The sequence below is a fragment of the Paenibacillus sp. EKM211P genome (assembly GCF_011066175.1).
GTDB lineage: Bacteria > Bacillota > Bacilli > Paenibacillales > Paenibacillaceae > Paenibacillus > Paenibacillus polymyxa.
In genome coordinates, this window is the sequence record NZ_JAAMNS010000003.1 from 57,672 (window position 1) to 115,342 (window position 57,671).

The following is a 57,671-nucleotide window of genomic DNA, read 5'->3' on the forward strand; positions in this document are numbered from 1 at the left end:
GGAGGTCATGGTCGGAGTAGATAATCTGGCGATGGAGGGAGCATTGTTCGGCGCGACAGGCTGGATTTCGGGGGTACCTAATGCGTTACCAAAAGAAGGAGTAGAGCTGTTCCGGCTTGCGCAGGCGGGAAATTTGGCGGAAGCGTCCGCGTTGTATCGCAGACTATTGCCGCTGTTCCACTACGATGCCAGTCCGCAATTGGTGCAGTCCATCAAATATATGATGGAGCTGGCTGGATTCCCGGTCGGTCCGACACGGCCGCCCAGACTTGCGTTGCCACAGGCGGATTATGACCGGATTCGTGAAGCTTTTGAGGTGGCAGTTCGTCCGAGCGGGGTTTCATCTTGAATGGGGGTGAAGACGATGGAGAGCCGAAATTGGATTGGCGGTGAGTGGCTGAGCCCTTCCGGCGAGGAGATGGTGGTTCGTAATCCTTCGGCGTTGCAGGAAGAAGTGGGGGTCGTCCATTTCTCCAATGAGCGTGATATTGCCCAGGCCGGGGAAGCAGCACGACTGGCACAGGCAGGATGGGCAGCATTAAGCCCGGCAGCACGGGGAGCTTACTTGTTCAAAGCAGCCGGGTTGTTGGAGACAGCCGCACTAGAATTGGCTGAGCTGGCCAGCAGAGAAATGGGCAAGCCGATTACCGAGATGCGAGGAGAGGTGATGCGAGGTGTCCACCTGCTTCGATATTATGCGGCAGAGGGTGTACGTTCCATCGGTACAGTCATTCCTTCGAATGAGTTGGGAGTACTCCAATACACGAAGCGTATCCCGCTGGGGGTAACGGCTGTCATAACGCCGTGGAATTTTCCGGTAGCGATTCCGCTGTGGAAAATCGCTCCTGCACTCTTGTGTGGCAATACGGTCATTTGGAAGCCTGCCGAACATGCTTCATTAACCGCAGTACGGATCGCTGAGCTATTCGAGGCGGTGCAGCTTCCACCCGGCGTACTGAATCTCGTCATTGGGCAGGGGAGTCGTATAGGCGATGCCCTACTGGAGCATCCAGCATTGGAGGCGGTCAGCTTCACGGGTTCTACCGCTACAGGTTTGGGCATTGCTGAACGGTGCGCACGTCGGAACATCAAATACCAGACTGAGATGGGCGGCAAAAATGCTGCCGTGGTGCTGAAGGACGCGGATGTGTCGCAGGCGGTGGCGATGATTGCCAGCGGTGCCTTTCGATCAGCCGGACAAAAATGCACGGCCACCAGCCGGGTGATTGTAGAACGGTCTGCCTATGAGATGTTCACAGAAGCTTTACGCCAAGTGGTGGAAAAAATCCAGATCGCTCCAGCGCTTGACCCCGGTGCGTATCTCGGACCTGTGGCATCCAAGAGTCAGTACGAGAAGGTCATGTCCTATGTATCGCTAGCTCGCCGGGACGCTGATATTTTGGCGGAAGGTGGAACCGCCGCCGGGACAGATAACGGTTATTATGTGCGTCCACTGCTGGCGGCTGGTCTGGATTCGTCCCACACCTTGATTCAGGAGGAGGTTTTTGGCCCAGTCATCAGTGTCATACAGGCCGACGACTTTGAGGATGCGATTCGGCTGTGCAATGATTCTATTTATGGGTTAAGCGCTTCCCTGTTCACCCGCGATTTGCGGCTTGCTCATCGGTTTCTGGATGAAGCGGACGCGGGAATGGTACGGGTTAATCAGGAGACGGCGGGAGTTGAGTATCAGTCTCCGTTCGGTGGTCTGAAGCAGTCAAGCTCACATACCCGGGAACAGGGTCAGGCGGCGCTGGATTTTTATTCAGCGATTAAAACCTGTGCGATCAGCTATGCGTAAACGCGCGACGGAACGAAGTGATACGGTTGGGACGGAAGTGCAGGGGGAAAAGACCCATTATGCAGAAAACCAGTATGCTGAATCTCCGGGTGTGCAATCAAAAACGTTTGGTGCGTCAGGCCATGTGCTTGTGTGTCGATGTGAAGAAGTGAGTATTGCACAGATGGAGCAGGCCTGCCTCATGGGTGTGGATACTGTTCGCCAGCTTAAAATGGCTACGCGGGTGACTATGGGGGCATGCCAGGGCAGGGTATGCCGACAATTAGTGGAATCATGGTTTTACAATCAGGTTCCTGCTGCCCGCCGGGAGGCGGAGTTGTTATCTCAAAGGCCCCCGGTGCGTCCCGTAACGTTCGGTCAGCTGGCAGAAGGAGGTTCCCTATGAGCCGTGCACGTATCGTAAATCATCCGATTTTGGGACCCAAGCCAGAGCGGCGGCAAGTATCTTTCATGTTTGATGGTCGTCCCATGCAGGGATTGGCTGGAGAACCACTAGCGGCAGCGCTCCTCGCCAGCGGTGTCCGTTTGCTGAGAAGGCATGAGGAATCCGGTACGGCCAGGGGCGTATACTGTGCTATTGGGCACTGCAACGAATGCCGTCTGACGGTTCATCCGTTTGGTACGGTTCGTTCCTGTCTGACCAAGCTGGAAGAAGGTATGGTGGTGGAAACCGGACGGCAGCTTTCGAATGAAATCACAGGGAGAATTGTGACATGAATAAAATGGCACATCTCATCGTCATTGGCGCAGGTCCGGCCGGACTGTCTGCAGCGGCATCGGCTGCTGAACAAGGATTGCCAGTCACGGTACTGGATGAGTTTACTCAGCCGGGTGGACGTATGCCCGGGCAATATCATGAGGAAGGCAGTCAAGGCTGGTGGATCGGAAAGCATGTTTCGGATGAGCTGATTACCCGCTGCGCGGAGCTTGGGGTGGACATTCGCTGTGGCGTTTCCGTACATGGCATGGAATATACGACAACGTGGGAAATTTCCACTTCCTGTGGATTGCTCACGGCTGAGTACGTATTGCTGGCGACTGGAGCGGCTGAGATTCCCGTTCCGCTGGATGGCTGGACGTTACCGGGTGTAATGTCCATCGGGGCTGCGCAGGTGCTGACCAATGTTCATTACGTCAAGCCGGGAGAGCGCGGCATCATCGTAGGCATGAACGTATTGTCGATGGCGATTGCCCGCGAGCTGTCCGTCGCCGGGGTGAAGGTGGCGGCGATTACACTGCCGTGCGCGGGTCCGCTGGCTGGTGCAGCGGCAGATCCGACAGCCTCCGCGAAGCTGCTGCTTCAGCTGTCGGGGTTGGCGCCTGCCGCCTGGATGCGCGCCGGCGGCAAGCTGGCAGCGACGATGCGGATGGAGAAGCTCATCGCGCGCTGCTATCCCCACAGAGGCTTCCGTCTGTGGGATATCCCGATCCGTTTGCGGACAGCAGTGCAGTCCGTCAACGGGCAGGACCGGGTCGAATCCGTGACCCTGGTCCACGTTAAACCGGACGGCTCGCCGATTGCTGGCAGCGAGCGCGTCGAACCCGCCGACTTCGTGGCGTTGAGCGGCGGCTTGTATCCGCTCGCTGAGCTGGCGGCGGTAGCCGGGTGCAAATTCGTGTACAGCCCTGAACTGGGTGGGCATGTTCCACTACATGGTGAGCGAATGGAAACCTCGCTCAAAGGACTGTACGTTGCCGGCAATATTACCGGCATCGAAAGCGGGCTGGTCGCCATGGCTCAAGGGCGATTAGCAGCCGCTTCCATGCTCCATGCTGCTGGACTTGGTGGAGCAGGCGGGGAACAACGGGTGCAGGAGGCAATCCGTGAGGTTCATTTTGCACGGAAACATGCGCTAATTCAATTTCACCCCGGCATTACAGAAGCGAGAACACAGCTGTACCAGCAGTGGGGGCAAATCTTTTCTGGGAGCGGCGCGTAACGGCTCGTTAGGTTGAATATACGTTTTTTACTCCAAATTTGCCTTAAAGGAGGAACGGAAGATGACTCTTAAAGCAAAGGCCCATATGAAAGCAGCACCGTTCGCACTGAACGAGGTGGTATTGGCTGAAGGTCCCTTCAAGCAGGCGATGGAGCTAAACCGATCTTACCTGTTGGAGCTTGAGCCTGATCGTCTGCTGGCGCGTTTTCGGGAATATGCCGGGCTTGCGCCCAAAGCGCCTCAATATGAAGGCTGGGAAGCGATGACTATTTCCGGTCATATGCTGGGACATTATTTGTCCGCTTGCTCCATGATGTTTGCTTCAACAGGCGATGAACGTTTTAAGGAGATCGCACATTACATTACGGATGAACTGGATGTTTGCCAGGCGGCGCATGGTGACGGATATGTATCTGGTATTCCTGGGGGAAAGGAACTTTTTGAAGAGGTATCTGCCGGAAATATTCGTTCGAAGGGCTTTGACCTGAACGGTGCCTGGGCTCCTTTGTATACACTACACAAGTTATTCGCTGGTTTGCGTGATGCGTATCATTTGACAGACTGTGACAAGGCATTAGGTGTAGAGCGCAAACTGGCGGACTGGCTCGAAGGAATTTTGAAGCCGATGAGCGATGAGCAGATGCAGCAGATGATGTTTTGCGAATATGGAGGCATGAATGAGGTATTGGCGGATTTGTATGCGGATACCGGGGAAGAGCGCTACTTGCGGCTGGCTGAGTGCTTCTGGCACAAGCTGGTGCTGGACCCGCTTAGCTCACAGGAGGATTGCTTACAGGGCATTCACGCCAATACACAGATACCGAAACTAATCGGGCTTGCCAAGGAATATGAGCTCACGAATGACACGAAGCGTCGGAAGACGGTAGAATTTTTTTGGGAGCGGGTGGTGGATCACCATTCGTATGTCATTGGCGGCAATAGCTTTGGAGAATATTTTGGAGCGCCGGATGGCTTGAATGATCGCATCGGACCGCATACGACGGAGACATGCAACACCTATAACATGCTCAAGCTGACTAATCACCTGTTTCAGTGGAATGTTTCTGCCAAGGAAGCGGACTTTTATGAGCGAGGTTTATTCAATCATATTTTGGCTTCTCAGGACCCGGTTCACGGGGGTGTTACGTATTTTCTGTCGCTGGCCATGGGCGGGCACAAGCATTTTGAAAGTAAATTTGATGATTTTACATGCTGTGTGGGCACAGGGATGGAAAACCATGCGAGCTACGGTAGCGGCATATATTTTCACGATCACGATAAGTTGTATGTCAATCAGTTCATTGCTTCTACGCTGGCATGGAAGGACACAGGTGTTACGCTAAAACAAACTACGTCCTATCCAGACACGGATCATACCACGCTGGAAATTCAATGTGATCAACCTGCACCATTTATGCTGCTCATCCGCTATCCTTATTGGGCTGAAAAAGGGATCACTATCTGTGTAAACGGCAAGGAACAGTCGGTTGAATCAGAACCGGGCAGCTTTGTCTCTATCGCTAGAACCTGGCTTGATGGTGATGTTGTTGAGGTGACAATTCCGATGTCGCTCAGACTGGAGCAGATGCCAGATAACCCGGATCGGGCGGCTGTCATGTATGGACCGCTGGTGCTGGCAGGTGATCTGGGACCCTTAGAAGATCCTAAAGCCAAAGAGTTCCTCTATACCCCGGTATTCATCCCTCCAACAGAAGAACTGGATCATTGGATACAGCCCGTGGAGGGCAAAACGAATACATTCCGTACCTTAAAAGCAGGGCATCCCCGAGATGTGGAACTGTCTCCGCTGTATAAAATGCATGACCGTACCTATTCAGTCTATTGGGACATTTTTACGAAGGAAGCATGGCAGGAGGCGGAAAAGGAATACACAGCAGCACGCGAAAAGCTGGCGATTCTGGAGCAGTGCACGATTGACTTTGCCCAACCCGGAGAAATGCAGCCGGAGCGGGATCACAACTTTCAGGGAGATGCTTCGACTCGCACCGGATATGTGAATAACCGACCTTACCGGAATGCGGGAATTGACGGCTGGTTCTCTTTCGATTTGAAGACAGATCCGATTGCTCCAATGCTGCTGGTTATCACCTATACGGCTACGCTGGAAATGCCAAACTGTGATTTTGATATTTGGATTAACGGTCATCTGCTTGAGCATTTTAGTGAAGGCTTTGATGAGGCTGACAAGTTTTACAACGTGAATGCCGCTATTCCGGCTGCATATCTGGAGGGTAAGGATATAGCCACAGTGACCTTCAAAGCCAAGCCTGGACAGCGTATCCGCAGATTGTTTGGGCTGAGGATGGTCAACAAGGATGTGTATGAGCGGCTATATCAAGCTGGGAGTCCAGGTGCACATGAATGATTTTTTGAGCTGTTTCGTGAGAAAATTAACGTTTGATTTTTAATCAGTAATGATTTAAAATGTAAGAAATATTGGATGATGCTGGAACAATCCATAGGATATGAACTGATATATTCATAGTTTTTGCGCGTGAAGCACACGGGCTGTTTCTTCCTTCAGAGGGAAGAGGCAGCCCTTTTTTGATGAGATTTTGCAGAAATATAAGTTATATAAGGAGGCAATTCTATGATTTAGAGCGGGAGATTTCTCATAGGAAATGATTTTTAGAGTAGTTATATTAGTTATTTTTCTTATAGATTTTGTAATTGGGAAACCCTATAATATATAAGTTGTATCCAGTATTTTCCGAAAGTGGGGATGCGATGAGTTTATGAGATTAGAGTTGATATACATAGTTTATAAGTTTAAGCAGACAAAGGGGATCGAGAGATGAGTATGAAAAAATGGTTGTTGAGTTTGACCGCAGTCACGTTGCTATGGGGCGGGGCAAGTGCGATTCCAATGACGGAGGCGGCAAGTAGCACCAAACCAATTGAAGTCTTATTAAATGCGAAAAAAATACAATTCCCGGATGCCAAACCTTTTCAGGATAGTAACGATTATGTGATGGTTCCAATCCGGTTTGTATCCGAGGCATTGGGTGCTAAGGTGGGCTGGGAGAAAACAGGCGGCCAATTAGCCGTGTCGATTAAAAATGATGCACATGCCGTTAACATGACAGTGGGACAAAACACCGCTACCGTGGATGGGCAAACGAAAACGTATGAAACGAAGATTATCTTGAAGCAAAACCGTACTTTTGTGCCGCTGCGGTTAGTGAGTGAGGGTTTGGGACAGACGGTAGAATGGGATAAGGTCAGCCGCTGGGTCTGGATTGGGAAGAAGGAAATCGCTGCGCTGGAGGATACGGGACATCAGGCAGTTAGTATTGAGCCGTATAAAAAGGCGATAAATACTACTCGAAGTCTCATCAATAACGTTGTAGGCAAGCCGTATGATAAAGTCGTGATTTTTAAACAATCCGATTTGCCTATCAAGTTACTGCATGACGTTTACACTGTTGAGCCGTACACGTCTTCGAAAGGTGTTCCTTACCTCAAGATGAGAGTGAAGACGAAGTCAACAGCGGGCAGTATTTTCTATCTGACTAAGAATAGAGATACACGTCTTCGTTACCCAATGGATGACTTGATGCAAGATAACGGTGATGGTACAAAGATAGTTTATTATCCAATTTATTCGTCTGGCGATGAACTCTTTCAAGGAATAAAGAATTACAAATCGTTTAAGCTATCAGATATTGAATACATTGGTTTTGACCTTGCTTCACAGGATTATATTCCGCTGATGGTCAACCCGTGGAAGGGTAATTAGGAGCATATGAAAAAGACACAACGCGTTCTGGCCGTATTACTGGTGGGGGTACTGCTACTGTTGCAGCTCCCACCGTTTTCTTTTCCCATAAACAGTGCGGCTGCCGAAACGGAAATTACGCCGTTATCTTACTTTGCAGATAGGAACAATCGCTACTTTGTTGGTATGATGTATTTCGACATGTGGAAGAACACAGCTGGGGTTTGGGTCACGGATGGCGGCAAGGAGCCTGATAAGGATATGCAGGGCGAAGCCAAATTCACATATAAGTTTCAGTTTCCAGGTAGAAAAATAAAAAGTGTTGAAGCATCACTTTATGACCCTAATACTGATAAGAATAAAAAGAATCTTGACTACTTTAAGTATTTCCAAGAGTCTCGAGCTGATAATTATATGGATTATGCACGTGCTATCAGTAAAGGTACACAAGATTCAGACATTCTGCCTTTTGAGAAACAGGGGATTGGAACGGAAACCACCATCATTCCAATTACATTAAATATGAGATTGAATGCGATAGGTCGAGCTAAAAATATAAAAGAAGAGAGCTGCCCTACCTGTGCCAAAGAAGTAGAAGCTTGGCGCATCTACCAGCCCATCCTATTCAAAATCGAACTAGAGAGCGCGCTCATCGTCAAGCATTTTACAACTGACGGAAAGTCACTTAACAACGTATTTACACCAATAGAAGATGAGCTAAAACCTAATCAACCGTATGATTTCACCCCGCCGACCAATCCGAAATATGAGTATGTGGGTTACAAGAAAAGCACGACAGGTAAACCGCCAAGCGGAGATATTTTGCCGGGAATTGTACCCGGGTTTACCTATGACGGTTCTTTTGAGCAGTTTACCGCTTACTTGTATTACAAAGAAGCTCAGGGCTGTCCTAAGCCTGGAGAAAGCCAAGAGGGAGCGCCCTCAGATTGCCAAGATCATGAACAGCCAACGAATGGTGTTGTCTGCTCCCGTCCCGTTCCAGGCCTGCGCTTGGAAACTGCCGAACTGGACCCAGTAGTATCTGCTGTGATCAAAGCGGACCAGCGTGGTCGGGAACGATTTGACGTATCTAAAGGTATTCCTACCTCTGAAAGCCTGTACGGTCATGTACAAGCCAAGAGATACCTTTTTCAACATAAGTTTGTGAACATGACGGGTCAGTGTACATATACAGTAAACGTAAAACGGGAGTACCGCTTGAGTTGGCGGCCTAAGAAAAAGTCTCGGCGGAATGAGACGGTGAAGCGAACGTATACTTACCAAATTGTCCGTCCGTACTCCTATTGGAAAATAGACAACTTGGAGGTATATGGCATCAAGGAGGCTACGTTGCGAAACTATGCGTTACCCAATGAAGCAATCACCCTGCGTCCGCAATCCTATACTCCCCCTTCTTATATTGCGGCGACCCAGGGTAACTTTTATCCGCCCCCTGCACCAGGCACAGTGGACGGAGGTAGTCGCAGCAAAAATGGCGGCAGCAGCAAGCCCAGTGTGCCTGATGATCGCAGTGTACTGAAATCTAAGGCAGAGGAGGCAGTTAAGGAAATCGAAGTGGAGAACGATACTTTGACCTTTGAAAACAAGATCATTATGAATCCAGAGCGCGTCAAGGTAAATGGCCCTAAACCAGGTGTGATTCCCTCTTCCGGAGCGATTGGGGCCGATGTGCTGTACAGTCCGAATCATGTGATTGATAAGCATAAGATCAATAAGCCCAACACGCCCAGCAGTGGTGACATCATTTACGCTATTCTCAAAGGAAATATCAATGGAGGTGCGGATAAAACGTTGCCGATACAGGGAATCAATACGGTGACTGTCCACACTCCCGTAGTGAATCTGTCTAAAGTATCGGATGATGCTGCTCATAATCAGAAAACCCAACCTACGAAGGGGCGATCGGCACTTATTTTGGAGCGTCCTTTTCGAGTGACGATTTCAACAGCAGGTCCGCATTTGAATATTCCCGGCTATGGTGATCGGGAGTATGCCAAATATGTACGAACCAAGCAGGTGCGCTTTCCGTTCGATGTGTACGACAAAGGGAAGACACATTTTTATCCGCGAGGTACCTGGATCGACATTCCGATGCTGCAGTTGGACACAGACTTTTATTTACCCGTATGGGTCGATGAGGGGAATTATACAGTTGAGTTCCGCACCATTGCCGAAAATGCACCGGATGGATTTACCGAACAGCGCCATGCTAACACGGATATCGCCCATCATGTTGCCAATGATGTGGTGAATATTGAAGTCATCGGACGGATGTATGATTTTCATATCACGGATATTGCTGATTACCATTGGGAGCGAGTATTTTGGCAGCAAAAAGGAAGCCCAATGCATAGCGGCCTGTCCTATTGGACAGGGCTTGGCAATATTGACGGGTTGCCCAGAGGGAACACGCAGCCCTTCACATTGCCCGTTCGCCCAGGTAGTCACCCACATGAAGGTTACGCAAATGTGGCGGTCAAGACAGGCTACCATTTCAAGTTTGACCTCAAAACCAAAGGCAATATGTTCAGCGCCCAGGATGGAATTCGCATTACCCCTTCATTTTATTGGGTGAGCAAAGATGGGCGACAGCGGGAAGAGGTGGATTTGTATACACATGCAGGCAGCCGAAAATTTATCCGTGTAGGATCGGCAGAGGACCGGGAAAAGCGATATGTTATTTTGAATGAACGGCTACGCAATGTCCCTATGGAGGAAATGCAGGATACAGCAGCCTACCAATATCAACATGGACTGAGTGAAGCAGAGCGAAGTCAGTTAATGCTGGAACGTTATGTGGCGCTGTATGTCCAGCGTATTACACGTAGCAAGACCTGGGTTGGACGCTACGACTGGCTAGTGCTGCCTGCTGCTGTGCGTACCTTGATCGGTCCAAAGACGGACCTGCCGGAGGGGGTTGATGCCGATCGTGCGAATGCGGCGATTCAGCGCTGGTATGGCGAGTATAGTCTGCCTGCTGATGTGTACGCCGTTACCAAAGGGACGGATTTGCACGAGGTCAGTCACCGTCAGGAGCTAAACGAGCATACAGATATATTCAAGAAGACAGGCTTTATAGTGGTTCACTTTAATTTGGAATCACTCCGTCAGGGGGACACCAAGCATCCACATTTGCAATATATTAATGGCCCGCTTTTGAACCAATGGCAACTGGAGGGATATCGTAGAGAGATAAAGGACCCGTACGGACACACCTTTCATTTACAGGATGGAGATGTCGTGTTTTATCATGCAGACCAGTCCAGTCGGGATGATTTTCGTTCATTTGTCCCTCACTAATTGGGAAATATACAAATTAAAGATAACCTAAACTTATCCTTTGCTTGTATAACCAGTAAAAAACAGTTGAATAAGCAGGAGAAGGGACGGGTTAATGTAAATCGAGCCAAATGAGCAAGCCTGGATTCTCATCCAGGCTTGCTCACTCTTGCATTGATGTTATTGGGCTGGCACAGGGATTTTCATTTCCAGTTCTTTGATATACGTTTTGTCGCCTTTCTTCACTTCGTTGCCAACCTTGTCATTCACTTGTCCCACAATGCTCCAGTCGGTAGGCTTGACGGTCAAAATGAACGGCTTAATCGTCACGTATTTCGTGCCCGGTTTAAGAGCATCGTACAGCTCATCCACATGATATTTTGTCTTAGGCTTGCTGTGGAAATAACCGAATTTGCGCTGCTCTAGAATGTTGCCCTGATCATCTGCAATATCGTAATACATCATCGTTGGCGCATACTCTCCCGTCTGCTCCTGGGAAGCAGGTACTTCACCTGTACTGTCCAGCACTAGACGAGTTGTAGTTGAGGTAGCTTTCAATTCCTTCACGGTATAGCTGAAGTTATTGCTGGTCTTCGTCTCATTCGGTTGGACCACAATCATGGTGTTGTCGATTTTCACCGGAACTTTGAATTCATAGGGCTCGTTGACACCTGTCATCGAAGTTTTAACCGTCAACTCAAACTCGTCCGGCAAAGATCCTAACTGCATGAATTCCCCCATGACGGAATTCTTTTTATGCGGATCATCACCGTATATGAATTGTTGAGAGTCAACCTTTTTTCCATTAATCTGTACTTCGGGATGCTTAAAGTAGCCCTTAAGCTGATTCTTCTCAGGCACTTGATGGGCTTTTAACCATTCATCATTACCACTACTTTCAGCATCCATAGGTACATAAGGACTTATAGAGCCTTCCGGCATATTCTCGCCTTGACGCTCAATGGAAAAGGACAGGCGTGTACCGTCATACAGAACATCGCTTAATGTGAGCGTAATTCCGTCATGCGTCACACTTTCATTAGGATGACTGAGAATGCCCTTATCTACAGCAGTCTGAATTTCATCCGAGCTCAATCCATAAAAAATACTGCCAATTCCGGGAATTTGCTTGAGTGTGGCCGCCATCGTGGGTGATACAAACCCGGCGCCTACCACTCCTGCCCCTAATATGCCAACTACGGATGCCGCCAGAACAGCCCGTTTTGCAAACTTTGGTTTCGTCGTCTTTCTTTGTATGGCTCTTTTTTCAATCTGCTTCATAATTTGATCACTCATACTGCCTCTGGGCATGACAGATTCATGGATCCAATTTTCCAACGGGTCCATTTCACGCTCATAAGGTGGTGTTAGATGTTTGTCCATTAACAAGTCCTCCTTTGCTTCTGTGGTCCAGCAGCTTGCGCCGAAGCCGCTCATATTTTTTGCGGATGGTTGCCGACTTTAAGCCCATGATGCTGCTAATTTCCTCAAAGCTGTATTGCTCGACAGCCTTCAGTAGCAGAATATGACGTTCTTCTGGGGTAAGATAAGTCAGCAGCTCTTCAATCACACTTATATAAGGTGATACTTGGGCGATGGACTCTTGTTCCTTGACCTGCTGAACCAGTTTGAGCCAGCGGCTGTGTTTCCTTTTGATATTCATTAAGTGATGATAGGCTATCTTGTATAGCCATGCCGAGAAGCTGGTCTGTCTGCTGTATTGATGAAGATGCTCATAAGCTCTGATAAAAATGTCCTGAACCGCGTCCTCTGTGGCTTCATGATTCTTCAAAATATAAAAGCAGTAGGTGTACATCTGACGCTCGAATTGCCGAATAATGATTTCATAAGCCTGCTGTTCACCAGCCTTGATACGTTCTATGGCCAGCTCAATCTGGCTGTATTTGTCCTGTGTATCCCCGGGGATGGTTGCCTGCAAGAGCTCACCTCCTTGTATTTATGTCTATATAACAATCGCAACGGGTCATTTTGTGACATCATTTTTGTGGAACCTTGATAGGTATGTATGTTTGATCACAGCTCGTTCATTTTATCATTTTATGATATTCGGATATTCTCACTTCAACTAACATGGTCGACTCACAAAATGGACCGTTTTAAACGGGCTAATGGGGTCATTTCAATAGAAACGGGCAACAACACGGATTTGTGTAGAGAAATACTCGGATATTTAAACGCGTTTGGGGGAACAGCAAAACTATAATAATAAGGAATTTAAATTATGTAAGCGCAATCATTTTCTGTATTTGCTTGTCATCACAATACAATTGAGGAGGACGAATTGGATGGCTCAAAGGAAAGGCGCATGGCAAAAGGGAACTTTGACCGCCGCGTTGGCAGCAATGCTGGCGATGACGGGCACGACTGGAGGAGTGGCTGCGGAAGACTTATCCGAACCCACGCTGCAGGCAGAATCAGCAATCGCAGTAGAACAAAACCGTAGTGGCAGCATTCAGCTGGAAAAGCTGGATCGCGGTCTGGTAGCTGCGGCGACGCAAGAGGGTGTATTTTTAAGCTGGCGGTTATTGGCCCAGGAAGTGAATGGCTACAGTTCAACAGGGCTGACAGGAGCGGACTTTAACGTATACCGTGATGGCAAGAAAATCGCGACGGTGACGGATAGCACCAATTATCTGGATAAGGAAGGAAACGGAAATGCGGTGTACAGGGTCGCTTCAGTCGTTAAAGGGAAAGAAAAGGATCGCAGTGCCAAAGTGAAGCCATGGCAGCAGGGTTATTATGAGCTTCCTCTGCAAAAGCCTGCTGATAGCGTAACACCCGCAGGTGAATCCTATACTTATTCGGCCAACGATATGAGTGTGGGGGATGTGGACGGAGACGGCCAATATGAATTTTTTGTAAAATGGGACCCATCCAACTCCAAAGATGTATCTCAGAAGGGGTATACCGGAAATACGTATGTCGATGCGTATACGTTCGAGGGCAAGCTGCTGTATCGGATTGACCTCGGTGTGAATATTCGCTCAGGTGCCCATTATACACAGATGATGGTGTATGATTTTGACGGCGATGGCAAAGCCGAGCTGATGTTCAAGACCGCCCCGGGGACCAAAACGATTACTTTTGACAAGAAGGGCAAGCCCAAAAAAGAAAAATATATTACCCTGCCCCGTGAGGATCGCAAAGCTGGAATTACACATAAGGACGATTATCGTTTGAGTCGTACGGATTATTATGAGCATGTAGTGAATATGTTCATGAACTGGACGAAGCATGAAGAAGTGGTCAAGGGGCAGTGGCCTGCTACGCTGGAGGAATGCTTTGGTATTGCTCCAAAGTATAGCTACCCGTTATCCCGAAAGGATGCGGAAAGCCTGACGGATTACTTTATGGATGTGTATGCTCCTGCGCGGAGCGACAAAAACAAGCTGAGAGAATATGAAGGTTTCATTGTGGATGGACCGGAGTATTTGACCATTTTTAAAGGGAAAACGGGTACTGATCTGGAGACGATTCGCTATGAGCCAGAGCGCCATGATGACGGTCTTATGTGGGGAGATTACGCCATGGCCCGAATTGAACCTGCTAACCGTGTGGATCGTTTTCTGGCAGGAGTAGCGTACCTGGATGGACGCAAACCATACGCCGTATTTGCACGCGGCTATTATACTCGCTCCACCTTAGTCACTTATACGTGGGATGGTCGCCATCTCCAAAAACATTGGATGGTGGACAGTGGCTGGGCACCGATGACCAATCCGTTTAATGATAGTCCGCATGGACGGGATGGAACGGACCGGAAATTCGGCACCTTGACTACACAAGGAGCACATTCGCTGAGTGCCGCAGATGTGGATGGAGACGGCAAAGACGAAATTGTATATGGCTCCGCCACGATCGACCATGATGGCAGCCTGTTGTACAGCTCGTTTGATGTTATGCCTCCTGAAAGCGCAATTCCGGGCCAAACCGCCAGATTGGGACACGGTGACGCGCTGCATGTGACTGATATTGACCCTGATCGGCCAGGAAAAGAAATCTTTATGGTGCATGAAGGCGGCACCTATGCCCCTTATGGTTATTCGCTGCGGGATGCCAAAACGGGTGAAGTCATCTACGGTGGGTATTCCGGTAAGGATACAGGTCGGGGGATGGTCGGTGACATAGACCCGGATCAGCGAGGACTGGAGACTTGGGCCATAGGCTTGTGGACCGCTGCGGGCAAACAATTGGATACCAAGATGCCGGGTACCAATATGAGTATCAAATGGGCGGCTGATATGACCACACAAATCGTGAACGGGGCGATCGACGTAACCCCAACCATTGAAGATTGGAAACGAGGCACATTACTCACCGCAGCAGGTACCAAAACGAACAATTATACCAAAGGAACGCCATCGTTGGTCGCTGATATTTTCGGAGATTGGCGCGAGGAAATGCTTGTCCGTACAGCGGATAGCTCGGCGATCCGTATCTATTTGAGCACCGAGCCTACAACGCATAAATTGTACACATTGATGCATGACCCGCAGTATCGTGCGGATGTGGCGCGTCAAAATACTGGCTATAACCAGCCGTCCTACACGAGCTTTTACTTTGCATCCGATATGAATTGGGCGAACGTGCCGATTCCCAAGCTCTATACACCAAGAGCCTTGATGAATGAAGAGAGCAGTGACGAAGCGGATGAGGTAGAGGCAACGGAGGTAGATGAAAAAGAAGTCGATGAAACGAAAGTTGATGGAACAAAAGTCGATGGGGCAGAAATAGATGAGAAGGAAATAGAGGGAGAGTCAGCGGTCCCTGTAGTTCCTGTAGTTCCAGCAGAGGATCTATAAACGATTAGCCGGAGACTAAAACTGTAGCACCCCATCCATTAGTTAATAGACTTAGTAAAATGGCAAGCCTCTAAATCATCAGAGGCTTGCCATTTTGTATTCTTAAAGTTTAAGAGTATAGACGATTCTATCCATGGTTGGTGTTTCTGGTTTTAGAACATCTCTAAAATAGCAAATTTGCTGAAAGTAGCGGAGAGAACGGAACGATTGCGAAAAAGCGTCAGCGGTCGCCTTTGTATCCGGATTTTTACCACTAAGCTATTCAATAAAATCCGGATACAACAGCGATTGGAGCAACGTTCCGTTCGCGGAGCGTCGCCAGACCCCCTTTTTTACTTTTCTATTTGTAAAGGAGTCGATTCTCTAAATATCGGCTCAGTTCTGATATGCGTAATCTGATAAGGCCTGGAAGAATCTTTGACCCGCGCCAATAGCATCTCAGCCGCCATAATCCCCATTTCGTTGTTGTAAATATGCACGGTGGATAAATGAGGCTCTACAATCCGGGATTCAGGAGCGTTATCAAACCCAAACACAGCAATATCTTCGGGAATTTTCAAGTTTTTGTTTTTGAGCGCTTTCATGACACTGACGGCGATAAAATCATTGGCGCATACGAACGCAGATGGAAGCACGCTCATGCCCTCCAATTGTTTATCCATCCAATCCGATTCGGAGAAAAAATTTCGGTCCTGATCAACGATGCAGCAAGATAAATCCACACTTTGGCCTGCTTCGATTAAAGCACGGTTATATCCAACCCACCGCTCGTTGAAGCTTTTGCAATGTTTATAATCCCCAACAAAACCGATCCGCGTAAATCCACGATCAATCAGGCTTTTGGTAACAGAATAAACGCTATGTTCGTTTTCCATCAACAATAAATCCGCTTTCAAATCAGGACAAAAAATGTCCACCGAGCAATCAATAAAGATTGTAGGCAGTCCCAAACTCGTAACGAGTTCACTATACTGAGGATCGAACATTTCAATACAAATGATTCCGTCAACCTTAGAGGCTTCAAAATTATTAGGCAGTGTTCCCGCTTGGATTTCGTTTTCCCGCACAATATGAATCGACAAATTATACCCTTCTGCACTTATTCTTTTTTCCAGCCCACTGATCAGAAAGGAGCCAAAATGCGAGCTGTTCGGCAGATTGCATGTAAACAGGGCAATGTTACCTTGGTTCTTAGGGATGATACTGTCTGTTTCCACATAGGCAAATTGCTTATATTTGAGCTCGATCGCTTTTTTAATGACTTTGTTCCGAGTATCAACCGGGATGCTCTCACTACCGTTAATGGCTTTGGATGCGGTGTTTCGGGAGATTCCCAAAGCGTCAGCAATGTCTTGAATGGTGACTTTTTCTTTCTTCATAGACAGGTTCCACCTTCACTTAATAAATGGATTGCCTGAGAGGTACAGTTGCCTCTGCCAGCTTTCCGTTCAGACCTAAAATGTATCCTAAATGTATAATAGTTCGCATAAAATAGCAATGTTGAGATTACAAATGTATAAAATATTTTTACATTTGTAAAGTTTATTTAATAGCCTGTATTTATCTTTATCAGATCGAAAAATGAACTGAAATTCAAATTTGTATAAGCTGGATAAAAAAATGCTCATTGAAACAGAGAGGGTACATTAGGGCCGAATAAGTGAAGCGGTCATTGTTAATGGGGAACTTTCAGATTTGGATCATAGGGGATGATTATTTTTGTTTTTGTTACAAAAGCTCAGAATGACAATAATATTTTGGTCAAATGTAAATAAAATATTTTACAAAAGTTATTGACGAATGATAATTTGATTTGGTAAATTGGAGATGAAAAATGTAAGCCTTTTCAGTTGTCTTGTACAGACGGTTATTACAGATGGGGGGAACGCACATGGCAAACTTGGCTAAGGCAGCTCAGAGACATGCCGCACTGGGGGAGCAAAGGTCCATTCGCAGCAAGCTAGACTATATTCGCAAAAACTATTTTCTTTACGTACTGCTGGCGCCTGCACTGATTCTTACGATTCTTTTTAAGTATGTTCCGATGTATGGGGCCATTATTGCATTCAAGGATTTTAGCCCGCTTAAAGGGATATGGGGAAGTGACTGGGTTGGACTAAAATACTTCACTAAATTTTTAGAATCACCCAATTTTACAGATATCTTCTTCAATACGCTGAAACTGAGCTTCTATGGACTTGTACTCGGGTTTCCTGTACCAATCCTGTTAGCGGTCATGCTGAATCAAATCCGCAAGGCGGGATTGAAAAAGAATATCCAGCTTGTGTTGTACGCCCCTAATTTTATTTCGGTCGTTGTCATTGTGGGAATGCTGTTTATTTTCTTGTCTCCGACCGGACCTTTGAATCAAATCATTGCATCGGTGACCGGCAACCCTGTGATCTTTATGACAGAGCCTGAATATTTTCGCTGGATTTATATTCTGTCTGGAATTTGGCAGGGGGCGGGGTGGTCTTCAATCATTTATGTAGCTGCGCTCGCTAATGTTGATCCCGAGCTGCATAATGCAGCAAGTCTGGACGGAGCCAACCTGCTTCAGCGCATATGGCATATTGATTTGCCGACGATTAAACCGATTATGGCGATTGTTTTTATCCTGGCAGCAGGAGGAATCATGTCGATTGGGTTTGAGAAGGCGTATCTTATGCAGACATCCATGAATTTGCCTACTTCTGAAATTATTCCTACCTATGTGTATAAAGTCGGCTTGCAATCCGGCAATTATGCTTATTCTGCGGCGGTCGGGCTGTTTAATTCGGTGATTAATGTGGTTTTGCTGCTGACCGTTAACTTTATCGTCAAGAAGCTCAATGAGGGAGAAGGGCTTTATTAGGAAAGGAGCCTCTTTATGCATGTCAAACATTCCAATCTGGACCGCTTCATCCTAGGTGTGAATTACATTGTGCTCACTTTAGCTGTTTTGATTATTGTAGTTCCCTTGGGTTATATCGTGATTGCTTCGTTTATGGACCCGACCGTTTTGTTAAGCAAAGGGCTATCCTTCCGTATTTCGGATTGGAGTGTGGAGGGATATCGGAAAATTTTGTCCAACCCGGCGATGCTCCGTGGGTTTGCCAATTCGGTGTTCTATTCTTCATGCTTTGCCTTGATCTCTGTGACGGTTTCGATTTGCGCTGGCTATGCCTTATCGGTGAACAGCTTGGTAGGGCGGAATTTCTTTATGACATTGTTTATCATCACCATGTTTTTCAGTGGAGGTCTGATTCCAACCTATTTGTTGGTCAAAAATTTAGGGATGCTGGATACCGTATGGGCTATTCTTCTTCCCGGTGCAATCAATGTGTGGGATCTGATTTTGGCACGAACGTTCTTTAAAGGTGTACCTAATGAATTAAAAGAGGCCGCCAACGTGGACGGAGCCTCGGACTGGACGATATTTTTTAGAATTGTCCTGCCGCTGTCCAAACCCATTATTTTTGTCATTGCGCTATATGCCTTTGTTGGTCAGTGGAATTCTTATTTTGATGCCATGATTTATCTGGATAATGCACAGCTGCATCCGCTTCAATTGGTGCTGAGATCGATCCTGATCCAAAACCAGACGATGCCTGGCATGATTAGTGATCAATTAGCAATGGCGGAACTGAAACGTCTTTCGGAAATGATCAAATATTCATCGATTGTCATCTCCAGTCTTCCACTGCTTGTGATGTATCCCTTTTTCCAAAAGTATTTTGAAAAGGGCGTTATGGTCGGCTCTTTAAAATAACAGATGCCGCACACTTCATTTGCTATATGTGCTTTTTACCATTATCCGATGGAGGTCATCCAGATGAAAACAGTCAAAACTGCCTCATTTGCCGCACTGGCGGCGATCTTAGTTCTTTCCGGCTGCGGCAGCAGCAATTCTTCTAATGAGAGCGATGCAACAGATGTGAATGGAAAAGTGACGCTCAACTTTATAACCCAAAGCTCTCCACTCGCTCCGGCAGACCCGAACGACAAGCTGATCAACAAACGGCTGGAAGAAAAAACGGGCATTCATATTCGTTGGAAGAACTTTACCAGTGACCAGTTTGTGGAAAAAAGGAATCTGGCTATTGCCAGCGGCGATTTGCCGGATGCAGTGTTCGACGCGGGCTACTCGGATTATGACTTGCTCAAGCTAGCCAAAGACGGTGTCATTATTCCGGTGGAGGATTTGATTGAACAGCATATGCCGAATTTTAAAAAGGTATTGGAGCAATCCCCAGAATATAAAGCGATGTTGACTGCGCCGGATGGACATATTTATTCCTTTCCGTGGATTGAAGAATTGGGGACAGGAAAAGAAGCGATCCAGTCCGTGGATGATTTGCCGTGGATTAATGTGGAGTGGCTGAACAAGCTGGGCTTGTCCATGCCAACAACGACCGAAGAGCTGAAGCAGGTCCTAATTGCCTTTAAAACAAAGGACCCCAACGGCAACGGGCAGGCGGATGAGATTCCATTATCGTTTATCGATAAGCCTGGCGGCGAGGATTTGGCCTTTTTATACGGGTCCTTTGGGCTGGGAGAGAACTGGGATCACACAGTAGTGACGAACGATGGAAAAGTCGTATTTACAGCAGCGGATAACGGATATAAGGAAGCCGTCAAATATATTCATGATTTATACAAGGAAGGGCTGGTGGACATAGAGTCCTCCCAGCAGGATTGGAACACTTATCTGGCCAAAGGGAAGGATCACCGCTATGGTCTGTACTTTACATGGGATAAGGCCAATATTACAGGCCCGAATAAAAAATACGATCTCATGCCGCCGCTGGCTGGACCGGATGGACATGTGAATGTTACACGGACGAATGGCATCGGCTTCGATCGCGGGCGCATGGTGATCACCAGTGCTAATAAGAAGCTGGAAGCGACCGCCAAGTGGATTGACCAGCTGTATGATCCGATCCAGTCTATACAGAACAACTGGGGAACTTACGGGGATACCAAGCAGAAGAATATTTTTGAGTATGATACGGCAAAGGGAATGCTGAAGCATCTGCCGCTGGAAGGCTCGGCTCCGGTGGAAATCAGACAAAAGACGAACATTGGCGGACCGTTAGCTGTATTGGATGAATACTACGGAAAATACACAACCCAGCCAGAAGATGCCACATGGCGATTGGGTTTGCTCAAAAAGGTGATGGTTCCGCATATGCAAGCGGATCAGAATTATCCTAAAGTATTTTTCTCTATCGATGAGCTGGATCGTTTATCGACCATTGAAACCGATCTATTCGCCTATGTTCTTCGTAAACGTACGGAATGGTATCAGAACGGCAAGGTCGAAGAGGAGTGGCCGGAATATTTGCAGGAACTGAACAGTCTGGGATTACAGGAATGGCTGCAAATCAAACAAGCGGGTTATGACAGAAGCACAAGTAAATGAATCTTTTTTCGAGGGAGATGAGTATATGAACGTGATTAGGCAAGAGAAATACCGCCCATCCTATCACTTTTCACCAAAAAGCGGATGGATGAATGATCCGAATGGAATGGTTTATTATGAAGGACGCTATCATTTGTTTTATCAGCATCACCCATTTGGCACCACATGGGGAGCTATGCATTGGGGGCATGCTGTCAGCACTGATTTGATGAATTGGGAGGAGCAGCCAATTGCCTTGGAGCCGGATGAGCTAGGAACGATTTTTTCCGGGAGCGCTGTAGTGGATGAACAGGATACATCCGGATTTTTTGGCGGCAAGCCGGGCTTGGTAGCCATTTTCACTCATCATCATTCATTTCCAGACATGGATCAGACACGGCAGTACCAGAGCCTTGCGTATAGTAAAGATTCAGGTGAAAGCTGGATTAAATATGCGGACAACCCGGTACTGGAGGATGAGCACTGCGTTGATTTTCGGGACCCGAAAGTGTTTTGGCATAAGTCTACAGAGCAGTGGGTGATGGTGCTGGCCTGCGGTCAGACGATTCGAATCTATCATTCTCCGAATCTGAAGGAATGGACTTTTGCCAGTGAATTTGGACACGGTATTGGTAGTCATGATGCGGTGTGGGAATGCCCGGATTTATTTCCGCTATATGTTGATGAGAAACGCGAACAGGTGAAGTGGGTCATGCTCGTAAGCATTGGCGATACCCCGGGGATTCGGGAAGGGTCCAGAACACAGTATTTTACAGGTGAATTTGATGGAACAACATTTGTGGCAGATGCGGAAAGTGAAAAAGTCCGCTGGCTCGATTATGGCAGAGATAACTACGCAGGTGTGTGTTGGTCGGATATCCCGGCAGAGGATGGACGACGCCTGTTTATGGGCTGGATGAGCAACTGGAGATATGCCAATCAGACACCGACGGAGCGCTGGAGAGGTGCCATGTCCATTCCGCGAGAACTCGCACTGGAAACGAGAAAGGGCACAGTTGCGCTTGTTCAGCGCCCTGTTCGGGAGCTGGAGGGATTAAGAACCCCTGTCCTGTCACTCACAGAACCATCTTGGGAGGAAGTGCGAAACGCATTGTCTGCTTTGCAGCTGGATTGCTACGAACTTGTGGCTGAATTTGCAACCACTGGAGACTTTGGCTTTAAAGTGCGGGTATCGGATGAACAAGAAACACTCGTCGGGTATACTTCTGCCACGCAGGAGGTATACGTGGACCGGAAACGGTCAGGTCGCTCGGATTTTCATGAAGACTTTGCAGGCAAACATGGAGCCTCATTAACAATCTTACCGGATCGCATGGACATCCGTATCTATGTAGATCGCTCGTCTATCGAAGTGTTTTTCGATCGCGGACAGGTAGCCATTACCGATTTAATATTTCCTGATGCAGAAGCTAAGGGTCTTGAAATATTCTCAGCGGAAGAGCAGGTAACTGTATTTTCACTGGAGCTTTATGCGCTGAAATGAGATTTTCTTCGTAATCCGTACTGGAGGGTAGGAAATTGGCGATGAGAATAGAGCTCACAAACACGCGCACGAATTTGACGAACTGGCAGATTAAAGGGCAGGGACACATAGAAAATAACATCCAGGGACTTTTGTTGAGGTCAGAGCCACAGGAAAATGTGATGGCTATGTCTGGAACTACATCGCAGGATTTTACTTTTGAAGCGGATGTGATGGTCACAGACATACAGGCAGACGCTACCCTAGTATTCCGTTCCAGTGAGGATGGATGGTCTTCCTATATGCTTCAAATCGTGCCAGCTGCCGGATTATTACGGTTGCGCGATGCTGCCGGGGATATCGAAAGACTCAAAGAGGAACGGCAGGTAAAATTACAAAAAGGAGATATTTATCATCTCAAGGTGAAGGTAGAAGGCTCGCGTCTTAAAGTGTACTGGGATGAAGGGTATAGCCCGATTATAGATGTGGTCGATACGACGTACGCATCAGGATATTTGGGACTGAATGTCTGGAATGGGTCGGCATTATTTCAGAACATTCAAGTCAGTGATATGGATACGAATGTAGATGAACCGTTCTTGATCCGTGGAAAATGGCAACCGGACCTCAAAGGGCAAAAAGCTGAGGGAACAAGTTCTGAAGGAGCATTGAAAATATTTAGTACGACAGCTGCCGATCTGGTCATGGAAGGTAGTGTGACGCTGAATCCTTCTGAACCGGGAATGGAAGCAGGGCTATTTTTCAGAGGGAATCCGAAGGGTACAGAGGGATATGTTGCTTCTGTGCAACGTGAGGATCAGCAGGTTCAGGTACATCTGAGAAAGGCGAATGGAGCGTTGGTTACAAGCTCTGTCATGGTGTATCCGAATACATCGGGCAGTAAATATAGTCTGGAAATCATCGCATATGGAGAGCGAATTCGCGTGTTTGTAGATGGCTACACGCCTGCGGCGATTGACATCGTGGATAACAGTTACTCCAGTGGTTTTATAGGTATGAAGGCAACTGGGGGTACGGCTTATTTTCAGGATATCTACCTTACCTCCGTCTCGAATTACTATACAGAAAAATATCGCCCGCAGTATCATTATTCCCCTGCCAGAGGCTCGGCCAGCGATCCGAACGGATTGGTATATTTCGAGGGAGAATATCATCTATTTCATCAGGATGGTGGACAATGGGCACATGCGGTCAGTCTGGATTTGCTGGATTGGAAAAGGCTTCCCTTGGCATTAAAGTGGAATGATTTGGGCCATATCTGGTCCGGCTCGGCTGTAGCTGATCTCACCAATACTTCCGGCTTGTTCAGCGACTATGGCGGAAAAGGGCTGATTGCATATTACACCTCCTATAATCCCGATCAGCCCAAGGGAAACCAGAGAATTGGCCTTGCTTACAGCACAGACCGGGGACGGACATGGCAATACCCCGAAAACAATTCAATTGTAATTGAGAATCCGGGCCAAAATGAAAACGATCCTGGCAACTGGGATTTTCGTGATCCGAAAGTGGTATGGGATGAAGCGCATCAGCGCTGGATTATGGTCGTGTCGGGAGGTGACCATATCCGCTTCTTTACCTCCGCCAACCTATTAGATTGGAGCTGGACGGATAACTTTGGCTATGGTGATTATATACGGGGCGGGGTATGGGAGTGCCCAGATCTATTCCCGCTCGCGGTAGACAAGAGCAACACCTCTAAATGGGTGCTAATGATTAGTACTGGAGCCAGCACGAACACTCAAGGCTCGGATGCGGAATATTTTATCGGTGAACTGACATCTGATGGCAAATTTCAAAATGATCTTCCGCCGGGGAAGGTGTTGAAAACCGATTGGGGCAAGGAATTCTATGCCTCGATGTCCTTCTCCAATGTACTCGGCGGGCGGCGTATCATGCTGGCATGGATGACGAATTGGGACTACCCTTTCAGCTTCCCAACTTCACCCTGGAAGGGGCAGTTTAGCATCCCAAGAGAGTTATCGCTAAAAACAACCCATGAAGGCATCCGCTTAATACAGCATCCGATATCCGAACTGACTTCGCTACGTTCTCATTTATTTTCGCTAGAACATGCAAGTATCACGGAATCTTCTCCGAATATACTGGAAGGCTTGAAAGCGGGTGCCTATGAAATTGAAGCGGAGTTCGAATTCCCTTCCGTTGGGATGGCATCGACTTTTGGGTTTTACGTACGGGAAGGCGGTGAGCAAAGAACGGTAGTCGGCTATAAAACAGATGTACAACACATGTTTGTAAATCGTGCTGAATCAGGGCTTACTGATTTCTCTCCTCTATTTTCAACGCTTCATGAAGCATCGCTGGCACCGGTCGGGAATCGAATTCAAATGCGTATATTTGTGGACGAATCCTCAGTCGAGGTGTTTGGTAACCGTGGAGAAGTCGTATTTTCTGATATCATTTTTCCAGATTCGGCGCGTAGAGGGATGAGCTTCTATGCTCAAGGTGGTGAGGTGAAAATTGTTTCTCTTCATGTGTATGCGCTACACAATAGCTGGAGGGTTACAGAGGTTTCACCCATCAGACTGATCATGGATTACACTCAGCTGGAGCTTGCGGAAGGACAGTCGAAACGTCTGTATGCGAGTGTGGAGGATCATTCCGGGAGAAAAGAACATTTGCTGAATTGGGAATCCAGCAACCCCGCAGTCGTCAAGGTGATCTCGTCAAATGAAGGCTACGCGATCACGGAGGCACTTTCCCCTGGAGAAGCCGTAGTTACAGCCTCCATTTCGGGAGATACGGTAAGAGCAAGTACCTCTGTCACTGTGCATGGCGGGAAGTTTTATACCAACCTTTCAGGTTGGGTGCCGGATGTCTCCGCATCCCGCTGGATGGTGACGACGGATGGTATGCGCGGAAGCTATATTAGCGATGCGAATTATATGGCTTCTGAGCAGGCGAAAGATTTTACGTATGAGGCTGATATGAAGCTGTATGGAAATGGGAGCGCTGGGTCCATGATTTTTCGTGCCAATGCTGACGGGGCGAGTGGCTATTATTTGAATTTGGACCCGAACATGAAATCCATTCGTCTTTTTTATAAAAAAGAGGGGCGATTTGAGGAGCAGCAAGTGCTGGCCAAGGTTCCAAGATTTGTACTGCCGGGAGTAACCTATCATATTAAAATCCAAGCAGAGGGATTACGCCTTCGTATAGAGATTGATAACGAACAGGTAATGGACTTGGAAGATGATACATTTGCCGAAGGGCATTTTGGTATCAATGTATTTGGAGGGCAGGCTTTTTACCAACATGTAAGGGTCAAGGAAAGTTAACTTGAATTTCTTATGTCAGAAGGAGAGCTGTATTTTACGAGCTCTCTTTTTTGCGTCTTTTTTAGCCGGAGCCTGCAATTTGCTGGTTAAACGAAAACCTTTAGGAGGGTATAATAAAATATAGTGCTATATCAAGTGCGTATACATGGTGTTACAGCAGATTTGGATTCATACAACCATTAGATGCTGATCTGGAAGGACGGCTAGGGGCCATTGGAGGAATGCTTGTGGGGATGATGTTCTCTTTTCTAAAAAAATATCGGGTTCCAGCCATCGCGGCGCTCGTGATGATGTTGCTGGAATTGACGGTAGAGTTATCGCAGCCGTATTTGATCTCCAAAATCATAGATGAGGGCATTCGGCAGCAGGATTTGCCTGTCGTCTGGTTATGGGGCGGTGTACTGGTGGGCAGTGCCGTTATCGCTTTTATGGCAGGGATATCGAGCTCCTTTTTTGCTTCACATGCAAGTCAGGGTTTTGGCTATGATGTGCGGGAAAAGCTGTATCAAAAGGTGCAATCCTTTTCTTATCCGGTGTTCAAACGGTTTGCTACTTCGTCGCTGATTACTCGCCTGACGGGAGATGTCACGCAAGTACAAGATACGGTGTTTATGAGCCTGCGATTTATGACACGGGTTCCGTTGGTGGTCATCGGCAGTATTATAATGGCCCTGGTTGTACATTTTAGGCTTGGGCTGTTACTGGCGGTTATGGCCCCAGTGCTGTTCGTATTTGTGCTGGTAATGATGCGGAGGACTGTCACTTTGTTTAAAAGTGTCCAGCGGCGCTTGGATGACGTTAATGGAGTAATCCAGGAGAATCTGACAGGTATTCGGCTTATTCGGGTTTTTGTGCGGATGCGACATGAAATTGAACGTTTTGCTCATTACGGAAGTGAATTGATGAAAGGGACGGTGTCCGCTCTACGCTGGACAGAAACGACGATGCCGTTCATTTTGTTTACGATGAATGCAGGGATTATTGCAGTACTTTGGTTTGGGCGCGGCCAAATTTCCACTGGAGATGCCAGTGTAGGACAGGTGGTTGCAGTCGTTAATTATTCCCTGCGGACGATTGGAGCTTTGTCTGCTTTATCCGGTATCGTTGTGGTATTTTCCCGGGCTACTGCATCTACAGGGCGGATTCGAGAGGTTTTGGAAACACCTAATGAAGAGGGGAGAGAGCTGAAGGGTGTTCCAACACAGGATACACGGATTGAGGGACAGGTGGAAATGGATCGGGTGAGCTTTCATTATCCGGGCAGTGATTTGGCTGTATTAAAGGACATATCCTTTAAGGCACGACCGGGTGAGCGAATCGCTATTATGGGAGCTACTGGTTCGGGCAAATCCTCACTTGTACAGTTGATTACACGTCTGTATGAAGAAGATGCAGGTCATGTACGCTTTGACGGAAAGGACGCTCGTCAAATGGATGGCTCCATACTACGTGAGGCGATTGGCTATGTCCCCCAAGAGGTGCTGTTATTTACCGGCTCGATTCGGGATAATATTGCCTGGGGGCTGGAGCATGCCAGTCTGGAGCAGATTCAGGAAGCCGCGCGCATGGCACAAATCCATCCTATGATTGAACGCTTGCCGCAAGGCTATGACACCATGCTCGGACAGCGTGGTGTTAATCTGTCCGGCGGACAGAAGCAGCGGCTGTCGATTGCCCGCGCACTGGTGCGCCAGCCGGCAGTGCTGATTCTGGACGACAGCACAAGTGCGCTGGATGTGGGAACGGAAACCGCATTGCTGAATGCACTCGATGGCCTGTCTTGTACGACATTTCTCATTACGCAGAAGATCAGTTCAACTGCATCAGCAGATCAGATTTTACTGCTGGATGAAGGGCGCCTGATCGCAAGTGGAAACCATGATCATCTCATGGATAGCTCAGAACTGTATCGACGTATCTATGAATCACAATACGGAAAGGAGGAGTCGCATGCTCAAGGAACTCATTGAACCGTTCCGTCAGCCTACGCCGGAATCCGGTGTGCTGCGAAACCCGGCTGGCGCTGAAGGACGACGCAAGGCCAAAGCGAAGAACTGGTCTGGCACGGTAGGGCGAATATGGGCTTATCTGGCCCGTCGCAAGGCCAAGCTAATGCTGGTCCTGTTCATGGTGTTGCTCAGCTCCGGGCTGTCGCTGTTGGCTCCATATCTGGTCGGTGTAGCGGTGGATGATTTTCTCGAAGGGCCGGGTGGACGCACGTGGATTTATTTTCTCATAGGTTTAGGGGCTGTGTATCTACTGAACTCGCTGACCTCCTGGCTGCAAAATATCTGGATGATCGAGATTGCCCAAGAGACGGTGTACCGCATGCGTTTCGATCTGTTTTCACATTTGCATCGACTCCCCATTCCTTTCTACGGCAAACGTCAGCAGGGAGAGATCATGAGTCGTCTGACCAATGATATCGAAAATGTCAGTTCTACGCTGAACAGCTCGGCTATTCAGATTTTTTCAGCCATATTGACGCTAATCGGTACACTCACTGTGATGCTGTGGTTAAGCCCGCTGATGACCCTGCTAACCTTTATCGTGGTGCCGTTAATGGCAGCCGGGATGCGCTGGATTACACGCCGCACCGGGCCTTTATATAAGGAACGGCAGAAGAACTTGGGCGAACTGAACGGATACATTGAAGAAACGCTGTCCGGTCAGCAGATTATCAAGGCATTTTCACAGGAGAAGAGAGTCATCCGTGGTTTTCGTGAGCGTAATGACCGTATTCGGCTGTCGGGTTTCTGGGCACAAACGATTTCAGGCTTTATCCCCAAGCTGATGAACGGACTGAATAATCTCAGCTTTGCTATTGTAGCAGGGATCGGCGGGATTTTAGCCATTCGCGGCTCGATTACGATAGGGACGATTATTGTATTTGTAGAATATGCTCGTCAGTTCACTAGACCGCTGAACGATTTGGCTAACCAGTGGAATACACTGTTGTCCGCCATTGCCGGAGCTGAGCGCGTATTTGAAATATTGGACGAAGACGAAGAGTCCAAGGATGAACGCGGCGCAGTAAAGGTGAAGCATGTGGAGGGAGCTGTACAGTTTACGGATGTTTTCTTCGGTTATGATGAGGGAAACGCTACGCTGGAAGCCATCTCTTTTGAAGCTAAACCTGGTGAAATGATCGCGCTCGTCGGCCCGACCGGGGCAGGAAAAACGACACTGATCCAGCTCCTTTCCAGATTCTATAGCCCAGACAAGGGAACGATTACGCTGGACGGGCGTGACATTACGACCATAGAGCGTGAAAGCTTGCGCTCCCGTATGGCGTTTGTGCTACAGGACACCTTCCTGTTTCAGGGGACCATTCGTGAAAATATCCGCTTCGGCAGGCTGGATGCCACTGATGAGGAGGTTGAACAAGCATCGAAACTGGCCAACGCCCACTCCTTTATCATGCGGATGAAGGACGGGTACGACAAGGTGCTGGAAGCGAACGGTAGCGGCATCAGTCAAGGGCAAAAGCAGTTGCTGGCGATTGCTCGTGCGATTTTGGCCAACCCTTCTATCCTGGTGCTCGACGAGGCGACCAGCAGCATTGACACCATCACCGAGATGAAAATTCAAGAAGGACTGGAACGGCTCATGCAGGGGCGAACAAGTTTCGTTATTGCACATCGGTTGAATACCATTCGTCAGGCTGACCGGATTTTGGTCTTAAAGGACGGTCGTTTGGAGGAGCAAGGTTCTCATGAGGAGTTGCTGGCTCACAAAGGCTTTTACAGTAATTTATATTATGGTCAGTTGAGAAAACAAAGCTCATAAGCTGGCTTGATCAACAGACTTACAGGCATACTTAAAAAGGGCTACCGTGGGGTGGCCTTTAAGTATGCCTTTTTATAGGTATGTATAATTAAAGACTTTACATAGATATTGCACAATCCGTATTTGTGATCAGAGACGTTTGAAATTGAGATACTTACTGATTTCACATTTAATTAGTATACCCATACCCCGTATATGTATGTTAACATGGGCGTGCAACAATAAAATTTCGCCTCAAAGGAGAGAGATCCTCATGAAAGTCGCCATCATGCTTTTCGATGGAATCACAGCATTAGATGCCATAGGTCCATATGATGTATTTGCTGCTACACTGAAATGTGAAGTGAAGTTTGTCGCTAAGAAAAAAGGGTTAGTCAAACTGGACTCAAACATGGGCTATTTGCATGCCGATTATAGTTTTTCTGAAGTACCTTCAGCTGACATTCTTGTTATTCCAGGTTGCAGTCCGCCAAATTATAAAACTCCAATGAATGACGAAGAAACATTAAATTGGATTCGCCAAATACATGAAACTACAAAATGGACCACATCGGTTTGTAATGGCTCTCTGATTTTAAGCGCCGCAGGCTTGTTAAATGGAACCATAGCCACAAGTCATTGGGGTTCCTTAGACCTGCTCCAATCTCTTGGAGCCATTCCAACAGATGAGCGAGTGGTCCGTCAGGGCAAAATCGTTACAGCAGCTGGTGTCTCCTCTGGTATTGACATGGCACTCCAGCTCATCGCATGGGAACTGGGAGAAGATATGAGTAAGGGAGTCCAATTGATTTTGGAATATGATCCTCAGCCTCCGTTTGACACGGGTTCACCCCAGAAAGCACCTGCTATATTGGTAGAACAAATAAGAGGTATGCTGCAAGAGTTTGCAAAACGGGAGCCTTATGTGTAAGTCCTGCATTAGGTTCTGTATTTTTATTTACAAAGCCCCCTAATTCAACTAATATGGTTTACACATAGTAAAGGATTGCAAAGTGTAAACCATTGGAGGGGGTTACAAACATGAGCAGCTTACCTAAGTCTGCTACATTTCCGCTTTTCATTTTGATGCTGAATCTGTTTATTGCTTTATTGGGTCAAGGCATGGTGATTCCCATTCTGCCTGAATATTTGAAACAATTTAATGCGGCAGGAGCTGCTGCGGGGTATCTTATTGCCGCTTTTGGAGCAGCACAGTTTATTTTTTCACCTCTAGGTGGACAGCTATCGGATAGATACGGGCGTAAATCAATGATCATCACCGGTCTGTTTTTAACCGTCATTTCGGATCTCATGTTTGCTGTATCTACGACATTGCCCCTTCTATATATTGCTCGGTTTATTGGAGGGATAGGTATTGGATTAATGGTTCCTTCCAATATGGCCTATGTCGCTGATATTACCACTCCTGAAACTCGCGCTAAAGGAATGGGGTACTTGGGTGCTTCCATGAATTTGGGGATGGTGCTTGGTCCGGGGTTAGGCGGTATGATCGCTGAGTTGGGCATTAGGGTGCCTTATTTTTTTGCTGGTGGACTTGGACTTGTAGCAACGCTGCTTAGCTTATATATGCCAGAGACACTGCCCAAGGAACAACGAAAACCCGTTGGCCAACGGGTCCGTAGGGAGCCGATTCGAAAGCAAATTCTGAATTCATTTCGAACGTCCTATTTTCGTTATCTTCTCCTCATATTGATCATGACATTAGGCTTGATGAATTACGAAACGGTGTATGCTCTTTTTGTGGAACGAAAATACGGTTTTGATGCCACTAAAATCTCAATGATCATTACGGTTGGTGCCATAATAGGCATCGTGGTGCAGGTATGGCTGCTTGATTACCTCATCAAGAGACTTGGCGAGATGAAGCTTATACGCCTCTCTTTGATCATGACAGCCACTGCTTTACTGTTCATGCTTATTAAGATCAATTTAGGTTATCTGCTGTTGGTATCGGCTCTGTTCTTTGCTTTTAATGCCTTCTTAAGGCCCACAGTAAGTACAATGATTGCCAACTCGGCTGGAGATCGTCAAGGATATGCCGCCGGACTGAATACGACGTATACCAGCCTAGGCAGTATATTGGGGCCTATTTTAGCGGGTTTGTTGTTTGACAAACACATTCATATTCCTTATATTTTTGGTGCATTAATCCTTGCATCTGCCCTTTTCTTAACCTTTCAAACATCAAAAAATGAGAAACGGATGGTTGCTAATGACTGAGAACTGGCACCAGAACTTGAAAAACAAAAATCGGGAAGAACTCATTGCGGCTGCGAAGGAACTTTTTATGAAGCAGAGCTTTCTCAAAGTGAATATTAAGGATGTATGCCATGTGGCTGGTGTAAGCCGGGTTACATTCTATAAGCATTTTCAGTCCATGAATGAAATAGTTTTTGAGGTCCAAATGGAGATCCTTGAGAGCATGACTGAATTTGTTAGAAGAGCACCTACAGCCGAAATGAATGGTAAGCAGATGCTTACTTCGATGCTTGATGCATGGATTGATTATGCTGGGCAACATCCAAATTTCATCAAGTTTATTCTGTTATTCGACCTGCATTACGAAGCTTATGATTCAAATGAAGAACTCAAAGAACGATATAAACATTTTGTTAACCAAGGAAAGGAACGACATTTTCTGATAGATGCTCTGGAAGCTGGAATCCAAGATGGATCCTTAAAGTCGGATGCTGAACCGCTAAAGACTGCGCATTTTATCTTCACGTCTATGATGGCGTTACTCCAGAAAATGAGTTTGACTCCCAAGGAAGATTGGAATGGCGAATCTCAGGATGTACAAATGGCTAACCGATTTGTAGGGATGCTGGTTCAGTATTTAAGTTCAGAAAGTGATGAATCCTCTATTTAAGACAGGTGGACGCCATAGAACAACAAGGGTCAGTCTGCTAAACTGTGAAAATAGAACGGGTACATATACTTTGCCATATTAGCCTGATTTATTTTGCGGAGGTGCGGGGATGAACGGAAGTCTGTTTGAGCCAGGACTGCTGGACGGGGATTATATTCCCCGTTTTTTTGCTTACTATTACAAGCAATGGCGTGACTATACGATGTCTTACCACGATCATCATTCCACTGAAATTATGTATATGATTTCTGGCTTGTGCAGGATAGATGTACAAACCGGAAAGAATACGGAAGAAAGCATTACGCTGCGCAAAGGCGAGTTTATTATGCTGGATGCAGGCGTCCCGCATCGGTTGGTGGTGGAAGGAGAACAACCGTGCCGGATGCTGAATGTAGAGTTTGGCTTTAAGGAAGGGGTGAGGGTAGGACCATCTATCCAACAAATAGCAGCGGAGGAGCAGGAAGTCACAGCCTTTATGTCGCGTCCATTCCCATATCTGGTGCTATCAGACCCGGAAGAGGTATATTATGCGCTCAAAAGTCTCGTGCTGGAGCTGGATCAACGTAAAGAACAGCCGGGTGCCATGGCAGAAATGCTTTTTATGCAATTGCTTGTACGAATTGCACGTTTACGGGAAGAGGCAGAGCGCAGCAATACGCAGCAAACGGATATGTACGTCAAGCGATGCATTGAATTTCTCCATCTGAACTATGACCGGGATATTGCAGTCAAGGACATGGCCGCAGCCGTCAATCTGCACCCAGGGTATTTGCATCGAATTTTCAAAAAACATACGGGGCTAACGCTTACCGCGTATTTAACGATGCTGCGAATGGACAAGGCCTGTATGCTGCTTCAGCAAACGGACATTCCCATTCAGGAAATTGCCGATTATGTTGGCGTCGCCAGCAGACAGTATTTCCACATGTTGTTTAAAAAGCACACAGGCAAAACTCCTGTTGAATACCGCACCGCCGTCGAGCGCGATGTGAGGAATTATGCGGAGGAGGGTGGAAGCTAAAAAAGAAGCCTCTGAACCATTACCGATTTAGGTCGGTATGAATTCAGAGGTCGTGTGATTTCAAGCACTATAAAACGTATCGGGCTTCTTGAGAGCTAAAGTTTGGATCATTTTTCGAGCCACATATTTTCCATCTGTTCAAGCGATCTCCCCTTGGTTTCGGGAACCTTGCGCCATATAAAGACTACGACGAACAACGAGATGGCTCCGAATATCCAGAAGGTATTGGACGGACCAGCTGAACTCAGCAGAGGGGGGAATGCCTGGGAGACCAGATAATCGCCGGCCCATAATGCCATCGAAGCAATGGCGACAGCTTTGCCGCGAATGCGGTTCGGAAAGATCTCCGAGATCATGACCCATACGATTGGCCCAAGTGATATAGCGTAGGAGGCCACGTAGATCAATATCATGATGAGCACGAGCGGTCCAGTGGTTAGACCCATTTTGAATGCGGCTCCAATAATGATCAAGCAGAGGGTCATCAGCGAAGTACCGATCATTAGTAGAACTTTTCGTCCCGCTTTGTCGATCAGCCATACGGATACGATGGTAAACAACACATTGATCAACCCGATCCAGATGGTCTGGGTCAAAGAAGCGTCCGTACCGAGCCCCATTCCTTTAAAGATGACCGGTGCATAATACAAAATGGCATTGATGCCGGTAATATGCTGCATAATGGCGAGCATGATACCGATAAAGAGAGCGACCCGAATACCGGGAGCGAACAATTGTTTCAATGAGTCATTCTCATTTTTGAACGATTCCTTGATATCAAGTACTTCCTGTTTAGCGGCTTCTTCACCGTGAATTTTCAGCAGAATTGGCAGCGCTTCATAAGGCCGATTCTTTTTGATAAGCCATCTCGGGCTTTCGGGTATGAAGAGCATCAGGAGCATAAAGATCAGTCCCGGAACAGCTCCCACTCCGAACATCCAGCGCCAGGCTGTTGAGACACCCCAGGCTTCATCCCCCAGGCTGACGATCCACGAATTCTGAAAATAAACGAGGAAAATACCCGTTACGATCGCCAGCTGATTTAAAGCAACCAAACGGCCACGGTATTTGGCGGGAGCGATCTCCGCGTTATACACCGGACAAATGGTGGAAGTGATTCCTATGCCGACGCCGCCGATCATACGAAAGATAACATACCCGGTGAACGTATCTTGAATTGCAGAGCAGATCGAGCCGATGACAAATAAAAATCCGGCGGCCAGCAATACCTTTTTTCTGCCGATCCTTTCACTCATGTAGCCGGAGAGAGCCGCACCCGTGATGCTCCCTACAATCAGACTCGACACCGCCCAACCGACCTGAAATTCGCTCAGCGAAAAACGCTGCTGTAGGAATTCAACTGCTCCCGAAACTACCGCGATATCAAAACCGAACAGTATGCCTCCAAGCGCAGCTACGATGGATACCAACGTCACAAAAAGCATATTGGGTTTTTCTGATTGAAGCGCTTTCTGTTGAGCGCTTTCATTATGGATGATTACTCCCATATGATCATCTCCCCTCCAGATTCCTAGAACCTCATTCCGTTCTTCGAGGAGAAGTATAACATGCGCTTATAAAAGAAAGGCCGGTGATCGTCTTCAATAAACGGACCTTTTCACGCACGATTTTGGCTTCGCTTCCCGAATTGGAGACGGAGGGGCTAAATCTAGCATTACCTTGTCATTCGAGCTTAAAAAAATCCATGCCGATGGTCGGCATGGACGAAGCTCTACGATTTTTGACCTTTGAACTCCGTGGGAGGAACGCCCGTTATCTTCTTAAAGACACGGCTAAAATAGTTTGGGTCCTTATAACCCACTTCAAAGCTGATTTCCTTCAGGGCAAGGTTGCCCTCCTTAATCAAAGAAATAGCTTTATCAATCCTTAACCTGGTTACGAAGTCGATGAACGTTTCTCCATATTCCTGTTTGAAAATTTTACTGAAGTAGTGAGGATTCAAGTGGACGAAATCAGCCACTTCTTCCAGTGAAAGGTCATCGTTGAACCGTTCCTCGATATACATCTTTGCTCTGCCCAGCATAGTCAGTGTTTGAACCTCCCGCTGTTCGCGTATCCGTTGTAATGCTGACATGACGTACGTCTGCTGAAGCATTCCATTCTCCTCTTTGACGGCAAGCACAGAGGAGTTTCCAGCCTCTGACGACTTCAGTTCATCAAAGTGGCAGTAACCTCCATCGCGCTTGCGTAGGGTGGAGGCAAAGACGGCTTCGAAATAGGACTTGCGAAGTCCTTCCTCGCCGCTATGCAGCGAGCCGATTCCAATAGCTGTCTTTATGCCAAATTGCTGCTGGGCCAGCTCGGAGAGCTGTTGAACAAGATGCTTAATCCGCTGTTGCCAGTCGTTTTCGCTGGTGGCAGGCGGCTTTTGTAAAAAAGTGGCCACATGATGGTCGATCAGGGAGCTCACAATGGAATTGGGGCCATGTGTTTTTACATAGCTTCGGAAATGATCGTAAATTTTCTTTTTGTCCTGCTCGTTTGCATATCCTTCAAAGGCAGCAATGATAGCGCTTCCCTGATTAAGAGGAAAGTCCAGCCATTCCGACAGTTGAGAAGCGCTCGAATCCACCGTCTGGTCGACCATAAGCATTAAAGCCAGCTCATTTTCTGCGAGCGGCATCAGCTGTGAGATTTTGTGCCTAAGCTCCAATTCTTCCGTGCGTGCTCGCTTCTCGCATTCAATTTCTTCAATCAGTCGTTTCAGTGTACTGATGATTAGTTCTCGCTTCGCTGGCTTCAGAATGTATTCTTTTACGCCCAAAGAGAGCGCCTCACGTGCATAAGCAAAATAATCATAGGCGGTGACGAGCACGAAACGGGTATCAGGAAGACGCTCCTTTAATTCACGAAGCGCCCCAAGCCCGTCAATTCCGGGCATATTAATATCCAGAATGGCAATATGAGGCCGGTGCTCTTCCGCACATTCGATCGCCATGCGGCCGTTGTCGGCATGAATAAACCGAAATACCCCCGGCATTGCCCGTTCCACTATCAATTCCAGTCCTTCCCTCTCCAAAGCTTCGTCATCCGCGATCAACAACCGATACATTCGTCTGCTCACTCTCCTTCTTGACTGGAATTCGTATTGTTATGGTAGTACCTAATCCGATATGGCTTCGGATTTCAACCATTCCTTCCTTTTCGTAGAACAATTGCAGCCGCCTAAACACGTTTTGCATTCCAAGTCCTGTTGAACTGCTGCTTTCAGCTCCACCTTCTAAACGGAGCACGGACAGTCGGGTTTCCTCCGTCATACCCTTTCCGTTGTCTGAAATTTCAATTTGCACATCCTCGCCCGCTCTCGACAGCGTCAATGTGATAATGGCTCCGTTTTCCATATCAGCTACACCATGAAGAAAGGCGTTTTCAATAAATGGCTGGATCGTCAAGGCTGGAATTTGCTGCTGAAGTACGGAAGCGTCAAAGTGAAGATCAAAGCGAATTCTGTCCCGGAAACGCGCCTGCTGGATGGTTACGTATTCGCTTATATGGTCTAGTTCTTCCTGGAGCGTTACGGGTTTGTCCAGCTTTTGCAGACTGTACCGTAATAGATTGGACAGCGAAACGATCAGGTCGCTGGTCTTCTCCGCCCCTTCCAGGATCGCCAGTTTGGAGAGCACATTTAAGGTATTGAACAAAAAGTGCGGGTTAATTTGATTTTGCAGAGCCAAAAGCTCTAGCTCTTTCACAAGCCGCCGCATTTCCAGACTCTGTTTATCCTTTTCGATAAGGATGCTCAAATCAGCGGACATTTGCAAAATGGCGTCTGCCAATACGCCTAGCTCGTCATCTCGCCGCGGTTGGGGCTCGATATTCAGATCACCTGTGGCGATTCGCTTCGCCAGTCCGACCAGTCTGCCGACAGGGCCCGTAATGCTGCGCGAGACCCAGATGGCAAGCAAAACCCCCATCAGCGCGTTCATGCCGAACAACGCCACTCCCAATCCGTTCATTTGCTCATTCTTGTTCCGAATGTTCTCGATGAGCGGCCGGTAATAAGCCAGTTCAGCATCGATCAGTCGCTGGCCCTCCTCATGAATATAGCCGACGGTTTTCTCCGCTTCAATGTAATGCTCAAAAGCCGATTGAGGATCTTGTGCCTTTGCATCCAGAACTGCAGCTTGCTTCTGTTCAAGAAATGTGGCTAACAGATTCATGTAGTCCTCCTCGGCAAAAGAAGGATCGGTCGAGTCAGAGACTTCCTGGATTCTGCCTTTCAGCTGTTTCAATTGGTATTCCGTCGGGCCCTGCACACCCGTATCGTCTCTTGGATTGAGCAGATAGGTATAGAGGAGATTTAAGTTGCTCTCCGTCGATTCGGAGGTTTGCTCGATGAGAAGAATTCGGCCAAGCATTTCATCGTAGCTCTGTTGGACGACCTTTCCGCTTTGGAATACAAAGTAAGCGATGATATTGGCGAACACAACTAGAAGAGGGATGAACAGAAGCAACTTCGTTCTGATCGTCATCGTCTGTCATCTCCAGGCATGTTGTCGGGAGTGTCCGCATGCACTTCATATACCCTGGTGTATGTTAATTCCTGGGGTTCATGTCCCTTTAGATAATCATTCAGCAATTTTATAGCCTTAGCCCCCATTTCCATTGGCTGTTGAACAAGGGTGAGCTCGATTTTGCGATGTTTGATAGCTTTCAACGTCTCGGCCATATCGTCAAAAGCGAAAATCTGCAAATTACGCACGCCGCGCCGCTCCGAGGCTTCCAGAATGCCAAGGCCGTCCAGCGCACTGAATCCGACCATGTAGTGAATCTGCGGATAATGGGTGAGCATGTTCTGAGCTTGCTGGGCTGCCTGAAGCCGTGAAATGTTGGAGGAGCGAATCTCCACAATGCGGAGCTTGGGATAGCGGCTGATCACAGAACGAAATCCCGCAAGCCTGAGCCGCTGATTCTCGACGCGCTCGCTGCTGATCATAACTCCAATATCGCCATGCTCCCCAGAGGCCTTCGCCAACAGCATGCCCATCTGTTTTCCTGCTCCTTCGTTATCCGTTCCGACGTAAGCCAGCCTTCGGGAGTCCGGCTCATCCGTATCGATCGTGATGACAGGTATGCCAAGTGCGGCAGCCTTGTTGATTAATCGTCGATACTCTGGATCATTTATCCCTTGAACCAGAATCGCATCTGCCTTGGCGGCGATCGCTTTATCCAGCAGTTTGATCTGCTCGGACGGATTAATGCGGTCCGGTCCGATATAATCGAGTCTCATACCGTACTGCTCTGCTTCCTTTCGAGCTCCTTGTTCAATGGACCGCCAATAATAATTGTCCAGCTCTTGTGATATCAATACCACTTTTGTATCGGAACCCCCGTCGTTTGGTGAAACCGTCTTCAATTGTTCTGCAAATTGGTGAATTTGAAGAGAAGACAGAGTGAACTGAAACAACAGCCAGGCAAATAGCAGGAAGACGGGAATAAGGATAAATGTCCATTTACGGTTTGACATGTCTTGCTCCTTTGGGAATATTTAGAGACACAACTCATTATACAGTAAACAAGAGAAGCACACGCAGCTTCGTCAACGGCAAGTAGCATCTGTTGATGCGAAAGTTAGGATTTTTGACACCTAAGTTCGAATCTGGTCATGATTTTGATAACGCTTTCTACAGGCATATTGCTACAATGACGGTATATTACAATTCTAATTACCGGAGGTTGAATGCCGTGTCATTTAAAGTAGCTTTTATTGGAGCAGGAAGCATCGGTTTTACCCGTGGAATTTTGCGAGATCTGTTATCAGTACCGGAGTTTAACGATATTGAAGTGGCTTTTACGGACATCAGTCAGCACAATCTGGATATGGTTACTGAACTGTGTCAGAGGGATATTCGTGAGAATGGGTTGTCCATACAAATACAGTCCTCTACGGATCGAAAGGTAGCTCTAAAGGATGCCAAATACGTCATTTGTACAATCCGCGTCGGCGGTCTGGAAGCCTTTGCGACCGATGTGGATATTCCGCTAAAATACGGTGTGGATCAATGCGTGGGCGATACATTATGTGCAGGAGGCATCATGTATGGCCAGCGTGGTATCGCTGAAATGCTGGAGATTTGCAAAGATATCCGCGAGCTAAGTGCACCGGATGTGCTGCTGCTGAACTACTCGAACCCAATGGCGATGATGACCTGGGCCTGCAACAAGTACGGTGGCGTGCGTACGGTTGGTCTATGTCACGGCGTCCAGAATGGGCATCACCAAATTGCCGAGGCGTACGGTTTGGAGAAGCAGGATGTGGACATTGTATGCGCCGGAATCAATCACCAAACATGGTACATTCAGGCCTCGCATAAGGGTAAGGATCTAACAGCCGGACTGCTGGAGGCTTTTGAACAACATCCTGAATTTAGCCGCACCGAAAAGGTACGCATCGATATGCTTCGTCGTTTTGGCTATTACAGCACAGAGTCGAATGGTCATCTCAGTGAATATGTGCCTTGGTATCGGAAGCGTCCGAATGAAATTCTGGACTGGATTGATCTGGGCAACTGGATCAACGGAGAAACAGGCGGCTATTTGCGTGTATGTACGGAAGGACGTAACTGGTTTGAAACAGATTTCCCTAACTGGATGAAGGAAGATCCACTGGAGTACAAGGCAGAGCATCGAGGTGAAGAGCACGGCTCATACATTATTGAAAGCCTGGAAACCGGGCGTGTGTACCGGGGGCACTTTAATGTCGTGAATAACGGTGTAATTTCCAACTTGCCGGACGATGCGATTATTGAAGCTCCTGGATATGTGGATCGGAACGGTATTTCTATGCCGCAAGTTGGAGAACTGCCGCTGGGTCCTGCTGCCGTGTGCAATGTTAGTATTTCCGTTCAGCGTTTGGCTGTTGAAGCGGCTGTACATGGAGACGATAAGCTGCTGCGCCAAGCGTTTATGATGGACCCGTTAGTGGGCGCGGTGTGTAACCCGAAAGAAATTTGGCAGATGGTCGATGAGATGCTAGTGGCACAGGAAGCATGGTTGCCGCAATACGGGGCAGCGATTGCCGAAGCTCGCCAACGTTTGGCTGCAGGCGATCTGATTCCAACCCAATCTTATGAGGGAGCAGCACGGCTTAAGGTGAAGACAGTTGAAGAAATGCAGCTGGATCGGGATGCCGCCAATAAAAATGCAGGACAATCTGACAAAGGCAAGGATCGCGAAAAAGTACAGAACAGCAATGCGTAACAACTATTTGGTACAATTGCAGTAACGCTCATTCCATGGACCTGCTAATGAGCAGAGGGGGATTGAATAACAATAAAAGGGTGTTTTCATGGTCGTAGGCCTGAAACATCCTTTTTTTGCTGTCGATAGGTTAACGATTGATTGGCGTAGATAGCAGCCTAAAGTTTATCCTTGTCGATTTGGGCTGACGGAAATTAAAGAATACAGTCTTGTTTTTTATGAATCCACACTTTTACTGTCGACTCTGAATCTCCTGAGGGCTTGTCATAGCAGGGAAGTTCAACAAATGATAGAACCAATCTCAAAAAAAGAGAGACCATGCCGAACCGTCGGTGTGGCAATTCATATGCCGAATTAATAATTGTAGTCCTTAATTTATTCAATTTACAGCAGATTTCCAGCTCACTATAATCTAACATAGGAGGTGACAAAAAGGGGAAAAATGTGAGCGCATGAACAAATAGAAAGCGCTTACCTTTCGCAACTATGAACGCTACTTTTTCTAGGGAGAGAGTAGGCGTAACACACATTTAATCATATAACAATCAGGTGCCGACATAGGAAGATTCAACAAAATCTACGGAAAGATAGGTGAAGCAATTGAAAACAAAGCAAGTGCTTCGTAAAGGAATGAAGTATGCTTTTGCGCTATCACTCGTCGCAAGCAGCTTTCTACCAGGTGCAGGATTTACGGATAAAATACATGCAGAATCCCATGTCGATAATCCTTACCAAGGGGCGACAAAATACGTTAGCCCTGATTATGCGGCTAGTGTCGACACATCGATTGCCAAGGTTACGGATGCGAATCTGAAGGCAAAAATGCAAACGGTCAAAACATTCCCGACAGCCGTTTGGCTTGATCGTATCGCCGCTATTAACGGCGGTGGAGGCAAGCTTGGCTTGGAGGCACATTTGGACCAAGTATTGGCGCAAAAGAAAGGCAACACACCGATTACGGCGGAGTTCATTGTGTATGATCTGCCCGGACGGGATTGTCATGCCTTGGCTTCCAATGGTGAATTGCCGCTGACCCAGGCAGGTCTGGAAACTTATAAAAAGGATTATATTGACAAAATAGCTTCTATTTTTGCAAATCCCAAATATAAGGATATTCGTATCATTGCGATTATTGAACCGGATAGCTTGCCAAATCTGGTAACCAATCTGGATGATCCGAAATGTGCGCAAGCCAAGTCCACAGGGATTTACGAAGCTGGTGTTAAATACACAATGAATAAGCTGAACGAGATTCCTAACGTGTACAAATACGTAGATATCGGTCACTCTGGTTGGTTAGGCTGGGATAACAACCGTTCAGCAACGGTATCCCTGTTTACAACTATTTTCAAAGACACAAGCAAAGGTCTGTCCAGTGTAGATGGTTTTATCACGAATACAGCCAATACTTCACCGCTGACAGAACCTAATTTGCCTGATCCAAATCTGAATATCGGTGGACAGCCGATCAAATCGTCCAAGTACTACGAATGGAATCCTAATTTCGATGAATCGGATTTTGCAGAGTCCTTGCATAGAGATTTTGTCAGCGCAGGCTGGCCGAGCTCACTCGGTATGTTAATTGATACAGGCCGTAATGGATGGGGAGGACCTAACCGTCCGACTTCCGCAGTCGGCAATGATATTAACTCCTATGTAAACTCCGGTCGTGTAGACAAACGCTCACACCGTGGTAACTGGTGTAATAACAGCGGAGCAGGTATGGGAACGCCGCCACAAACGGCTCCAGCTGGTCATATCGATGCCTATGTCTGGGCGAAACCTCCAGGGGATTCCGATGGTTCCAGCTCACTCATCCCGAACGATGAGGGTAAAGGCTTTGACCGTATGTGTGATCCTACCTATACAACCAAGGATGGCACATTAACAGATGCTTTGCCGAATGCACCTATTTCAGGAGCATGGTTCCATGATCAGTTTGTAATGCTGGTACAAAATGCGTACCCTGCAATCGTGCCTTCCACTGGTGGTGTAGACCCAGCGCCTACTGCTCCAGCAGTGCCGTCAGGCTTAAAGGCTGTTGTGGGTAATGCTCAAGTAACGCTGACTTGGAATGCGTCTACTGGTGCCGAGAGTTACACGGTAAAACGCGCGACTAGCGAAGCAGGTCCTTTTACAGCCGTTGCGCCTCTTGTAACGGAAAGAGAGTACACGGATAAGGGACTGACGAACGGAACAACTTACTTCTATGTTGTAAGTGCTACGAATGCGAAAGGAACAAGTAAGGATTCCGCAACGGTAAGCGCTGAGCCAAAAGGTACACCGACAGATCCAACGAATCCTACAGATCCAACGGGTGATCTGGTTGTAATGTATCGTGCTGGGGACACGGATCCAGCGAATAACGCTGCCAAGCCTTTCTTTAATCTCAAAAATAAAGGGACAACACCAGTGAAGTTGAGCGAGCTTAAAATCCGCTATTACTTCACGAAAGATGGCAGCCAAGAGCTGCAATCTGCGGTAGACTGGGCGCAAGTAGGTAATGATAACGTGCTGCGTACCATTAAAGACAACTATATTGAAATTGGATTCAGTGCTGCTGCCGGCACGCTTGCTGCTGGCGCGCAAACAGGTGATATTCAGATCCGCATGAACAATAGCGACTGGTCTAATCTGAACGAATCCAATGACTATTCCTTCGATCCAACCAAAACCTCTTATGCTGAATGGAACAAAGTAACATTGTTCCACAACGATAAGCTGGTATGGGGAATCGAGCCTTAGGAATAGGTGAATATATACACTTGAATAACTGATAATTGTTGAAAAAGGGCTGCGGCACAACTGCTGTAGCCTTTTTTAACGTCTTCAAATAAAGAATTCGATGACCAAGGGAATAAGCATTCAAATTGTGTATAATGAAGAAAGAATACTAATCTACTGTGGGGGTCAACAACCACTTTTGGCAACATCTCGGTAGAGAAGGCAATCGCAACTCACTGCTGAGCGATTTTTGCGTCATTTTCTTAGCCGGGTGGTATAAAAAAATAATCTAGAGATTGCCGATGAACCTGCATCGGCAATCTTTTGTGCATACATGTTTTAATGTCTTTCATATAGAGGAGGAGATTCATTTGTTTTCTGCTGCTCAACGACTGCCTTTGCTGGAACATATGTATAATCATGCCCCGACAGGAATCGTGATTTTGTCGAGGGAGGGGAAGTGTCTGTACGTCAATCCCGCCTTTTGCAAAATGGTCGGATATGAGCAGGAGGAATTATTGGATATCCGATATTACCATCTCTTGTATAATGAGGCTCAGGATCAGCAAGGATTGAGGGAGGCTTATGCAGGTTGGCTAAAGGCTACGGATCAAGTCTACAAGACAGAGCTGCGTTTAAAGCATAAACGGGGAACAACTGTCTGGCTATCGCTGGAATTAACCATATTTGATGATGAGGCTACCGAACAATCTTATTTGATTGCGTATGCAATGGATGTCACGGAGAAAAAGGACATGGAGCAGGTGCTTTCGGACAATGAGGATTTGTACATGTTGATTACCGAAAATACGCCGGATGTCATCTCTTACAGCACGGCAGACGGCATACTTCAATATATTTCTCCTTCGGTGGAAAAACTCCTTGGCTATACGAAGCAGGAAATGCTCGGCAAAAAACGGCTTCAATTTTACCATATCGAAGATGCCGATTACATGCGTGTACATGGAATGTTCAAGGAAACAGGCATCATGAAGCGGCGTGTACGTCATAAGGACGGGCATTATTTGTGGCTGGAAGTATCGTACCGTATTATTCGGGATGAACAGGGCAAGATCAAGCGAGTTCTATCCATCGGACGAAATATCACAGAGCGCCAGAAGAGCGAGGAGAACCTGGCAAAAGCTCAACAGTTGGCGATGTTCGGCTCATGGGACTGGGATCTGGTCAACAATGTTATGCATTTTTCCAAGGAATTTCGCAGCATATTTGGCTATCGTGTCAAGCCGGTTGAAACAAGTATTGACGCTTTCATGAAGGCAGTTCATCCCGAAGATACGGAACGGATGAAGCAAATTATCAACAACGTGATCTTAAAGGGAATTCACGAAGAAACCTTTTACCGGATTGTATTGCCCAATGGGGAACAGAAGGTACTGCGCTCGATCTGGGAAGCTGAGATGGACGAGCATGCAGGCAAGCCTGTTCAAGTAGTCGGGATGATACAGGATGTTACAGAGCACCGGGAAATCGAGCAACGTCTTCGTGAAAGTGAAAACCGTTATAAGTCACTATTTCAGCATAATCCACTCGGGATATGCGCCATGAATATGGAAGGTCATATTTTGAGCGTGAATCCGAGTTTGGAGAAGCTTACGGGTTATACGAGGGATGAGCTTCTTGGAGCTGAAATACTTGTAATGGCTTCCTCTGAGGAACAGGACAAAATCAAACGACATATCGAAATGGCCAAACAGGGGGAGACACAAACCTATGAATCGGAATTCATACATAAGGAGGGGGAGCGTCTATTCATCAAGATGACGAATATCCCGATTTTCGTGCAAGAAGAAATTGTAGGCTGTTACGGGATTATAGAGAATGTTACCCCTCTTAAAAACTACATTGCTCAGATTGAAAAGCTCAGTAACGAGCATTCGCTTATTTTGAATGCAGTATCCGAAGGAATTGTGGGTTTGAATACCGAAGGACATGTCCGCTTTATGAACCCGGCAGCTGTTGAGATGTTCGGCATAGGATCAGCCAACCCGCTGAACGGTTCATGTATAGACGTCATTCGCCATGCTGACGAAATAGGCAGCCATTTTCCGGACGAGCAGGCTTCTATTCTCCAAGCGATTCGCAGCGGCGCTTCTTATCAGGCAGAGGAAGCTGTATTTTGGAAAAAAGACGGGTCCAGTTTTCTGGCCTCCTATCGAATCAGCCCTTTGATGGATAACGGCGAACGAAAAGGAGCGGTGATGGTTTTTGTAGACAGGACGAATGAAAAGGAGATTATTCGGGCCAAGGAGTCTGCCGAACGCGCCGATCGAGCCAAGTCAGAATTCCTGTCTGTGATGAGTCATGAGCTTCGTACACCGATGAACGGCATTATAGGCATGGCAGGATTACTGGCAGACACGGAATTAGATGAGGAGCAGCGTAGCTATATCGATATTATTACCAGCAGTAGCAACGCTTTGATGCAGATATTGAATGAGATACTGGATTTGAGCAAAATCGAAGCTGGCAAAATGTCGTTGCTGCATGAGTCTTTTGTGCTGGAGGATGTGGTTGGCAGTGTAGCTGACCTATTTATGACGCAGGCTATGGAAAAAGGCATCCAGCTAGAATGGCATGTAGATCAGGAAATGCCAGGGATGCTGGTCGGTGATCATGTGCGTATCCGACAGATATTGGTGAACTTGGTGAGCAATGCGATCAAATTTACGGAGCGAGGGCGTGTAAATATTTTTGTGGAGAGAAAGGCTTACAGCCGCCGTAAAAAGAAATGCCTGATTGAGTTTAGTGTAACGGATACTGGAATCGGCATTCCGGCAGACCGTCAGCATTTGTTGTTTCAGCCTTTTTCCCAGCTTCATCCGGCACTGAACCGGAAATATGGAGGGACAGGTCTTGGCTTGTCCATCTGCAAAAACCTGGTCAAGCTAATGGGGGGTTCCATTGGTGTAGATAGTGACGAGGCCAGAGGAGCAACATTCCGGTTCCAACTGGATCTAAAACTGCCGGAAGGGCACACACTTGCGAATATAAGCCGTGATCAGCCTTATGATTCAAAGGAAGGCTAAAAAGAAATAGCCGTGATGCGTTCTGCATCGCGGCTATTTTTTGTAAGAAATGTCCAAAGAAAAGATTGACAAACTGTTCTAACTGTACTATTAATTATAGTACAGTTAGAACAGTTGAACATGTATACATGAATTTGAGCCAGTGTTGAAAGGAGGAAGTCCATGTTCGAGCTGGATATCCGCAGCCGTAAGCCAATCTACGAACAGCTTATGGAGAAGGTTAAGGAAATGATCGTGTACGGATCGCTTCAGCCGGATGAGCAATTGCCTTCTGTACGGGCATTGTCCGCTCAACTTACGGTGAATCCGAATACGATTCAGAAAGCGTATCGCGAGCTGGAACGCGAAGGATATATTTATTCCGTCCAGGGCAAAGGCAGCTTTGTCACGCCTACCCAGCAGCAGCCGCAACAAATAAAGCGGGATGAGATTCGGGCGGCATTGTTAAAACTGATGATCGAAGCTGTCCATTTCGGTTTTACACAGCAGGAAGTGGACGACATATACGTGGAAGCTATGCAAACAAAGGAAAGGGGGATGTCCCTTGATTGAATTAAGGGAAGTCACAAAGACATTTACAGAAGAAAAGGCTGTCGATCAGCTTGCCCTCACGGTAAAGAAGGGCTCCATTTTTGGACTGCTGGGCTCGAACGGGGCAGGGAAAACGACCTTGCTCAAAATCATTGCCGGGATTTACCGACCGGATACTGGCAAGGTGCTAATCGATGGTCAGCCAGTGTATGAGCAGCCTGAAGTCAAGCAGCACATTCTGTTTTTGCCGGATACCCCTTATTTTTTCCCGCAAGCGACAATTCGTCAGATGGCCCGGTTTTACCGCTCCATTTATCCAAGTTGGAGTGAGGAACGCTACACACAGCTTACGAATATTTTCAAGCTGGACCCGAAGCGCAAACTTCACCGTTTTTCCAAAGGGATGAAGCGCCAAGCCGCTTTTTTGCTTGCCTTGAGCTGCATGCCTGAACTGCTGGTTTTGGATGAACCCATTGATGGTCTGGACCCGGTGATGCGTAGAATGATCAAAAATCTCTTGTTCCAAGAAACCGCTGCACGTGAGATGACCGTCGTGATCTCATCGCATAATTTGCGTGAGATTGAAGACATGTGTGATCATGTCGGCATTATGCACCAAGGTCGGATGCTGTTGGAAAAAGAGGTGGACGACCTCAAATCCGATACGCATAAGGTACAGGTTGCTTTTCGGGACAGCATGCATGAGGAAGCTGTCTGTAGCCAACTTTCGGTCGTACATAAGGAGCGAAGGGGCAGTGTTCTGCTGCTTATCATCCGGGGTGAGCGAGAGCGGATTGCGGAGACGATTGAAGCGTATGAGCCGCATGTATTCGATTTGCTGCCGTTGACGCTTGAAGAAATTTTCATTTATGAAATGGAGGACGCAGGTTATGACATCCAACCGATTCTTCTGTAGCGGCGGCGTAATTCGCCAATGCCTGAGACAGCATGGCTGGATCGGTCTACTGTACTTGGCGGGATTACTGTTTACAGTACCGCTGTCATTTTTTATGAGCATTGGTGATGAACAACCACGAGTGGTTTTAAAAAGCTTGTTCGATAGTACAAACTCGGGTAATGAATTGCAAAAATTGATTTTAATGACTGTACCGGTGCTGGCAGGTGTGATGCTGCTTCGTTTTGTTCAGCGACAGGGGCCATCCGATTTGTATCACAGCCTACCTTTGCGTAGAGAGCATCTATTAACGTCACATTTAATTAGCGGTCTTATTCTTTTACTTGTACCTGTATGGCTGACTGCGGGAGTAACTGCTTGGGTTAACACGTCAGTCGAACTGCCTTATATTTTTCAAATTAATGATGTTGGATCGTGGGCTTTGGTCGTGTCCGTCCTTACGATTTTCTTGTTTACTTTTACTGTGTTTGTAGGGATTTGTGTGGGACAATCGTTGCTACAGACCGTAGTAGTGTATGTTTTGCTGCTATTGCCTCAGTTTCTATTCATGATGATAGGGCGTTTTCTAGAACGTAATTTATACGGATATGTGCGGGTGCGAGAAACCGTTGTTCAATATATTAATGGTGGGGAGTTTCGCAGCAATAATAATGTTTGGGAAAACTTATCGCCGTTTGTACGCATTATGGACAACTTGCCACAGCGCGCCTTTTCTTACATGGAGCTACTTGCCTATCTAGGTATCTCTCTGCTGTTTGTCGCCTTGAGTTATGGTTTGTATCGTAAACGCTTGGTCGAAAAGGCGACTCAGGCCATAGCATTTCCTTTCTTACAGCCTTTGTTCAAGGCAGGAGTCATACTATGCGCCATGCTTATACTAGGCGATTATTTTAATAATGCAGGTACAAGAGGAGCAAACTGGTCGATTTTTGGGTATGCACTTGGAGCTATTTTAGGCTATATCGTTGTAGAGATGGTCATTCGCAAGACGTGGCAAATTATGCGTGTTCGTGCTTTAGTGGAAATGGTCGTTTACGGTGTGATCATGGGGCTGGTACTATATATCCCGGTTTCAGGTTGGTTGGGTTATGAGGGGCGGATTCCAACAGCACACTCCGTAGAAAAAGTTTATGTCGGGCGAGAGGAGCCTCTAGGGGGAGATGCAGAAAGAGAAGCTTATTACTCCCAAGACAGGGCCTATATCACCTCTGTGCTGAATTTACATCGTGAACTCGTACGCGCACATGCAGCTGGCGAGAAAATGTTGTCCAAAAACCTGGCCGTCGAATCGGCATTCATAGTCTACCGTTTGGATGATGGTTCCACCATGACTCGGCGTTATACATTCCCTGAGAAACCTTTCCGGACAGAACTGACTAAGGTGATGGAAGCAGAGCCTTATAAAACGGTAAGATACGAGCTGGATAAGCTGCAAGGAAAAGCAGAGACGATCAATATCGAATCCGTAGATGATAATGAAAGACGAGTGGTTTTGACCAATCCCAAAGAAACTCGTGAATTTGAAGATATACTCAGAGAAGAAGTATTAAGTATGAGTTATAGTGAAATGCAATCACATCGATATCCTCTGGGGAATGTTTCTATTACAAATAAAGAGTCATCCTTTACCAATAACGAACCGAAATGGAAGCGTGAACTCTCATTTAATTGGCCGGCTTCCTATCACAAGCTTACAGGTTGGCTAGAACAAAAGGGATATGCGGATAAGGTCGTCATCGATGCCAAGGATATTTTTTCGATACGGGCTGTTCCTATTATTTCTCAGGAAATGGAGCCTTATCAACCCAATCAATATATTGAAGACTATAAAATATTTAGAAGCATTCAACAAAAGCACAAAGCAATAACGATTGAAGATCCGAAGCTGTGGAGCACTGTACTGGAAAAGCGTAGATCTAATAGCTATACTCCAGATATGGCGAAAGGCACTTACTTGGTTCAAGTCAAGATCAAACCTTTATTTAGTTCAGATCCCCATACACGCTATTACTATTTTACTCCCAACGATATGACACCGGAGCTTGCCAAGGCATTACCGGCAGTTCCTTAAGCTCCTACGAGGGACAGTATCTGGTTTAGAGGGAATATGGACGGAGGTAGATGAACATGGGATGGTTCGGACACGACATATAACAACCTCATCGACGGGCAAGAGCTCCTCCACATTAGAACGGACATAAATAGAGACCAGAGTGATACAACGTAGAACATACAGAGAGAAGAGTTCAATATTGTACAGTCCAATAGTGGAGGAGCAAAAAAATATGAAATATACAGAAGATCGTGAATTTCTACAGTTGTTGGATCATCATAAACAGTCATTTTCCGGATGGGATTTTTCATTCATTTCGGACACGGGACGAGTGGCGAGCGAACCTTTGGACTGGTCTTATGCCAGCAAGGCTTTGGCGTTGATGCATGCCTCGAAGGCGATGCTGGATATGGGAACAGGCGGGGGAGAGTTCTTGTCGCAGTTGCGCCCTTTTCCAGAGATCATATGTGCGACAGAGGCATATGCACCGAACGTACCTATCGCCAAGCAAAGATTGGAGCCGCTGGGTGTACGCGTGATGGCTATTCATGATGACGATTCCCTTCCGTTTGACGATGCTGGGTTCGACCTTGTGCTGAACAAGCATGAGTCATTTTCGCCAGCGGAAGTGCACCGTATTTTGCGTTCAGGAGGTACGTTTTTGACTCAACAGGCAGGAGGCTTGGATTGTGCAGGCCTTAACGCCCGCTTGGGAGCACCTGATTACGTGTATGCGGACTGGACTCTTCCTCAAGCAATTGCAGGTTTGAAAAGTAATGGTTTTGAAATCGTAGAGCAGCGGGAACAGTTTCCGATCCAGCGCTTTTACGATATTGGAGCGATTGTCTATTACTTAAAAGTTATTGAATGGCAGATTGCAGACTTCCAGCCAGAGAAATATATAGAACAGCTGTATAGTCTGTATTTGGATATTAAACGTGATGGTTATTGGGACGTGAAGCAGCATCGTTTTTTAATCCATGCCAGAGCGATATAGAGAAGATTCGATACCAAAGAGGCCTATCCTGTAGGGGAGGCCTTTTTGTCATTTTTACTACCCTTTCGTATACTAATCTTTACCATAATTGTACAATGAAGAAGCAATAGCTTACAGACTCATTTCATTTATAAGATATAGGGGGATGTACATGTCTGAACCAAAGGAAGTTATAAGCAAGCCGAAAGAGGGCAATTCTGTGCGGATAGCATGGTTTTGGCCATGGCTGGTCGGTACGTTTATGTTTGGATTGTTTTCAGTCATGTTTAATATTATTTGGAGTATGGTTGTAGCACCTCAAGTGCAGTATTTGCTGAGGCATGAAGGTGTGACGGATATAACCGTGGTTGTAATATTGCTGCTATATGTATGGCTGGTCGGTCTCATTTTTGCAGCTTATGGTGCTTTGAGTGCGCATATGTCCAATATGCATAAGCTTCTGCTGATGCTGACTGGGCTAGCATCCTTATTATGCGGGCTGTGGTTGTGGATTATAGGACTACGAGGATCTGGCGGCCAACTTGCCGAAGTATCTGGAGGAGCGTGGGAGCTTTTTGCACTCTATCACGCTTGGGCGGAACCTATACTGGAAGTGTTGGGGTCATATACACAGCTCGGTGGAATCTGGTTTCTGCTGACCGCACTGCTGCCCATAGCTGGCATGGTAGTCGGTGTTGGGGTAGATCGCTATCCAGCGGTGACCGACCAGCACGGAAAGGTGGACCATAGATGGCAATGGGTTGTAGCTGCAATATCTGCTGCGCTCATCATTGTGCTGACGATTACGCTCATGCTTCCTCAGCGTCCGTACATTGCGGAGAGGGATTTTCCGGTAGTAGATGGCGCTACAGCGGCCATTCCATTCGCACAGGATATGCTGCATGAATTGACCGGAATGAACAAGGTTCGTGCGGCTCACGAACTGAGATTCAACACAACACATCAGGCTTATGTCAATCTGATTGAAAAGAAGGCGGATCTGATACTGGTGGCGGGTCCATCCGATGAGGAATTGCGCCTGGCGAAAAGTCGGGGAATTCAAATGAAGCTTACACCTATCGGGTGGGATGCGTTTATTTTTCTCGTTCATAAAGGCAATCCGGTTAACGGACTTTCTTCGGAGCAGGTGCGCAGCATATATGAAGGATCTATTCGTAACTGGCGTGAAGTAGGGGGCAAGAATCAGCCGATCGTTGCTTATCAGCGGGAGGAAAACTCAGGAAGCCAAACATATATGCAGAAGAAAGTGATGAAAGGTCAGGACATGGCTGAACCGCCTCGGGAACTCCGAATTGGTATAATGGGTGAGATGATTAATGCAATTGCTGATTTTGACAAGGATCACAACGCGCTCGGTTATTCATTTTATTATTTCGCAAATGTGATGCATAATCGTCAAGAGGTCAAATTTTTATCTATTAATGGAGTGGAGCCCGACAAAGAACACATTCGTTCGAAACAATATCCATTCACAGCCCAACTGTTTGTAGTTACACGCGAAGGCGAAAAGCCACGTGCTTCGATGCAACGATTACTCGAATGGCTGCAAAGCGAAGCAGGAACGCAGGCCATTGAAAAAGGCGGCTTTGTTCCTGTAAACTCGTAATCCTATAACGATTCGAATACAGTCAGTATCGTATACTCACCGCAAGAGTGAAACCAATACAGCAGGGTAATACATAGAATATGCTTTGCTGTGAATACAATACCCGCGCAGCAAGTATATCAACAACATAAGGGGATGAACAAAAATGAAGAAAAAAACATCGGTTTGGGTGCTTTTACTCGCCGTAGCCATAGTAGCAACAGGTTGTGAAACAGGATCACAAACAGGACAAACGACTCAGAATAAACCAAAGGATTCTGCATCGACACAAGTCAATGATTCGGGAGCCACTGTAGATACACCGGAACAGCAGACTGCTTCTGACGGCAAAAGCAGCACATCCCCGTCCAGCACTGACAAAGCAGTGGAGACAGGCGGGCAAACGAAGACAGATGCTAGTATAGCGAACGTCCGCATGGACAATATTACCGCGCTTCGATTAATCGACGGCCAATCCGGTTGGATCGGCGGTAATGGATGGATTGCCCGAACAGACGCGGCTCCATCCGGTTCAGTCGGTTCAGTTTGGAATGTGCAGTATCAAGGCAAAGGTACGGTTCAACAGATTTTTGCCTTGAATGGAGAGCAGGCTTGGGCTGTTATGGAAGATAGCGGTTCACTGCTGGCAACTCACGATGGCGGTAAGCTTTGGGAAGCTGTCGGGACTGTACCTGAGCAAGGACAAGCGGGCTTTTTACACTTTGTATCATCCAAGGAAGGATTCAGTGGCAACCAATATACCAAGGATGGTGGACAAAGCTGGTCTTCGCTCCCTGTGCCTAGCCACATGGTAGGACAGCCATATTATCATGATCGGCAAAACGGCTGGGCAGTAACCCAGAAAACAGATCGCTCGATCCAAATTTTGCACACCGTTAACGGTGGTCAAGATTGGACTCCTGTCATGTCGCGGACAACCGAGGGGCCTCTGAACGGAGTAACTATTCGATCGGTAGGACGGGGCAACGCATGGATTGAGCTGGTTGGAGATACGGGGATGAATCAGACGTCGTATTCGCTTTGGCATACGGCTGATAGCGGACAAAGCTGGCGTACTGTACTGGCGAATTCTACTGCCGGCGGCGGTCCTGCACCAGGTGTTAGCCAGCAAGACAATCAGGTTGCCAAAAATGAAGGGACGGCACCAGGCATGCTCTATGCGGTTAACAGCAGTACCGCTTTGATGGGTGGGTACTGTGCACCGTGTGACAAGCCTAATACGATTGGTTGGACCAATGACGGAGGCAAGACGTGGAACAATGGCAAACAAGGCTTTGATGGTTATGGCGGTCAGCAAATCGGGATGGCCAATGCCAAGGAAGGCTGGGCTATTTTCTCGGATTCAGAGCAGGCCCCGATCCTATATACCACCTCGGATGGTGGTCAGCACTGGACGCAGAGTCATGTGTTTGACAAGCCTGTGACACCAGGCTCCTAAGGAGGGAATGTAGTTGAGTCAACATAAGAGAAGTGCGATTACATGGACGGACGGTCGTGAAGTACCACTCATTGGGCAGGGCACGTGGTATATGGGCGAAAAAGCCTCCCTTCGCCAGGAGGAGGTGCGTGCGCTTCAACTTGGCTTCGAGCTGGGGATGACGCTAGTAGACACGGCTGAAATGTATGCGGAGGGCGGCGCAGAAGAGATCGTCGGGGAGGCCATTCGAGGCCGCCGGGACGATGTGTATCTTGTCAGCAATGCCTACCCTCATCATGCGGACCGTCAAGGATTGGCTCAAGCCTGCGAAGCAAGCCTAACCCGAATGGGAACCGAACACGTGGACATGTATCTGCTGCATTGGCGCGGGAATATTCCACTAGAAGAGACAATACAAGGTATGGAAAAACTGCGTGAGCAAGGCAAAATCCGCAACTGGGGCGTGTCCAATCTCGACAAATCCGATATGGAGGAGCTTTGGAGCCTGAGTAATGGCAAAGCCTGTGCTGTCAACCAAGTGCTGTATCACGCGGCTTCGCGAGGTATCGAATATGATCTGCTTCCTTGGAGCCGTACGCATGGGGTGCCTGTAATGGCCTATTGCCCGATTGCCCAAGGTGGACGCCTGCGACGAGGACTACTGGAGCATCCCATTATGGTAGACATTGCTGCCAGCCACGGAGTAACTCCATTGCAAATTGCACTCGCATGGGTTATACGGGACGGTGATGTGTGGGCAATTCCCAAGGCGGTACAAGAATCGCATGTACGAGAAAATGCAGCGGCAGCAAGCATTCGGCTCACCCCTGAACAACTTCAACAAATAGACGAAGCTTTTCCTCCGCCAACGAGGAAGCAGCCGCTGGATATGGTTTGAGGAAGGAGGGGCCTGATGACAGAACCAGAGACAGAACTACACGAGGTAGATGATCATCTCGACTATGGATTATCCGTTGTATTTATCGGCTTTAATCCCAGTCTGAAATCCGGCGAGGTAGGACATCATTACGCTAATCCGCGCAACCGCTTTTGGCGCATACTGGAGGGGGCTGGCTTGACCCCTCGCTTATACGATCCATCGGAAGATCGGGAGCTGCTAAAGCTGGGTTTCGGTTTTACCAACATTGTCTCCCGTCCTACCAGGGGAGTGGAGGACATTACCCGTGAGGAATACGCCGAAGGGCGTCTGAAGCTGCATGCGAAGCTAATGGAATACCGCCCCAAGGTCGCTTGCTTTGTCGGCAAAGGCGTGTACACCGAATATAGTAAAAAATCCAAAGCGGATTGGGGATTTCAGCCTGAACCGCTAATCCCCGAAATGCATGAATTTGTGGCACCTTCGTCTAGTGGACTGGTGCGCATGTCGCTGGAAGAAATCACGAATATTTATAGCCGTCTCCAAACGTTCCTTTCGTCAGAAGCCGTCTAAAATGCGGCTACGTTTGGTAGATGCAGCATACAAAGAACCATACACTTTAATCCTTACTGGGAAAAGTGTATGGTTCTTTGTGCTGCTTCTTTTCTATTGTAGGGTTTTGGTCTGCCATGCCTGTTCCACAGGAACATAAGGATACCCCAGATCACGGGCGACTGCTTCGTAGGTGATATGTCCGTTCAGGACATTGGTACCGCTAAGCAGCGGCTTGCTTCTGCGAAGTGCCTCTAGCACACCGAGATCCGCAAGTTGGAGAGCAAAGGGGAGAGTCGCGTTCGTCAGAGCGAGCGTGGAGGTTTGTGGTACTGCGCCAGGCATGTTCGCTACTGCATAGTGAATGACGCCATGCTTTACATAGGTTGGCTGATCATGTGTCGTGATGTGGTCAATCGTCTCAACAATGCCACCTTGGTCAATGGCGACATCGACGATCACTGAACCGGGTTGCATTGTCTGCACCATGGCCTCTGTTACGAGCCGCGGGGCTTTGGCACCAGTGATCAGGACAGCACCGATCAGCAAATCACTTTGCGCCACGGCTTCAGCAATGTTGGAAGGGGTGGACACCAATGTATGGAGCTGATTGCCAAAAATATCGTCCAGTTGGCGCAATCTTTGCAGGCTTAGATCGATCAATGTAACATCTGCGCCGAGACCGATAGCGACCTTGGCAGCATTGGTGCCGACCACCCCTCCGCCAATAATAGTTACTTTACCGCGTTTGACCCCTGGCACACCTGCCAGTAGGATGCCTTTACCGCCTTTTGGTTTTTCCAACAGCTGTGCTCCGATTTGTACAGCCATTCGGCCTGCAACCTCGCTCATGGGGGTAAGCAACGGTAGGCTTCCTTCCACATTTAGCGTTTCATAGGAAATGGCGGCTACGCCGTTGTCTGTTAAAGCCCGGGCCAGTGCGGGCTCGGCAGCCAGATGCAGATAGGTGAACAAAATCAAACCTGGACGAAAATACCTGTATTCAGAGGGGAGCGGCTCTTTTACTTTGATAATCATATCCGCCTGGGACCACACATCTGCCGCTTGCTGGACAAGGATCGCACCCGCAGTGGCATAATCTCCGTCTGTATAGCCACTTTCAACCCCTGCATGGCTTTCTACAAACACTTGATGTCCGTGTTGAATCATTTGAGCAGCACCCGCAGGTGTCAGAGCGACACGATTTTCATTGTTTTTAATCTCTTTTGGAATCCCAATTTTCATTCGTTTCACCTCTCCTAAAAATAATTGTTATCCAACGGCAAATAATTGTTTTTAGGGCAGCTACGCTGCAGAATCAATGTTTGTTGATCATGTTCTCTAGGGCAGCTACGCTGCAGAATCAATGTTTGTTGAACGTGTTTTAGGGCAGCTACCCCTGCTATGGTTTACTGTTGGATGCGACCAAACGAGCTTAGAAAATTGCACTATCATTTGTAAGCAGCCTGCTGATTAGTTACATGGACTCAAGCCGATAAATGCAATTCATGTTAGATTAGGTACAGTTTACAAGGGGTTCGACTCCTTCGCATCATACATTTTGTCGGATTATCTGACTTGAAGGCTCGACTTTTTGATGAATATATGTCATATAAAATGACATAAAGACATACACATAGGGAGAATGCCCATGAAAGGTAAAAAAACATTTACCATTGCGGATGTGCTGGAACGTCCTGTTTTCCGGCGGGCGAAGCTGGCAGCGGGGGAACATGGCGTAGATCGCCGTGTGGGTTGGGTTCATGTGCTAGAAATCACCAATGTATCCCCCTTTGTGAGCCGTCATGACCTAATTTTGACGACCGGCCTGTGGTTAATCCGGAAGGGGGAAGAGCGCGCCGAGTATATGGAGCAGCTGATCCGCTCGGAAGCCGCAGGATTGTGTGTGGAGTTGGGCACGAGCATCCATGAGATCCCCTCTGAAATACTGGAGCTGGCGGAACGGCATCACTTCCCGGTCATCATATTTGAGCAGCCGGTGCGTTTTGTTGAAATTACACAAGATATTCACTCCCTACTTATTAACCGACATCATGAACTATTAAAAGATCTGGAGCGATTTTCACGTCAGCTTCAGCAGGAAACCCTGCGCAGCACCGATATGAACGCCCTCTTGCGTGTGCTTCATGACTATGCTGCCCGGCAGGTCATCTACATGTCCTCCATTGATACCAATCGATTCGTGCCTTCCGTCCAGCCGGATGTGGCAGACCATATTGCGGATTTTTATGCCAATGAAGT

General features: G+C 47.4%; 40 protein-coding genes (2 of these 40 cut by a window edge). 32 read left to right on the forward strand and 8 right to left on the reverse strand.

Features of this window, described 5'->3' with window-relative positions:
• The 8 genes from G9G57_RS06200 to G9G57_RS06235 all read left to right on the forward strand — a co-directional run.
• Positions 1–349 carry the end of a dihydrodipicolinate synthase family protein gene (locus G9G57_RS06200; protein WP_025364158.1) on the forward strand. The gene continues 539 nt to the left of window position 1, outside the view, so the window shows 349 of its 888 coding nt (coding positions 540–888); the start codon falls outside the window, past its left edge; the stop codon is at positions 347–349.
• 15 nt (positions 350–364) lie between these two features.
• On the forward strand, positions 365–1,801 hold the full coding sequence (locus G9G57_RS06205) for an aldehyde dehydrogenase family protein (RefSeq protein WP_107734112.1): 1,437 nt from the start codon (positions 365–367) through the stop codon (positions 1,799–1,801).
• A complete protein-coding gene (locus tag G9G57_RS06210; protein WP_102998673.1) occupies positions 1,794–2,186 on the forward strand; it encodes a (2Fe-2S)-binding protein in 393 nt (130 codons plus the stop codon). The genes G9G57_RS06205 and G9G57_RS06210 overlap by 8 nt, the downstream gene beginning before the upstream one ends.
• Positions 2,183–2,518, forward strand: coding sequence for a (2Fe-2S)-binding protein (locus tag G9G57_RS06215; RefSeq protein WP_017426336.1), 336 nt, complete (start codon positions 2,183–2,185; stop codon positions 2,516–2,518). Before G9G57_RS06210 ends, G9G57_RS06215 begins: the two co-directional genes overlap by 4 nt.
• Positions 2,515–3,741, forward strand: coding sequence for an NAD(P)/FAD-dependent oxidoreductase (locus G9G57_RS06220; protein WP_107734111.1), 1,227 nt, complete (start codon positions 2,515–2,517; stop codon positions 3,739–3,741). Before G9G57_RS06215 ends, G9G57_RS06220 begins: the two co-directional genes overlap by 4 nt.
• 61 nt (positions 3,742–3,802) lie before the next feature.
• Positions 3,803–6,127 (forward strand): glycoside hydrolase family 127 protein, encoded by a 2,325-nt coding sequence (locus tag G9G57_RS06225; RefSeq protein ID WP_102998671.1) that lies wholly within the window; start codon positions 3,803–3,805, stop codon positions 6,125–6,127.
• Between the two features lie 429 nt (positions 6,128–6,556).
• Complete coding sequence (locus G9G57_RS06230) at positions 6,557–7,501, forward strand: copper amine oxidase N-terminal domain-containing protein (RefSeq protein ID WP_164964669.1); 945 nt, start codon at positions 6,557–6,559, stop codon at positions 7,499–7,501.
• Positions 7,502–7,507: 6 nt separating this feature from the next.
• Positions 7,508–10,801, forward strand: coding sequence for a DUF5704 domain-containing protein (locus G9G57_RS06235; protein WP_164964670.1), 3,294 nt, complete (start codon positions 7,508–7,510; stop codon positions 10,799–10,801).
• Between the two features lie 159 nt (positions 10,802–10,960).
• On the opposite strand, the gene G9G57_RS06240 is transcribed toward G9G57_RS06235, so the two are convergent.
• Both G9G57_RS06240 and G9G57_RS06245 read right to left on the reverse strand, forming a co-directional pair.
• Positions 10,961–12,163 (reverse strand): DUF4179 domain-containing protein, encoded by a 1,203-nt coding sequence (locus G9G57_RS06240; protein ID WP_164964671.1) that lies wholly within the window; start codon positions 12,161–12,163, stop codon positions 10,961–10,963.
• Positions 12,135–12,719 carry an RNA polymerase sigma factor gene (locus G9G57_RS06245; RefSeq protein WP_017426342.1) on the reverse strand — a complete coding sequence of 195 codons (585 nt, stop codon included), beginning with the start codon at positions 12,717–12,719 and terminating at the stop codon, positions 12,135–12,137. The genes G9G57_RS06240 and G9G57_RS06245 overlap by 29 nt, the downstream gene beginning before the upstream one ends.
• A 367-nt stretch (positions 12,720–13,086) precedes the next feature.
• On the opposite strand from G9G57_RS06245, the gene G9G57_RS06250 reads away from it, so the two are divergent.
• Positions 13,087–15,603 (forward strand): rhamnogalacturonan lyase, encoded by a 2,517-nt coding sequence (locus G9G57_RS06250; protein WP_016821414.1) that lies wholly within the window; start codon positions 13,087–13,089, stop codon positions 15,601–15,603.
• A gap of 332 nt (positions 15,604–15,935) precedes the next feature.
• Here the strand turns inward: G9G57_RS06250 and G9G57_RS06255 are convergent, their stop codons facing one another.
• Complete coding sequence (locus G9G57_RS06255; protein WP_016821413.1) at positions 15,936–16,982, reverse strand: substrate-binding domain-containing protein; 1,047 nt, start codon at positions 16,980–16,982, stop codon at positions 15,936–15,938.
• Positions 16,983–17,494: 512 nt separating this feature from the next.
• Here G9G57_RS06255 and G9G57_RS06260 point away from each other — a divergent pair.
• The 11 genes from G9G57_RS06260 to G9G57_RS06310 all read left to right on the forward strand — a co-directional run bounded on the left by G9G57_RS06260 (position 17,495) and on the right by G9G57_RS06310 (position 33,468).
• Positions 17,495–18,457: an ABC transporter permease gene (locus G9G57_RS06260; protein WP_016821412.1), complete on the forward strand. Its 963-nt coding sequence runs from the start codon at positions 17,495–17,497 to the stop codon at positions 18,455–18,457.
• A gap of 15 nt (positions 18,458–18,472) precedes the next feature.
• Positions 18,473–19,354 (forward strand): carbohydrate ABC transporter permease, encoded by an 882-nt coding sequence (locus G9G57_RS06265; protein ID WP_013369666.1) that lies wholly within the window; start codon positions 18,473–18,475, stop codon positions 19,352–19,354.
• A 63-nt stretch (positions 19,355–19,417) separates the two neighbouring features.
• Positions 19,418–21,007 carry an ABC transporter substrate-binding protein gene (locus tag G9G57_RS06270; RefSeq protein WP_044786392.1) on the forward strand — a complete coding sequence of 530 codons (1,590 nt, stop codon included), beginning with the start codon at positions 19,418–19,420 and terminating at the stop codon, positions 21,005–21,007.
• A gap of 25 nt (positions 21,008–21,032) precedes the next feature.
• A complete protein-coding gene (locus G9G57_RS06275) occupies positions 21,033–22,490 on the forward strand; it encodes a glycoside hydrolase family 32 protein (RefSeq protein WP_044786487.1) in 1,458 nt (485 codons plus the stop codon).
• 41 nt (positions 22,491–22,531) lie between these two features.
• Entirely contained in the window at positions 22,532–25,789 is a 3,258-nt protein-coding gene (locus G9G57_RS06280) for a GH32 C-terminal domain-containing protein (RefSeq protein ID WP_164964825.1), read from the forward strand.
• A 233-nt stretch (positions 25,790–26,022) separates the two neighbouring features.
• Positions 26,023–27,759, forward strand: a complete 1,737-nt coding sequence (locus tag G9G57_RS06285) for an ABC transporter ATP-binding protein (RefSeq protein ID WP_080902285.1) — start codon at positions 26,023–26,025, stop codon at positions 27,757–27,759.
• Positions 27,740–29,578 (forward strand): ABC transporter ATP-binding protein, encoded by a 1,839-nt coding sequence (locus G9G57_RS06290; protein WP_164964672.1) that lies wholly within the window; start codon positions 27,740–27,742, stop codon positions 29,576–29,578. The genes G9G57_RS06285 and G9G57_RS06290 overlap by 20 nt, the downstream gene beginning before the upstream one ends.
• A 253-nt stretch (positions 29,579–29,831) precedes the next feature.
• A complete protein-coding gene (locus G9G57_RS06295) occupies positions 29,832–30,488 on the forward strand; it encodes a DJ-1/PfpI family protein (RefSeq protein WP_031463013.1) in 657 nt (218 codons plus the stop codon).
• Positions 30,489–30,598: 110 nt separating this feature from the next.
• Positions 30,599–31,798 carry an MFS transporter gene (locus G9G57_RS06300; protein WP_019686305.1) on the forward strand — a complete coding sequence of 400 codons (1,200 nt, stop codon included), beginning with the start codon at positions 30,599–30,601 and terminating at the stop codon, positions 31,796–31,798.
• Positions 31,791–32,447, forward strand: a complete 657-nt coding sequence (locus tag G9G57_RS06305; protein ID WP_019686306.1) for a TetR/AcrR family transcriptional regulator — start codon at positions 31,791–31,793, stop codon at positions 32,445–32,447. The genes G9G57_RS06300 and G9G57_RS06305 overlap by 8 nt, the downstream gene beginning before the upstream one ends.
• 109 nt (positions 32,448–32,556) lie before the next feature.
• The gene (locus tag G9G57_RS06310) at positions 32,557–33,468 is read left to right on the forward strand and encodes an AraC family transcriptional regulator (RefSeq protein WP_019686307.1); all 912 of its coding nucleotides are present in this window, start codon (positions 32,557–32,559) and stop codon (positions 33,466–33,468) included.
• 107 nt (positions 33,469–33,575) lie between these two features.
• Here G9G57_RS06310 and G9G57_RS06315 read toward each other — a convergent pair whose 3' ends face one another.
• From G9G57_RS06315 to G9G57_RS06330, 4 genes are all read right to left on the reverse strand, one after another.
• Complete coding sequence (locus G9G57_RS06315) at positions 33,576–34,976, reverse strand: sugar porter family MFS transporter (protein ID WP_016821403.1); 1,401 nt, start codon at positions 34,974–34,976, stop codon at positions 33,576–33,578.
• A 224-nt stretch (positions 34,977–35,200) separates the two neighbouring features.
• A complete protein-coding gene (locus G9G57_RS06320; protein ID WP_113050943.1) occupies positions 35,201–36,541 on the reverse strand; it encodes an AraC family transcriptional regulator in 1,341 nt (446 codons plus the stop codon).
• Positions 36,516–37,961, reverse strand: coding sequence for a sensor histidine kinase (locus tag G9G57_RS06325; protein WP_016821401.1), 1,446 nt, complete (start codon positions 37,959–37,961; stop codon positions 36,516–36,518). The genes G9G57_RS06320 and G9G57_RS06325 overlap by 26 nt, the downstream gene beginning before the upstream one ends.
• On the reverse strand, positions 37,958–38,956 hold the full coding sequence (locus tag G9G57_RS06330; RefSeq protein ID WP_016821400.1) for a substrate-binding domain-containing protein: 999 nt from the start codon (positions 38,954–38,956) through the stop codon (positions 37,958–37,960). Before G9G57_RS06330 ends, G9G57_RS06325 begins: the two co-directional genes overlap by 4 nt.
• Positions 38,957–39,174: 218 nt before the next feature.
• On the opposite strand from G9G57_RS06330, the gene melA reads away from it, so the two are divergent.
• The 11 genes from melA (at position 39,175) to G9G57_RS06385 (ending at position 55,430) form a co-directional block, all read left to right on the forward strand.
• Positions 39,175–40,689: an alpha-glucosidase/alpha-galactosidase gene (gene melA / locus G9G57_RS06335; RefSeq protein ID WP_113050942.1), complete on the forward strand. Its 1,515-nt coding sequence runs from the start codon at positions 39,175–39,177 to the stop codon at positions 40,687–40,689.
• Positions 40,690–41,280: 591 nt separating this feature from the next.
• The gene (locus G9G57_RS06340) at positions 41,281–43,434 is read left to right on the forward strand and encodes a glycoside hydrolase family 6 protein (protein ID WP_113050941.1); all 2,154 of its coding nucleotides are present in this window, start codon (positions 41,281–41,283) and stop codon (positions 43,432–43,434) included.
• A gap of 350 nt (positions 43,435–43,784) precedes the next feature.
• The gene (locus tag G9G57_RS06345; protein WP_017426355.1) at positions 43,785–46,460 is read left to right on the forward strand and encodes a PAS domain S-box protein; all 2,676 of its coding nucleotides are present in this window, start codon (positions 43,785–43,787) and stop codon (positions 46,458–46,460) included.
• A gap of 162 nt (positions 46,461–46,622) precedes the next feature.
• Positions 46,623–47,012: a GntR family transcriptional regulator gene (locus tag G9G57_RS06350; RefSeq protein WP_016821396.1), complete on the forward strand. Its 390-nt coding sequence runs from the start codon at positions 46,623–46,625 to the stop codon at positions 47,010–47,012.
• On the forward strand, positions 47,005–47,907 hold the full coding sequence (locus G9G57_RS06355; protein WP_044786410.1) for an ABC transporter ATP-binding protein: 903 nt from the start codon (positions 47,005–47,007) through the stop codon (positions 47,905–47,907). The genes G9G57_RS06350 and G9G57_RS06355 overlap by 8 nt, the downstream gene beginning before the upstream one ends.
• Entirely contained in the window at positions 47,882–49,978 is a 2,097-nt protein-coding gene (locus G9G57_RS06360) for a multidrug ABC transporter permease (RefSeq protein ID WP_044786411.1), read from the forward strand. The genes G9G57_RS06355 and G9G57_RS06360 overlap by 26 nt, the downstream gene beginning before the upstream one ends.
• A 214-nt stretch (positions 49,979–50,192) precedes the next feature.
• Positions 50,193–50,957 carry a class I SAM-dependent methyltransferase gene (locus tag G9G57_RS06365; RefSeq protein WP_016821393.1) on the forward strand — a complete coding sequence of 255 codons (765 nt, stop codon included), beginning with the start codon at positions 50,193–50,195 and terminating at the stop codon, positions 50,955–50,957.
• A gap of 151 nt (positions 50,958–51,108) precedes the next feature.
• Positions 51,109–52,563 (forward strand): PstS family phosphate ABC transporter substrate-binding protein, encoded by a 1,455-nt coding sequence (locus G9G57_RS06370; protein ID WP_044786412.1) that lies wholly within the window; start codon positions 51,109–51,111, stop codon positions 52,561–52,563.
• Between the two features lie 145 nt (positions 52,564–52,708).
• The gene (locus tag G9G57_RS06375; RefSeq protein ID WP_044786414.1) at positions 52,709–54,001 is read left to right on the forward strand and encodes a hypothetical protein; all 1,293 of its coding nucleotides are present in this window, start codon (positions 52,709–52,711) and stop codon (positions 53,999–54,001) included.
• A 13-nt stretch (positions 54,002–54,014) separates the two neighbouring features.
• The gene (locus G9G57_RS06380; RefSeq protein ID WP_164964673.1) at positions 54,015–54,878 is read left to right on the forward strand and encodes an aldo/keto reductase; all 864 of its coding nucleotides are present in this window, start codon (positions 54,015–54,017) and stop codon (positions 54,876–54,878) included.
• A 15-nt stretch (positions 54,879–54,893) separates the two neighbouring features.
• Positions 54,894–55,430 carry a mismatch-specific DNA-glycosylase gene (locus G9G57_RS06385; RefSeq protein WP_025364181.1) on the forward strand — a complete coding sequence of 179 codons (537 nt, stop codon included), beginning with the start codon at positions 54,894–54,896 and terminating at the stop codon, positions 55,428–55,430.
• 93 nt (positions 55,431–55,523) lie between these two features.
• Here the strand turns inward: G9G57_RS06385 and ald are convergent, their stop codons facing one another.
• The gene (gene ald / locus G9G57_RS06390; RefSeq protein WP_031463018.1) at positions 55,524–56,654 is read right to left on the reverse strand and encodes an alanine dehydrogenase; all 1,131 of its coding nucleotides are present in this window, start codon (positions 56,652–56,654) and stop codon (positions 55,524–55,526) included.
• 406 nt (positions 56,655–57,060) lie between these two features.
• Between ald and G9G57_RS06395 the strand changes: the two genes are divergently transcribed.
• A protein-coding gene (locus G9G57_RS06395; protein ID WP_044786416.1) for a PucR family transcriptional regulator crosses the window boundary here: on the forward strand, positions 57,061–57,671 show its 5' portion. 1,054 nt of this gene lie beyond the right edge of the window; only the first 611 of its 1,665 coding nucleotides appear in the window; its start codon is at positions 57,061–57,063; its stop codon lies off the right edge, out of view.

Excerpts from the sequence above, each read along its gene's own strand:
- G9G57_RS06205 (WP_107734112.1), top strand. The coding sequence starts at position 365 with ATGGAGAGCCGAAATTGGATTGGCGGTGAGTGGCTGAGCCCTTCCGGC.
- G9G57_RS06210 (WP_102998673.1), top strand. The coding sequence starts at position 1,794 with ATGCGTAAACGCGCGACGGAACGAAGTGATACGGTTGGGACGGAAGTG.
- G9G57_RS06215 (WP_017426336.1), top strand. The coding sequence starts at position 2,183 with ATGAGCCGTGCACGTATCGTAAATCATCCGATTTTGGGACCCAAGCCA.
- G9G57_RS06220 (WP_107734111.1), top strand. The coding sequence starts at position 2,515 with ATGAATAAAATGGCACATCTCATCGTCATTGGCGCAGGTCCGGCCGGA.
- G9G57_RS06225 (WP_102998671.1), top strand. The coding sequence starts at position 3,803 with ATGACTCTTAAAGCAAAGGCCCATATGAAAGCAGCACCGTTCGCACTG.
- G9G57_RS06230 (WP_164964669.1), top strand. The coding sequence starts at position 6,557 with ATGAGTATGAAAAAATGGTTGTTGAGTTTGACCGCAGTCACGTTGCTA.
- G9G57_RS06235 (WP_164964670.1), top strand. The coding sequence starts at position 7,508 with ATGAAAAAGACACAACGCGTTCTGGCCGTATTACTGGTGGGGGTACTG.
- G9G57_RS06240 (WP_164964671.1), bottom strand. The coding sequence starts at position 12,163 with ATGGACAAACATCTAACACCACCTTATGAGCGTGAAATGGACCCGTTG.
- G9G57_RS06250 (WP_016821414.1), top strand. The coding sequence starts at position 13,087 with ATGGCTCAAAGGAAAGGCGCATGGCAAAAGGGAACTTTGACCGCCGCG.
- G9G57_RS06255 (WP_016821413.1), bottom strand. The coding sequence starts at position 16,982 with ATGAAGAAAGAAAAAGTCACCATTCAAGACATTGCTGACGCTTTGGGA.
- G9G57_RS06260 (WP_016821412.1), top strand. The coding sequence starts at position 17,495 with ATGGCAAACTTGGCTAAGGCAGCTCAGAGACATGCCGCACTGGGGGAG.
- G9G57_RS06265 (WP_013369666.1), top strand. The coding sequence starts at position 18,473 with ATGCATGTCAAACATTCCAATCTGGACCGCTTCATCCTAGGTGTGAAT.
- G9G57_RS06270 (WP_044786392.1), top strand. The coding sequence starts at position 19,418 with ATGAAAACAGTCAAAACTGCCTCATTTGCCGCACTGGCGGCGATCTTA.
- G9G57_RS06275 (WP_044786487.1), top strand. The coding sequence starts at position 21,033 with ATGAACGTGATTAGGCAAGAGAAATACCGCCCATCCTATCACTTTTCA.
- G9G57_RS06280 (WP_164964825.1), top strand. The coding sequence starts at position 22,532 with ATGAGAATAGAGCTCACAAACACGCGCACGAATTTGACGAACTGGCAG.
- G9G57_RS06285 (WP_080902285.1), top strand. The coding sequence starts at position 26,023 with ATGATGTTCTCTTTTCTAAAAAAATATCGGGTTCCAGCCATCGCGGCG.
- G9G57_RS06290 (WP_164964672.1), top strand. The coding sequence starts at position 27,740 with ATGCTCAAGGAACTCATTGAACCGTTCCGTCAGCCTACGCCGGAATCC.
- G9G57_RS06295 (WP_031463013.1), top strand. The coding sequence starts at position 29,832 with ATGAAAGTCGCCATCATGCTTTTCGATGGAATCACAGCATTAGATGCC.
- G9G57_RS06300 (WP_019686305.1), top strand. The coding sequence starts at position 30,599 with ATGAGCAGCTTACCTAAGTCTGCTACATTTCCGCTTTTCATTTTGATG.
- G9G57_RS06305 (WP_019686306.1), top strand. The coding sequence starts at position 31,791 with ATGACTGAGAACTGGCACCAGAACTTGAAAAACAAAAATCGGGAAGAA.
- G9G57_RS06310 (WP_019686307.1), top strand. The coding sequence starts at position 32,557 with ATGAACGGAAGTCTGTTTGAGCCAGGACTGCTGGACGGGGATTATATT.
- G9G57_RS06315 (WP_016821403.1), bottom strand. The coding sequence starts at position 34,976 with ATGGGAGTAATCATCCATAATGAAAGCGCTCAACAGAAAGCGCTTCAA.
- G9G57_RS06320 (WP_113050943.1), bottom strand. The coding sequence starts at position 36,541 with ATGTATCGGTTGTTGATCGCGGATGACGAAGCTTTGGAGAGGGAAGGA.
- G9G57_RS06325 (WP_016821401.1), bottom strand. The coding sequence starts at position 37,961 with ATGACGATCAGAACGAAGTTGCTTCTGTTCATCCCTCTTCTAGTTGTG.
- G9G57_RS06330 (WP_016821400.1), bottom strand. The coding sequence starts at position 38,956 with ATGTCAAACCGTAAATGGACATTTATCCTTATTCCCGTCTTCCTGCTA.
- G9G57_RS06350 (WP_016821396.1), top strand. The coding sequence starts at position 46,623 with ATGTTCGAGCTGGATATCCGCAGCCGTAAGCCAATCTACGAACAGCTT.
- G9G57_RS06360 (WP_044786411.1), top strand. The coding sequence starts at position 47,882 with ATGACATCCAACCGATTCTTCTGTAGCGGCGGCGTAATTCGCCAATGC.
- G9G57_RS06365 (WP_016821393.1), top strand. The coding sequence starts at position 50,193 with ATGAAATATACAGAAGATCGTGAATTTCTACAGTTGTTGGATCATCAT.
- G9G57_RS06370 (WP_044786412.1), top strand. The coding sequence starts at position 51,109 with ATGTCTGAACCAAAGGAAGTTATAAGCAAGCCGAAAGAGGGCAATTCT.
- G9G57_RS06375 (WP_044786414.1), top strand. The coding sequence starts at position 52,709 with ATGAAGAAAAAAACATCGGTTTGGGTGCTTTTACTCGCCGTAGCCATA.
- G9G57_RS06385 (WP_025364181.1), top strand. The coding sequence starts at position 54,894 with ATGACAGAACCAGAGACAGAACTACACGAGGTAGATGATCATCTCGAC.
- ald (WP_031463018.1), bottom strand. The coding sequence starts at position 56,654 with ATGAAAATTGGGATTCCAAAAGAGATTAAAAACAATGAAAATCGTGTC.